Origin of the sequence: Streptomyces sp. NPDC001339 (assembly GCF_042895955.1) — a bacterium.
Taxonomy (GTDB): Bacteria; Actinomycetota; Actinomycetes; order Streptomycetales; family Streptomycetaceae; genus Streptomyces.
The window spans coordinates 115,344-173,014 of sequence record NZ_JBIAWT010000002.1; the positions used below are offsets into that span (position 1 = coordinate 115,344).

Annotated in this window: 48 protein-coding genes and 1 tRNA gene (2 of these 49 cut by a window edge); 29 read left to right on the forward strand and 20 right to left on the reverse strand. The window is 70.6% G+C overall.

Features of this window, described 5'->3' with window-relative positions:
• On the forward strand, positions 1 to 265 hold the final stretch of the coding sequence (locus ACFY12_RS05715; protein WP_390714476.1) for an FAD-binding dehydrogenase. It extends 1,385 nt beyond the left edge of the window; 265 of the gene's 1,650 nt are visible here — the last part of the coding sequence; the start codon falls outside the window, past its left edge; it ends in the stop codon at positions 263 to 265.
• A gap of 430 nt (positions 266 to 695) precedes the next feature.
• Here ACFY12_RS05715 and ACFY12_RS05720 read toward each other — a convergent pair whose 3' ends face one another.
• The 3 genes from ACFY12_RS05720 to ACFY12_RS05730 form a co-directional block, all read right to left on the reverse strand.
• On the reverse strand, positions 696 to 1,823 hold the full coding sequence (locus ACFY12_RS05720; protein WP_390714477.1) for a sensor histidine kinase: 1,128 nt from the start codon (positions 1,821 to 1,823) through the stop codon (positions 696 to 698).
• Complete coding sequence (locus ACFY12_RS05725) at positions 1,820 to 2,611, reverse strand: response regulator transcription factor (protein WP_390714478.1); 792 nt, start codon at positions 2,609 to 2,611, stop codon at positions 1,820 to 1,822. Before ACFY12_RS05725 ends, ACFY12_RS05720 begins: the two co-directional genes overlap by 4 nt.
• A 261-nt stretch (positions 2,612 to 2,872) precedes the next feature.
• A complete protein-coding gene (locus ACFY12_RS05730) occupies positions 2,873 to 3,277 on the reverse strand; it encodes a (2Fe-2S) ferredoxin domain-containing protein (RefSeq protein WP_390714479.1) in 405 nt (134 codons plus the stop codon).
• Positions 3,278 to 3,512: 235 nt separating this feature from the next.
• On the opposite strand from ACFY12_RS05730, the gene ACFY12_RS05735 reads away from it, so the two are divergent.
• Together ACFY12_RS05735 and ACFY12_RS05740 are read left to right on the forward strand one after the other, a co-directional pair.
• On the forward strand, positions 3,513 to 4,940 hold the full coding sequence (locus ACFY12_RS05735; protein WP_390714480.1) for a cytochrome P450: 1,428 nt from the start codon (positions 3,513 to 3,515) through the stop codon (positions 4,938 to 4,940).
• A 340-nt stretch (positions 4,941 to 5,280) separates the two neighbouring features.
• Entirely contained in the window at positions 5,281 to 6,930 is a 1,650-nt protein-coding gene (locus ACFY12_RS05740) for an ABC-F family ATP-binding cassette domain-containing protein (RefSeq protein WP_390714481.1), read from the forward strand.
• 141 nt (positions 6,931 to 7,071) lie between these two features.
• Here ACFY12_RS05740 and ACFY12_RS05745 read toward each other — a convergent pair whose 3' ends face one another.
• From ACFY12_RS05745 to ACFY12_RS05760, 4 genes are all read right to left on the reverse strand, one after another.
• A complete protein-coding gene (locus tag ACFY12_RS05745) occupies positions 7,072 to 7,482 on the reverse strand; it encodes an NUDIX hydrolase (protein WP_390714482.1) in 411 nt (136 codons plus the stop codon).
• 200 nt (positions 7,483 to 7,682) lie between these two features.
• Positions 7,683 to 8,357 (reverse strand): HAD family hydrolase, encoded by a 675-nt coding sequence (locus ACFY12_RS05750; RefSeq protein WP_390714483.1) that lies wholly within the window; start codon positions 8,355 to 8,357, stop codon positions 7,683 to 7,685.
• Positions 8,358 to 8,446: 89 nt separating this feature from the next.
• Positions 8,447 to 9,409 carry a pseudouridine synthase gene (locus ACFY12_RS05755; RefSeq protein WP_390714484.1) on the reverse strand — a complete coding sequence of 321 codons (963 nt, stop codon included), beginning with the start codon at positions 9,407 to 9,409 and terminating at the stop codon, positions 8,447 to 8,449.
• A 148-nt stretch (positions 9,410 to 9,557) separates the two neighbouring features.
• Positions 9,558 to 9,642: transfer RNA gene (locus tag ACFY12_RS05760), tRNA-Leu, on the reverse strand.
• 408 nt (positions 9,643 to 10,050) lie between these two features.
• On the opposite strand from ACFY12_RS05760, the gene ACFY12_RS05765 reads away from it, so the two are divergent.
• The 3 genes from ACFY12_RS05765 to ACFY12_RS05775 all read left to right on the forward strand — a co-directional run bounded on the left by ACFY12_RS05765 (position 10,051) and on the right by ACFY12_RS05775 (position 12,967).
• Complete coding sequence (locus ACFY12_RS05765) at positions 10,051 to 11,376, forward strand: M20/M25/M40 family metallo-hydrolase (protein ID WP_390714485.1); 1,326 nt, start codon at positions 10,051 to 10,053, stop codon at positions 11,374 to 11,376.
• A gap of 245 nt (positions 11,377 to 11,621) precedes the next feature.
• Entirely contained in the window at positions 11,622 to 11,855 is a 234-nt protein-coding gene (locus ACFY12_RS05770; protein WP_390714486.1) for a chaplin, read from the forward strand.
• Between the two features lie 233 nt (positions 11,856 to 12,088).
• A complete protein-coding gene (locus tag ACFY12_RS05775; RefSeq protein ID WP_390714487.1) occupies positions 12,089 to 12,967 on the forward strand; it encodes a chaplin family protein in 879 nt (292 codons plus the stop codon).
• A 373-nt stretch (positions 12,968 to 13,340) separates the two neighbouring features.
• Here the strand turns inward: ACFY12_RS05775 and ACFY12_RS05780 are convergent, their stop codons facing one another.
• Entirely contained in the window at positions 13,341 to 13,529 is a 189-nt protein-coding gene (locus tag ACFY12_RS05780) for a DUF5703 family protein (RefSeq protein ID WP_390714488.1), read from the reverse strand.
• A 47-nt stretch (positions 13,530 to 13,576) separates the two neighbouring features.
• Between ACFY12_RS05780 and ACFY12_RS05785 the strand changes: the two genes are divergently transcribed.
• Positions 13,577 to 14,296 (forward strand): hypothetical protein, encoded by a 720-nt coding sequence (locus tag ACFY12_RS05785; protein ID WP_390714489.1) that lies wholly within the window; start codon positions 13,577 to 13,579, stop codon positions 14,294 to 14,296.
• A gap of 435 nt (positions 14,297 to 14,731) precedes the next feature.
• Here the strand turns inward: ACFY12_RS05785 and ACFY12_RS05790 are convergent, their stop codons facing one another.
• Positions 14,732 to 17,302 carry a helix-hairpin-helix domain-containing protein gene (locus ACFY12_RS05790; protein WP_390714490.1) on the reverse strand — a complete coding sequence of 857 codons (2,571 nt, stop codon included), beginning with the start codon at positions 17,300 to 17,302 and terminating at the stop codon, positions 14,732 to 14,734.
• Positions 17,299 to 18,282 (reverse strand): aldo/keto reductase, encoded by a 984-nt coding sequence (locus ACFY12_RS05795; protein WP_390714491.1) that lies wholly within the window; start codon positions 18,280 to 18,282, stop codon positions 17,299 to 17,301. The genes ACFY12_RS05790 and ACFY12_RS05795 overlap by 4 nt, the downstream gene beginning before the upstream one ends.
• 260 nt (positions 18,283 to 18,542) lie before the next feature.
• On the opposite strand from ACFY12_RS05795, the gene ACFY12_RS05800 reads away from it, so the two are divergent.
• Both ACFY12_RS05800 and ACFY12_RS05805 read left to right on the forward strand, forming a co-directional pair.
• Positions 18,543 to 19,607 (forward strand): LLM class F420-dependent oxidoreductase, encoded by a 1,065-nt coding sequence (locus ACFY12_RS05800; protein ID WP_390714492.1) that lies wholly within the window; start codon positions 18,543 to 18,545, stop codon positions 19,605 to 19,607.
• Between the two features lie 408 nt (positions 19,608 to 20,015).
• Positions 20,016 to 20,804 carry a ferritin-like domain-containing protein gene (locus ACFY12_RS05805; RefSeq protein WP_390714493.1) on the forward strand — a complete coding sequence of 263 codons (789 nt, stop codon included), beginning with the start codon at positions 20,016 to 20,018 and terminating at the stop codon, positions 20,802 to 20,804.
• 43 nt (positions 20,805 to 20,847) lie between these two features.
• Here ACFY12_RS05805 and corA read toward each other — a convergent pair whose 3' ends face one another.
• Positions 20,848 to 21,843: a magnesium/cobalt transporter CorA gene (corA, locus tag ACFY12_RS05810; protein WP_390714494.1), complete on the reverse strand. Its 996-nt coding sequence runs from the start codon at positions 21,841 to 21,843 to the stop codon at positions 20,848 to 20,850.
• Positions 21,844 to 22,003: 160 nt separating this feature from the next.
• Between corA and ACFY12_RS05815 the strand changes: the two genes are divergently transcribed.
• From ACFY12_RS05815 to mshC, 4 genes are all read left to right on the forward strand, one after another.
• Positions 22,004 to 22,702, forward strand: coding sequence for a histidine phosphatase family protein (locus tag ACFY12_RS05815; RefSeq protein ID WP_390714495.1), 699 nt, complete (start codon positions 22,004 to 22,006; stop codon positions 22,700 to 22,702).
• A gap of 108 nt (positions 22,703 to 22,810) precedes the next feature.
• Positions 22,811 to 23,401 (forward strand): DUF3090 domain-containing protein, encoded by a 591-nt coding sequence (locus tag ACFY12_RS05820; protein ID WP_390714496.1) that lies wholly within the window; start codon positions 22,811 to 22,813, stop codon positions 23,399 to 23,401.
• The gene (locus ACFY12_RS05825; protein ID WP_390714497.1) at positions 23,365 to 24,300 is read left to right on the forward strand and encodes an SCO1664 family protein; all 936 of its coding nucleotides are present in this window, start codon (positions 23,365 to 23,367) and stop codon (positions 24,298 to 24,300) included. The genes ACFY12_RS05820 and ACFY12_RS05825 overlap by 37 nt, the downstream gene beginning before the upstream one ends.
• 124 nt (positions 24,301 to 24,424) lie before the next feature.
• Entirely contained in the window at positions 24,425 to 25,654 is a 1,230-nt protein-coding gene (gene mshC, locus ACFY12_RS05830) for a cysteine--1-D-myo-inosityl 2-amino-2-deoxy-alpha-D-glucopyranoside ligase (RefSeq protein ID WP_390714498.1), read from the forward strand.
• 260 nt (positions 25,655 to 25,914) lie between these two features.
• On the opposite strand, the gene ACFY12_RS05835 is transcribed toward mshC, so the two are convergent.
• The 5 genes from ACFY12_RS05835 to ACFY12_RS05855 all read right to left on the reverse strand — a co-directional run bounded on the left by ACFY12_RS05835 (position 25,915) and on the right by ACFY12_RS05855 (position 32,313).
• Positions 25,915 to 26,922 carry a PAC2 family protein gene (locus ACFY12_RS05835; RefSeq protein WP_390714499.1) on the reverse strand — a complete coding sequence of 336 codons (1,008 nt, stop codon included), beginning with the start codon at positions 26,920 to 26,922 and terminating at the stop codon, positions 25,915 to 25,917.
• A gap of 373 nt (positions 26,923 to 27,295) precedes the next feature.
• Positions 27,296 to 28,900 carry an FAD-dependent oxidoreductase gene (locus tag ACFY12_RS05840; RefSeq protein ID WP_390714500.1) on the reverse strand — a complete coding sequence of 535 codons (1,605 nt, stop codon included), beginning with the start codon at positions 28,898 to 28,900 and terminating at the stop codon, positions 27,296 to 27,298.
• Positions 28,901 to 28,913: 13 nt separating this feature from the next.
• Entirely contained in the window at positions 28,914 to 30,476 is a 1,563-nt protein-coding gene (glpK, locus tag ACFY12_RS05845) for a glycerol kinase GlpK (RefSeq protein ID WP_390714501.1), read from the reverse strand.
• Positions 30,477 to 30,531: 55 nt separating this feature from the next.
• Complete coding sequence (locus ACFY12_RS05850; protein ID WP_390714502.1) at positions 30,532 to 31,320, reverse strand: MIP/aquaporin family protein; 789 nt, start codon at positions 31,318 to 31,320, stop codon at positions 30,532 to 30,534.
• 228 nt (positions 31,321 to 31,548) lie between these two features.
• Complete coding sequence (locus ACFY12_RS05855; RefSeq protein WP_390714503.1) at positions 31,549 to 32,313, reverse strand: IclR family transcriptional regulator; 765 nt, start codon at positions 32,311 to 32,313, stop codon at positions 31,549 to 31,551.
• Between the two features lie 284 nt (positions 32,314 to 32,597).
• On the opposite strand from ACFY12_RS05855, the gene metH reads away from it, so the two are divergent.
• From metH to ACFY12_RS05875, 4 genes are all read left to right on the forward strand, one after another.
• Positions 32,598 to 36,107 carry a methionine synthase gene (gene metH / locus ACFY12_RS05860; protein ID WP_390714504.1) on the forward strand — a complete coding sequence of 1,170 codons (3,510 nt, stop codon included), beginning with the start codon at positions 32,598 to 32,600 and terminating at the stop codon, positions 36,105 to 36,107.
• 252 nt (positions 36,108 to 36,359) lie between these two features.
• Complete coding sequence (locus ACFY12_RS05865) at positions 36,360 to 37,103, forward strand: HAD family hydrolase (RefSeq protein WP_390714505.1); 744 nt, start codon at positions 36,360 to 36,362, stop codon at positions 37,101 to 37,103.
• Between the two features lie 332 nt (positions 37,104 to 37,435).
• A complete protein-coding gene (locus ACFY12_RS05870) occupies positions 37,436 to 39,043 on the forward strand; it encodes an ABC transporter substrate-binding protein (protein ID WP_390714506.1) in 1,608 nt (535 codons plus the stop codon).
• Positions 39,044 to 39,133: 90 nt separating this feature from the next.
• Entirely contained in the window at positions 39,134 to 40,732 is a 1,599-nt protein-coding gene (locus ACFY12_RS05875) for an ABC transporter substrate-binding protein (protein WP_390714507.1), read from the forward strand.
• A 132-nt stretch (positions 40,733 to 40,864) separates the two neighbouring features.
• Here the strand turns inward: ACFY12_RS05875 and ACFY12_RS05880 are convergent, their stop codons facing one another.
• Entirely contained in the window at positions 40,865 to 41,536 is a 672-nt protein-coding gene (locus ACFY12_RS05880) for a response regulator transcription factor (RefSeq protein ID WP_018087782.1), read from the reverse strand.
• A gap of 41 nt (positions 41,537 to 41,577) precedes the next feature.
• Positions 41,578 to 42,585, reverse strand: a complete 1,008-nt coding sequence (locus ACFY12_RS05885) for a RecB family exonuclease (protein WP_390714508.1) — start codon at positions 42,583 to 42,585, stop codon at positions 41,578 to 41,580.
• 249 nt (positions 42,586 to 42,834) lie between these two features.
• Here ACFY12_RS05885 and ACFY12_RS05890 point away from each other — a divergent pair, with 249 nt between their 5' ends.
• The 3 genes from ACFY12_RS05890 (at position 42,835) to ACFY12_RS05900 (ending at position 46,198) form a co-directional block, all read left to right on the forward strand.
• On the forward strand, positions 42,835 to 44,103 hold the full coding sequence (locus ACFY12_RS05890; RefSeq protein ID WP_390714509.1) for a site-2 protease family protein: 1,269 nt from the start codon (positions 42,835 to 42,837) through the stop codon (positions 44,101 to 44,103).
• A 66-nt stretch (positions 44,104 to 44,169) separates the two neighbouring features.
• A complete protein-coding gene (locus ACFY12_RS05895) occupies positions 44,170 to 45,096 on the forward strand; it encodes a tRNA (adenine-N1)-methyltransferase (protein WP_390714510.1) in 927 nt (308 codons plus the stop codon).
• Between the two features lie 505 nt (positions 45,097 to 45,601).
• Positions 45,602 to 46,198 carry a hypothetical protein gene (locus ACFY12_RS05900; protein ID WP_390714511.1) on the forward strand — a complete coding sequence of 199 codons (597 nt, stop codon included), beginning with the start codon at positions 45,602 to 45,604 and terminating at the stop codon, positions 46,196 to 46,198.
• A gap of 102 nt (positions 46,199 to 46,300) precedes the next feature.
• Here the strand turns inward: ACFY12_RS05900 and ACFY12_RS05905 are convergent, their stop codons facing one another.
• On the reverse strand, positions 46,301 to 46,594 hold the full coding sequence (locus tag ACFY12_RS05905) for a ferredoxin (RefSeq protein WP_390714512.1): 294 nt from the start codon (positions 46,592 to 46,594) through the stop codon (positions 46,301 to 46,303).
• A gap of 249 nt (positions 46,595 to 46,843) precedes the next feature.
• Here ACFY12_RS05905 and arc point away from each other — a divergent pair, with 249 nt between their 5' ends.
• The 6 genes from arc to prcA all read left to right on the forward strand — a co-directional run bounded on the left by arc (position 46,844) and on the right by prcA (position 53,264).
• A complete protein-coding gene (gene arc / locus ACFY12_RS05910) occupies positions 46,844 to 48,610 on the forward strand; it encodes a proteasome ATPase (RefSeq protein ID WP_390714513.1) in 1,767 nt (588 codons plus the stop codon).
• 277 nt (positions 48,611 to 48,887) lie between these two features.
• Positions 48,888 to 50,399: a depupylase/deamidase Dop gene (gene dop / locus ACFY12_RS05915; protein ID WP_390714514.1), complete on the forward strand. Its 1,512-nt coding sequence runs from the start codon at positions 48,888 to 48,890 to the stop codon at positions 50,397 to 50,399.
• A gap of 223 nt (positions 50,400 to 50,622) precedes the next feature.
• Positions 50,623 to 50,841, forward strand: coding sequence for a ubiquitin-like protein Pup (locus ACFY12_RS05920; protein ID WP_066928203.1), 219 nt, complete (start codon positions 50,623 to 50,625; stop codon positions 50,839 to 50,841).
• A 318-nt stretch (positions 50,842 to 51,159) separates the two neighbouring features.
• Positions 51,160 to 51,453, forward strand: a complete 294-nt coding sequence (locus ACFY12_RS05925; RefSeq protein ID WP_390714515.1) for an endonuclease VII domain-containing protein — start codon at positions 51,160 to 51,162, stop codon at positions 51,451 to 51,453.
• Positions 51,405 to 52,250 (forward strand): proteasome subunit beta, encoded by an 846-nt coding sequence (prcB, locus tag ACFY12_RS05930; protein ID WP_390714516.1) that lies wholly within the window; start codon positions 51,405 to 51,407, stop codon positions 52,248 to 52,250. Before ACFY12_RS05925 ends, prcB begins: the two co-directional genes overlap by 49 nt.
• Positions 52,251 to 52,328: 78 nt before the next feature.
• Positions 52,329 to 53,264: a proteasome subunit alpha gene (gene prcA, locus ACFY12_RS05935; protein WP_390714517.1), complete on the forward strand. Its 936-nt coding sequence runs from the start codon at positions 52,329 to 52,331 to the stop codon at positions 53,262 to 53,264.
• A 142-nt stretch (positions 53,265 to 53,406) separates the two neighbouring features.
• Here the strand turns inward: prcA and ACFY12_RS05940 are convergent, their stop codons facing one another.
• The gene (locus ACFY12_RS05940; protein WP_390714518.1) at positions 53,407 to 54,492 is read right to left on the reverse strand and encodes a LacI family DNA-binding transcriptional regulator; all 1,086 of its coding nucleotides are present in this window, start codon (positions 54,490 to 54,492) and stop codon (positions 53,407 to 53,409) included.
• A gap of 121 nt (positions 54,493 to 54,613) precedes the next feature.
• Between ACFY12_RS05940 and ACFY12_RS05945 the strand changes: the two genes are divergently transcribed.
• The 3 genes from ACFY12_RS05945 to ACFY12_RS05955 form a co-directional block, all read left to right on the forward strand.
• Positions 54,614 to 55,873, forward strand: a complete 1,260-nt coding sequence (locus ACFY12_RS05945) for an MFS transporter (RefSeq protein ID WP_390714519.1) — start codon at positions 54,614 to 54,616, stop codon at positions 55,871 to 55,873.
• A 9-nt stretch (positions 55,874 to 55,882) separates the two neighbouring features.
• Positions 55,883 to 57,244, forward strand: coding sequence for a Pup--protein ligase (pafA, locus tag ACFY12_RS05950; RefSeq protein ID WP_390714520.1), 1,362 nt, complete (start codon positions 55,883 to 55,885; stop codon positions 57,242 to 57,244).
• Positions 57,245 to 57,379: 135 nt separating this feature from the next.
• Positions 57,380 to 57,671: the 5' end (the start) of an FKBP-type peptidyl-prolyl cis-trans isomerase gene (locus ACFY12_RS05955; protein ID WP_390714521.1), read on the forward strand. Its footprint extends 716 nt past the window's final position; the window shows 292 of its 1,008 coding nt (coding positions 1–292); its start codon is at positions 57,380 to 57,382; the stop codon falls past the right edge of the window.

The following is a 57,671-nucleotide window of genomic DNA, read 5'->3' on the forward strand; positions in this document are numbered from 1 at the left end:
CCGCCTGCTCGACCCCGGGGCCGGCCCGCTGATCGCCGTACGGCTGAGCATCCTCACCCGCAAGACGCTCGGCGGCCTGGAGACCGACCTCTCCTCCCGGGTACTCACCGAGGACGGCGAGCCCCTGCCCGGTGTCTACGCGGCGGGGGAGGCCGCCGGGTTCGGCGGCGGCGGGGTACACGGCTACCGGTCGCTGGAGGGCACGTTCCTCGGCGGGTGCCTGTTCTCGGGGCGGACGGCGGGGCGTTCCGCTGCGCTTGGCTGACTTCCCACGTTGTCGTCTGCGGCGCCGTACCTTCCGTTTCGCCGTTGCGCCTGCGGCGGGCGTGGGTTGGTCGGGTGCGGGTCCGCTCCTCCGGACTGGCGTCCTGCGGAGCGGCCCCTCCCGGGAGTGGGAGGAAAAACGGTGAGTGGGGCTGTACGCAAGTGGTCCGCTTCCTGCGGATGATCGCTTACGTACACCCCCACCGGTCTCTTTCCACCCACCCACGGGAGGGGGCGCACCGCAGAACGAAGTTCGGAGGGGCACACCCGTGACGTACAGCCCCGCGCAGCGGCAACGGCCCGCCGCCAGGCGCCACGGCGGGAAAGCCGACAACGTGGGAGGGAAGCCAAGCGCAGCGGACGGGCGCAACGGCGAAACGGAAGGTACGGCGCCGCAGCCAAAAACGTGGGAAGCAAGCCAAGCGCAGCGATTAGCCAAGCGCAGCGATTCGCAGCGAAACGGAGAAGCGGCAACCAGCCGCCACGTTCCGCACCGTCGCCCGCCCCTCGTGCGCCTCCACGATGCCCCGTACGATCGCCAGGCCCAGCCCCGCCCCGCCCTGGCCGTCCGCGCGCGGAGTGCGTGCGCTGCTGCCACGCCAGCCGGTGTCGAAGACCCGTGGCAGGTCCTCCGCCGGGATGCCGCCGCAGCCGTCCTCCACCGCGACCACCACCCGGTCCTCCTCGCGCCGCGCGCTGACCGCGACGGTGCCATCGGCCGGTGTCGCACGGATCGCGTTGACCAGCAGATTGCCCAGGACGCGGGTGATCTGCTGGGCGTCCACCCGTACCGGAAGCGGCGCCACTCCGCCGTCCACCAGCCGTACCCCGCTCGCCGCCGCCAGCGGCCCGGCGGCCGCCAGTGCCTCGTCCACCAGGTCGTACACCGACACGCGCGAGAAGGTCAGCGTCAGCGCCCCGGCCTGGATACGCGACAGCTCGAACAGGTCGTCGACCATCGCGGCCAGCCGGTCCACCTCGGTCCGCATACGGGAGTGGTAGCGCGCGGGGTCCTCGGCGACGCCGTCCTCCAGGGCCTCGGCCATCGCCCGGAGTCCCGCGAGCGGCGTCCGCAGATCGTGGGAGATCCCCGCGATCAGCTCCCGCCGGGAGGCGTCCAGCGCCCGCTCCCGCTCCCGCGCCTCGGCGAGCCGGGCGCTGGTCTCCTCCAACGCCCGGGACAGCGCGGCCAGTTCGGCCGTCGGCGGCTCGTCGGGTGCCACGAACCCGCCGGCGCTCCCGACCGTACGGGCTGCCCGCGCCAGCTCCCGGCTGCCCGCCGCGATCCGCCGTCCGAAGAGCAGCGCGGCCACCAGCGACACCACACCGGACACCGCGACCACGGCCATCACCACGCCCAGGTCGTGCCCGGACAGGAACATCGCCTGGGCCACCGCCACCGTGCCCGCCGCCATCGCGGCCACCGCCAGCGCCGCCACCGCGAACAGCGACAGCGCCACCGAACCCCGCCGGAGCACCCGCACCGCGGGCGCGGCCAGCAGCCCCGCCACCGCCGCGCCGAGCGCCGCCAGCGCCACGATCACCAGGAAGTCCGTCATGTCCGGCGCCTTCCTTCCGGGGGCGTCTCGTCGTCCGTGGGTGCCGTGCCGTCCAGGGGTGCCTCTTGGTCCGTGGGCACCGTGCCGGTGTCCGCGTCCGTCTCGCCTCCCGCCGGGTCGAAGCGGTAGCCCGCGCCCCAGACCGTCGTCACCAGCCGTGGCGCGGCCGGATCCGCCTCGATCTTCTCCCGCAGCCGCCGCACATGCACCGTCACCGTCGACAGATCACCGAACTCCCACCCCCACACCCGCTGCAACAGCTCTTCACGGGAGAACACCCGCCCCGGGTTGCGCATCAGGAAGACCAGAAGGTCGAACTCGCGGGTGGTCAGGGAGAGTTCCCGTCCGCCACGGTCGGCCCGCCGGCCGCCCGGGTCGGCGGTGAGGTCACCGGCCCGCAGGACGGGGGAGGACACCGCGGTCGGCGGCGCGGACTCCGCGCGGCGCAGCACCGAACCGATCCGCAGGACCAGCTCCCGCGGACTGAACGGCTTGGTCACGTAGTCGTCGGCGCCCAGCTCCAGGCCGAGGATGCGGTCCGCCTCCTCGCCGCGCGCCGTCAGCATCACCACCGGGACGGCCGGGCCGTCGTCCGTGCCCCGCAGCCGCCGGCACACTTCCAGGCCGTCGATGCCGGGCAGCATCAGATCGAGGACGACCAGATGCGGACGGAAGGACGCGGCCCGGTCGAGGGCGGCGAAGCCGTCGGCGGCGTGCTCGGTGGTGTAGCCGGCGCGGGAGAGGTAGCCGGTGACGACCTCGGCGACGGTGGGATCGTCCTCGACCACTAGGACACGCCGCGGCGGGCCCGGCACGGGGGAGGGCGGGGGAGCGGAGGGTGGTACGGCGCGGTGCACGGGAGTCAGCGAGCCCTTCCCGGGAGGTACGTCATGCCTCCAGCCAACACCAGACGGCGCTGAGATGCGCGCCCGGGCCCGTTCCGTAAGAAACCGGTAACCGCCGGATCCGGAGTCGGAAGCGCCGGACACGGAGGTACCGGGCAACCGGAAGCGCCGGGCAGCCGACTCCCTCCCTCGGCCTTTCCGCCCTCAGCTGTTCAGCCCCTCCTGCACCCGCCGCGACACCTTGATCGCATACAGGTCGAGCACCCCCGGCGGCTCCGCGAGGCCCGGCCCGCCGGAGCGGATCCACGCCACGATGTCCGCCAGCGCCGCATCGTCGTTGACGAGGCCCAGCCAGACCGGCCGCCCGCCCGCGGCCCGGCCCGCCGCCGACGGCTGGACCACCACCACATTCGCCTGGTCGCAGACGTCCAGACACTCCGAGGCCCGCACCGGCGCCGCCCCGTCCAGCGCCGCCCGCAGCCGGGGTATCTGCCCGCTGTGGTCGACACCGGGAATCTTGGCCGGATCACCGCAGCAGCAGCCACGGCACACGGTGACCCGGCAGGGAGCCGCGGAGGTTGCTGCCCGATCGGCACGCTCGTTGATCATCCGGCTCATGCTACGCGGGGCATCGCACGGCGCATACGCGTCCCCGCCGCCGCATAGGAACCCACCTCAGCGGGATAGACATCCGGGCATGCCCACAACCGAGCCCCCATCACAGTCGCACCCCCAACTCCAGCCCCAACACCGGTCCCGACGCCCATTCCACCCCCCATCCCGGCCCGGGGCCATACCGGAGACGGACATCCCCGGTCCGGCCGGCTTCCCTCTGCTCGGCTCGATGCTCGACCTGCGGCGCGACCCCCTCGGCACCTTCCGCAACGCCCAGCGGACACACGGCGATGTGGTCCGCCTGAAGGCCGGCCCGCCCGGCTTGCGCAGCGTGTTCCACGCCGTCTTCGCACCCGAGGACGTCCAGCAGATCCTCGCCTCCCAGGCCGCCAACTTCCGCAAGGACCACCCGTTCTACGAGGAGGTCCGGCAGTCCTTCGGCAACGGCCTGCTCACCAGCCAGGACACCGACTACCTCCGCCAGCGCCGGCTCGTGCAGCCCCTGTTCACCAAGCGCAGGGTGGACGGCTACGCCGCCGCGGTGGCCACCGAGGCCGGCGCCCTCGCCGACCGCTGGCGCACTGCCCGGAACGACACCGTCGACCTGGTCCCCGAGATGAACCGGCTCGCGCTGCGCACCGTCGTCCGGATCCTCTTCGGCCTGGACGCCGAGGAGGCCGTGGCGGCCATTCACCGGTGCGCCCCGGTCATCAACGCCTATGTCGTACAGCGTGCCTATCTCCCCGTGAAACCGCCGCGCCGCTGGCCCACCCCCGGCAACCTGCGGGCACGGGCCGCCACGGACGAGCTGAACGCCCTGTGCGACCGGATCGTCGCCGACCGCCGAGCCGCGCCCCGTACGTCCCACGACCCTCACGGCCCCAGTACCCCCCATGTCCCCAGTGCCCCCCAAGTCCCCAGTGCCCCCGGCAGTCCCCACGGCCGGACGGCCGACACCCCGGGCGACGGGCACGGCGACGACGACCTGCTCTCCCTCCTCTGCGCCGCCGGCAACGCCGAGGACGGCTCCCTCGACCCGACCGAGATCCGCGAACAGGTCCTGATCTTCCTGCTCGCCGGCCACGAGACCACCGCGACCTCACTCGCCTTCACCCTCCACCTCCTCGCCCGGCACCCCCACGAACAGGCCACCGTCCACGCGGAGATCGCCCGTGTCCTCGGCGACCGCACCCCCACCGCCGCCGACCTCGACCGGCTGCCGTATCTGACGCAGACGCTCAAGGAGGCCATGCGGCTCTACCCGGCGGCGCCGATCGTCAGCCGACGGGCCGTGGACGCGACCGAAATCGGCGGATTCCGCATCCCGGCCGGCGCCGATGTGGTCGTCGCACCCTGGGTCACCCACCGCAACCCGGCGCTCTGGGAGGACCCCGAACGCTTCGACCCGCGGCGCTTCGCACCCGAGCGGGAGGCCGAACGGCACCGTTACGCCTGGTTCCCGTTCGGCGGTGGCCCACGCGCCTGCATCGGCCAGCACTTCTCGATGCTGGAATCGGTGCTGGCGCTGGCCACCCTGCTCCGCTCGTACGAACTGGAGGCCGTGGACCAGGAGGTGCCGGTGGCCGCCGGCATCACCCTCCAGGCGACCGGCCCGGCCCGCGTACGGCTGCGCCCGCGCGACGGGGCGGGGGAGTAGGACCGCGGAGGCGGCAGGCGGCAGGCGGCGGGGAACGCCGCCGGCAACCGCGACGAAAAAATCGTTCGCGTCTCAGCGGCGCTTCCCCTACCGTCATCACCGGTCCTGTTGCCGCCGATTGGAGAAGGCCGTTGCTCGTCTGAGGTCCTGAGACACCGCGCCCGCGTATGAGGGGAGCGCCTCCCGTGCCCATGGAGGGCCATGGAGGCAGCCTCACGCGGTCCTGTCCACGACCTCGGAGCGTCCGCACGGCCGCCGGCCCGGCAGCCACCTCGACGTCCCCCTCCCGCGGTGTCTCTCTGCGCAGCCCCACCCCTTCCCACGCGCTCAGGAGACCCGTATGTCACACCCCGCCGCCACCATCCCCTCCGCGGCCCACCGCGCCATCGTCTGCACCGGCCTCGGCTACACCTGGCCCGACGGCACCCCCGTCCTCGACGACCTCCAGCTCACCATCGGCGCCGGCCGCACCGGCCTCATCGGCCTCAACGGATCAGGAAAGTCCACCCTGTTGAAGCTGATGGCCGGTGAACTGGCCCCCACCGCCGGCAGCATCAAGGTCACCGGCGAGGTCGGCTACCTCCCCCAGCACACCCCGCTCGACACCCACCTCCGCGTCGACGAGGCCCTCGGCATCGCCGCGGCCCGCACCGCACTCCACGCCATCGAGAACGGCGACCCCGCCGAGGAGCACTTCACCGCCATCGGCGACGACTGGGACATCGAAGAACGCGCCCGCGCCACCCTCGACCAGGTCGGACTGCACGGCATCGACCTCGACCGCACCATCGGCGAGATCTCCGGCGGCGAATCCGTACTGCTCCGCCTGGCCGCCCTCCTCCTGCGCCGCCCGGACGTCCTCCTCCTCGACGAACCCACCAACAACCTCGACCGACCCGCCCGGCAACGGCTCCACACGGCGGTCAGCGGCTGGTCCGGCGTACTCGTCATCGTCAGCCACGACCGCGAACTCCTCCAGCTCGTCGACCGGATCGCCGACCTCCGCGACGGTACCGTCCACTGCTACGGCGGCAACTACGACGCCTACGCACACGCCCTCGCCGTCGAACAGGAAGCGGCCGCGCGCACACTCCGCTCCGCCGAGGCCGACGTGCAGCGCCAGAAACGCGAACTCGCCGACGCCCAGGTCAAGCTGGCCCGCCGCGTCCGCTACGGCAACAAGATGACCGCCAACAAACGCGAGCCGAAGATCGTCATGAACGGCCGCAAAGCGGAGGCCCAGGTATCCGCCGGCAAACACCGCGCCCTGCACACCGAGCGCCTCAAAGAAGCCAGAGAACGCCTCGACGAGGCCGTCCAAGCGGTCCGTGACGACGACGAGGTCCGCATCGACCTCCCGCACACCGCCGTCCCGCCAGGCCGCACCGTCCTCACCCTGCAGGCCCTGCGGGCCCGCCACGGCACCCGCGCCGACCTGGAGGTACGCGGCCCCGAACGGATCGCGCTCACCGGACGCAACGGCTCCGGCAAGACCACCCTTCTCCGCACCCTCGCCGGCGAAATCCCCCCACAGGCCGGAACGGCACAGATCCACGTCCCCCACCGCTTCCTCCCCCAGCGCCTGGACGTCCTCGACGACACCCTCACCGTCGTCGAGAACGTCGCCCGCTTCGCCCCCGACGCCACCAACAACCGCATCCGCGCCCGGCTCGCCCGCTTCCTGTTCACCGGAGCCCGCGCCGACCAGCGCGCCGGAACCCTGTCCGGCGGCGAACGCTTCCGCGCCTCACTCGCCGCCCTGATGCTCGCCGAACCGGCCCCCCAGCTCCTGATGCTCGACGAGCCGACCAACAACCTCGACATGGCCTCGGTCCGCCGGCTCGTCACCGCCCTCGACTCCTACCAGGGCACCCTCCTCGTCGTCAGCCACGACCTGCCGTTCCTCCACGAACTCGGCATCACCCGCTGGCTCACCCTGGAGGACGGCGAACTGACCGACACCGAACCGGAACCCCTCTCACCGGCGTAACCGGCGAAGACCCTGCCAACCGGCAACGACCCTGCCAACCGGCGAGGACCGCCGCAGACGAGCCAGGCGGTGCCAGGACGCCCCGGCACCGCCGCCTCCCCTACCCACTACCCATACGACCACCTACAGGCACCTACAGGGCTATTCACACGACGCGAACAGCGCCAGGCTCTCCCCGCACTGCGAATGCAGCGGCTCCGGCAGCGCATCCGGCGCACACCACGCGAGCGCGTCGAACTTGTGCGGCTCACCGATCCGTACCCTGCCCGGCTCCACCCGTACGGCGAAGACCACCGCGACCCAGTGCGAATCGACCGGGTCCCCGCGCAGCACATTGCGCACCCCGATCGGCTCGATACGGAGCGGCCGCACGCCGTACTCCTCCTCCACCTCCCGCGCCACGGCCGCCTCGAAGGTCTCACCGAACTCCAGCGCCCCGGCGCCGCAGTCCCATGTCCCCGGCTCGTCCCGGGCCCCTGCACCCCGCCGCGCCAGCAACACCCGCCCCGCACCGTCATGACACACGAACACGCACGACACCGTCGGCCGCACCTCAGCCCCTCCCGTAACAGTCGGAAACTCAGTGTCAGAAACACACCGTCAGAAACACTTCAGAGAAACTCCTCAGAAAAACTCGGCAACCCCCGGACGCCCCAGCTACCCCGGCCGTCCCCGGATATCCCGGCCTGACGCCCCGAACATCCCCCGGCCTCCGACACAGGACGGGACGTCAGGTCACAGCGGGCGGAGCGTCAGAAGTACCGCACCAACTCCCCGAACGCGGACAGCCGCAACACCTTCCCGTCGTCCGGGTCGATCTCGGCATGCTCCAGCACCCACGTCCGGTCATGCGGAATGAACACCGCCTGGAGACCCGCCGCACGCGCCGGCAAAATATCCGACCTGGGGGAGTTCCCGATCATCCATGCGGCCGACGGCACCAGGTCGTAGGCGCGCACCAGCTCCTCATACGTGGCCACGTCCTTCTCCGCCACGATGTGCACCCCACGGAAGTGCCGGGACAACCCCGACACCGCCACCTTCCGCTCCTGCTCCTCCGCATCCCCCTTGGTCAACAGCAGCAACTCATGCCGCCGCGCCAGCTCGGCCAGCGTCTCGGCCACTCCGGGAATCAACTCCACCCGGCCCCCGTCGAAAGCCGGCGCCCACCCGGCGATCCGCTCCGCCTCCCCGGCCGTGACGGCACGCCCCCGCAACCGCTCCACACACTCCCGCAGGCTCCGCAGAAACACCTTGCTGCCGTACCCGAGCCGCACCGCGTTCGCCGCCTCGATCCCGTCGAGGACCTCCCGTACCCCCGCCCGGTCGAGCCCGGGGCCCGCCATCCACTCCAGGAACTCGTCGATGACCCGCTCGAAGATCACGTTGTTCTCCCACAACGTGTCATCCGCATCGAAGATCAGCATCCGCCCGCCACCCCTCCCGTGCTCCACCGACCCGCGCACCCTAGGCGCCCGAGCCCCCCACCCGCACCGGGATTTCCCACCCTCATCCCTCAGGACGCTGCCCCGCTCTCCCACACCGCCAGCCGCCGCGCACTCTCGAACCGCCGTACCCGCCCGTCCACAGGATCGGTGAACTCCAGCACCTTCGCCAGCAGTTGAAGCGGCGCCCGGAAATCCTCATCCCGCGGCGCCGAGCACAGCGGATCCGAGTGCAACGGTTCCGAGTACAGCGGATCATTGGCAATCGGCAGCCCCAGCCCACTCATATGCACCCGCAGCTGATGCGTACGCCCCGTCACCGGCAGCAGCCGGTACCGCCCCAGTCCGCCCCGCCGCTCCACCAGCTCGATCCGGCTCTCCGCGTTGACCTCACCGGCCACCTCCCGGGCAGTCGGCACCCCCCGCTCCTTCACGATCCGGCTGCGCACCGTCACCGGCAGCGCCACCTCCCCGTCGTACGCCGCCACCGCCTCGTACTCCTTACGCACCCGCCGCCCGCTGAACAGCCCCTGGTAGGCACCCCGGTCCTCGGGCCGTACCACGAACAGCACCAGCCCCGCCGTCAACCGGTCCAGCCGATGCGCCGGCTGCAGCGCGGGCAGGCCCAGCTCGCGCCGCAGCCGGGCCAGTGCCGTCTCCCTGACGTGCTGCCCCCGCGGAGTCGTGGCCAGAAAGTGCGGCTTGTCGGCGATCACGATCCGCTCGTCCCGATGGATCACACCCACCTCGAACGGCACCGCGACCTCCGGCGCGAAGTCCCGGTGGAACCACACATAGCGCCCCGCCACATACGGCTCACCCCCGCTCAGCACCCCGTCCACCCCGACGAACCGCCCCGCCCCGAGCATCTCCTCCACCCGCCCGGCCCCGATCGCCCCCTGGAACCGGTCGACCAGATGATCCCGCACCGTCCCCCACACCCCGTCCGGATCCGCGGGCAACCGCACCCGCACCGGATCGATCCCCTCACGCTGAGGAAGCGGGGCAGGCGGAACAGTCGATCGGCGTCTCATCGCGACAGGCACACCTCGGCTCGGCAAACGGCCACTCGGACCGTGCTCTCCACGGAACAAACCGGACCGTGCTCTCCATGGAACAAACCGGCACACAAACCACCAGCGCCCGCCTGACCGAAGCCAGAGCGGGCGCTGATGATCAAAGTGTCCGAGGGGGGACTTGAACCCCCACGCCCGATAAAGGGCACTAGCACCTCAAGCTAGCGCGTCTGCCATTCCGCCACCCGGACAAGGTGTCTGCCGTTCCGGCCTGGGCCATTCCGACGTGGAAAACAATAGCAAACCTTCGCGGGTGGTCGATCACCCCCGTATCGGGGCGGAGGTCCGGTCGCGATCAAGGTTGTGACCAGGGCATGTCGGCAACATTGCGGCCTTGGGTACAGCGCACGGCGGGTGGAGGATGGCCATGGACCCCTGCCGCGGACCGCGCCCCTGGGCGTACGCCTGGGGCGCGTGAGCGGCCGTGAACCAAGAGGAGGCACAGTGAGCGAGCTCCGCGAGCGAACCATGGAGAGGTGCGGGCCCTGCACATGCAGGGCCGAGCGGAAGCGAGGTTCCGGCATGAGCGAGCTCCGCGAGCGAGCCGTGGAAGGGCACGAGCCCTGCTCGTGCACGGCCCGGGGAAGCGAGGTTCTGGCATGAGCGAGTCGCAGCCGGCCCGTACGGTCACGGGCGAGGACGAGGTCGTCGGCCTGTGCCGGGACCTCATCAGGATCGACACCAGCAACTACGGCGACCACTCGGGCCCGGGCGAGCGGGCCGCCGCCGAGTACGTCGCGGAGAAGCTCGCCGAGGTCGGCCTGGAGCCGAAGATCTACGAGTCGCACAAGGGCCGCGCCTCGACCGTCGCCCGGATCGAGGGCGAGGACCCCTCACGGCCCGCGCTCCTCATCCACGGACACACCGACGTCGTACCGGCCAACGCCGACGACTGGACCCACGACCCCTTCTCCGGAGAGATCGCCGACGGATGCCTCTGGGGCCGCGGCGCGGTCGACATGAAGGACATGGACGCCATGACCCTCGCGGTCGTCCGTGACCGGCTGCGCACCGGACGCAAGCCGCCCCGCGACATCGTGCTGGCGTTCCTCGCGGACGAGGAGGCCGGCGGCACGTACGGCGCGCGCTACCTCGTCGACATCCACCCGGAGCTCTTCGAGGGCGTGACGGAGGCGATCAGCGAGGTCGGCGGCTTCTCGTTCACCGTCAACGAACAACTGCGGCTGTATCTGATCGAGACGGCCCAGAAGGGCATGCACTGGATGAAGCTGACCGTGGACGGGTCCGCCGGCCACGGTTCGATGATCCACAAGGACAACGCGATCACGGAACTGTCCGAGGCCGTCGGACGGTTGGGCCGGCACGAGTTCCCGGTACGGGTGACCAAGACGCTGCGGGTGTTCCTGGACGAACTCGGGGATGCGCTGGGCACCGAACTCGACCCGGAGAACATGGACGACACGCTGGCCAAGCTCGGCGGTATCGCCAAGCTGATCGGCGCCTCGCTGCGGAATACCGCCAACCCCACGCAGCTCGGCGCCGGCTACAAGGTCAATGTGATCCCCGGCCAGGCCACGGCGCATGTCGACGGACGGTTCCTGCCCGGTTACGAGGAAGAGTTCCTGGCCGACCTGGACCGCATCCTGGGCCCCCGGGTCCGGCGCGAGGACGTCCACGCGGACAGGGCGCTGGAGACGACGTTCGACGGACCGCTGGTGGCGGCGATGCAGTCCGCACTCCAGGCCGAGGACCCGATCGCGCGCGCCGTCCCGTACATGCTCTCGGCCGGTACGGACGCCAAGTCCTTCGACGACCTCGGGATCCGCGGGTTCGGCTTCGCGCCGCTGAAGCTGCCGCCGGAGCTGGACTTCGCGGGAATGTTCCACGGGGTGGACGAGCGGGTGCCGGTGGACGGGCTGAAGTTCGGGGTGCGCGTACTCGACCGCTTCATCGACCAGAGCTGACGCCCGAAGGGGACGCCGGGCTTCTGTCGGCGGTTGACGTCGCGGTCCGTCCTGGTCCATTCCCGTTCATTCCCAGTCCATCCCCAGGGCTGAGCTGAGCCGAATCCGGCGCGAATCTCCTGCCGTTCGCGCCGGATTCGCTGAAATGGGTGAACCGTCCGATGTGTTCGTAGCTTCAAAGTCTTTTCCTCGTTGCAGTGGGTGCGGTCCGCGGCTGGGATCGCATTTGCGTACAAGGAGGAAGAATGATCAAGAAGATCGTCGCTGCGGCGGCGGCTGCCGGCGGCCTCGCGCTCGCCGGTGCCGGCCTGGCCGTTGCCGACACGGGGGCCCAGGGTGCTGCCGTGAAATCCCCGGGCGTCGTCTCCGGCAACAACGTCCAGGTGCCGGTCCACGTGCCGGTGAACGCCTGCGGCAACACGATCTCCGTGGTCGGTCTGCTGAGTCCCACCTTCGGCAACTACTGCGTCAACAAGTGACTTTCCGACGTCGATCGACGTCGCACCTGAACCCGTAACGGCCCGATCCGGCGAGGGTCTGGAACCCGTAAGGGTCTGAACCGGCTCGGCTCCGGATTGCATGCCGTTTGATGCCATGTATCCCGGAGCCGCTGGGTATTTCGGTGAGCGGGTGGAGTGGAGCTCCGTGGACTTCTCCGCGGGTATCGCCATCCGCGCGCATTCCTGTAAGGCACGAGGCAGGGGAACATTCTATGAGGCAGGTCGCACGCAAGGGCCTGATCACCATGGCGGCAGCGGGCGGGGTACTCGCCGCGGCCGCAGGCTACGCACACGCGGACACCGGAGCCACTGGAGGCGCGGTCAACTCGCCCGGTGTGGCATCCGGCAACAACATCCAAGTACCGGTCGATGCACAGGTGAACGCCTGCGGCAACACCATCAATGTCGTCGGGCTGCTCAATCCGGCCTTCGGCAACGGCTGCGGCAACGGCACCGGCACCGGCGGCAGTCACCACAGCGGTACGCACCAAGCGGGCCGGCACCAGGACGGTCAGCACGGTCAGGGCCAGCACCAGGATCAGGGCAGGCACCACGATCAAGGTCGGCACCATGACCAGGGTCGGCAACACAGCGGCTCCGGGGCCGAAGGCGGAACCGCCAACTCGCCGGGTATCGCCTCCGGCAACAACGTCCAGGCACCGGTCCACATCCCCGTGAACGCCTGCGGCAACACCGTCGACGTCATCGGGCTGCTCAATCCGGCCTTCGGTGGCGACTGCGACAACGGCACATCGGCGACCCCGAGCCGCCCGGACCAACCGGGAAACCCGGATCACCCCGGGAACCCGGACCACCCTGGAAACCCGGGTCACCCGGACAAGCCGCAGCACCCGGGCACGCCTGGCAACCCCGGGACGTCGCCCGCCACGGGGACGGCACACCACCCGGGCGTCCCTGGCGCCCCGGGCGCACGGCCGCAGACCGCGTCGCAAGCCAAGGTCGTGACACCCCACGCCGAGCAGCTCGCGCACACCGGAGCCGGGGCGATCGGCTACGCGGTCCCGGCCAGCGCCGGGCTGCTGCTCGGCGGCGCGGTGCTCTACCGGAAGGCGCGTACCGCCCGCCGATGATCAGCCGCGCCTAGCGCCCTGATCAGCCACACCCCGCGCACCCGCGCACCACGGAGCGGGCCCCACCACCCCGGGGCCCGCTCTCCCGCACGCACACGCCTGCACACACCCCCTCACCCCCGTCCGCATCCCGTATCGATCACGCCGCCTCCCACCCGATCACAGACCAAGACGCCCCCCAGCGGCCTCCCCCCAACGGGGGCATGGCGCCCCTCCAGTAGACGCTGGCATAACGCCCCCGAACTGCGGACGCGAACTGCGGACGCCCCTCGCATCCGCATCCCCTGGCGCATGCCCGCATGCCCCGTCGGTTGCCCCCGATCGGTGCCGCACGCCCCACCCTCCCCCCCCACCCCCTACCCGCCCGCGCCGCTCACCACGTGGCGCGGAACTGGCGGATGATCCGGCGACGCAATCGCACCTTGCGGCTACCGTCCGGGTTCAGGCGCAGTCGGTCCAACTCCCAGTGTCCGTACTCGGCATGGTCGGTCAGCAAGCGTGTGGCGGCCTTCCGGGAGATCCCCCGAGGCACGTACACATCGCAGAATTCGTATTCCGGCATCGCATCTATTGTGCGGGACCGGCCCCGGTACGGATAGCGTCTGCACTATGTCTGATGCTGCGCAGCCCTCCGCTGCCGAGGTACGTGCCGCCGCCGAGGCGGTCAAAGCCGCGCTGGACCGTCACCTCGACGCGGTCGAACGCCGCTCGGGACCGGACGACCCGGCTGTCTACGCCGCGTTCGACGAGCTCGCCGCGGCCGCCGAGCTCTACGACGAGCTGCTCTACGACACCTATGACGAGGTCACCCCCTTCGAGATCCCCGGGAACGACACCCTGCCCGCCTACGCGGGCCCCGAGGAGCCAAGCGCGCTGACGGTGCTGATTCGGCGCGACTACACCGTCGCCGAACCGCAGCGTCTGCTGCATCAGGCACAGCGCATCGCCGACCTCGACCCGGACGCTGCCGATGGCGCGATCGGTATGGCCGGCACGGCAGGCGACGGCGCGGATGCGGACGCTGCTGCGGTGGTCGGCAGCAGCGTGCATGCGGCGCTCGGTGTCCTGTTCGGAGAATTCGAACCTGACGAGATCGCCTCCCGGCACCAGGAGTTCGGCTTGGAAGAGGGCGACTCCACCCTGTGGGTGGCGGCCGCCGACGACCCGGCCGAGCCCGGGGAGTGGCTCTCTGCCCCGTTCGACCAGGCGGATCCCCAACGGGTGGTATGTCGCTTCGACGTCAGCGCGGTCTTCGATGAGGAACTCGACGACGGCGACGATGACGGCGACGGGGACGAGGCGCTGGAGACGCTCGACCACGACGGCTGATCCTTGGGGTTACCTCCGGCCTCCTCGGGGTACCGCCCGCCCTCGCCCCCTCGTGCCCTCCCGGGCGCGCCCCGTCGCCCGTTCCTGGTTGTGTCGCGTTGGCGTTGTTGTCGCGCTGCGGCCGGGGGTGGTTGACGGGGCGGGGCCGGGGCGTTGCGGGGGCTGGGCGGCGTCGGGAATTGGGGTGCTGGGGTTGGGGCGGGGCGGGCTCGGGGTCGTCGGGGTCGGGAAGGGTGTGGGGGCTTCCGGGGGTGTGGGCTTGGCGTGGGGGTTTTGTTGGGTTGGGTTGGGTGGCGCGTGGTGGCCTTGCTGGGGCCGCCTCTTCCTTGTTACGGCAACGATTACGGAGAGTTATTTGTTCCTGGCTGTGTGTGGCTTTCTGTGATAGTCGAGCGGGGGGATGGGTTGGTTTGGGGGAGTGCCAGGGGCTGGTGCTCAGGGGGTTGGTTCGGGGTGGGAGGTTTGGTGGAGGAGGGTGCGGAGGCGGGTGGTGCGTTCCTTGGCCGGGAGGCTGGTGACGGCGTGGGGGAGCGCCTGGTCGGCGCCTTGGACGACGGAGAGATGGCGTTCGCCGCGGCTGAAGGCGGTGTAGACCCAGGCCCGGGTCAGGCCGCCGGTCGCGTCGCCGGGGAGGACGACCACGGCCGCCGGCCAGCGTGATCCGGCTGCCTGGTGGGCGGTGAGTGCCCAGCCGTGGCGTACTGCTCCGGCTTCCACCTGCTCGCGTGGTACGACGACGGCGGAGCCCGCGCAGTCCAGATTCAGGCCGGTGGCATCCGCGCCGGTGACGGTGCCGGACACCGTACGGCCGGGGGCCGGGGTATAGGCGATGCGGTCGCCGGGGTCGAAGCCGCCGAAGCGGCCGGGGCCGGGGTTGAGGCGTTCCTTGAGGGCGGTGTTGAGCGCGCGGGTGCCGGCCGCGCCGCCATGGCCGACCGTGATGACCTGGGTCTGGTCGGCGGGGAGGCCGAGGGCTCGGGGTACGGAGTCGGCGACCAGCTGGACGGTGCGGTGCACCGCTTCGCCGGCGTCGCGCACCGGGACGATCACCACCTCCTTGCCGGGTGCTTCGACCTCGTTCAGTTCGCCGATTCCGATGCCCGAGACCAGTTCGCCGATCGGGCCGAAGTCAGGGGTGCGGGAGGCGACTTGGGGGCAGAAGCGGGCCGCGAGGAGATCGGCGAAGAGCCGGCCGGGGCCGGTGGACCACAGGACGCCGGGGTCGCCGCTGAGCACCAGGCGGGTGCCGTCGGTCAGGGATTCGACGAGCAGCGCGGCGGTTTCCAGGTCGAGTTGGGGAGCGTCCAGCACGACAAGGAGATCGAGGGCAAGGGTGCCGTCCTCGTCCCGGCCGGGGCCCTGCCGGCCGGAGAGCAGCCCCGATACGGTCACGGCCGCCGTGGTGGGGTTCGCCGTGGTGGATTCCTGGGCGGGTTCGCCCGGCGCCAGTTGGGCGAGGTGTGCGGCCAGGCGTCGGCGGCCGTTCTCGGTGTGGGTGGCGCCGAAGGCTCGTAGGCCCAGCGAGCGGGCCGCGGTGATCAGCGCGGCGGGCTCGGCGCGGGCCGCCTCGGCGCCCGTGTGGGTCACCAGGCCGCTGAGCGCGGTGGCGCGGATCAGTTCCGCGGCCGACGGTGAGGGGGCGGCAACGGCTGCGGCCTCCCAGTCGGCGGGGGAGGGGGAGGCGGCGAGGGGGGCGGTGCCGCTTCTCTCGGCCGGGGGGCCGTCGCCCGGGGCGTCGGTTTCGCGGGGCTCTTCGAGGGGCTTCTCGTGGGGTTCCTCGTGGGGCTCGGCTTCGCCCGGGGGCTGGGTCTTGTCGGTGTTCTCGGCGCCCTCGTGGGTGTTCGTGGTGCCGGTGCCGCCGTTCTCGGTGTCTGCGATGTCTTCGGCGTCGTCTTCGGCGTCTGAGGGTGGCTCGAAGGTGTTCAGCAGGCGCCCCAGGCCGTCGGCGACGCTCTCCTCGGCCATGGCGTAGCGGTCCAGGGCGAGGAGGAGCCGGACCGGCGGTTCCTCTTCCTCGTCATCGGCTGTCGCGGGGTGCGCCCGGCCCGGTTCATCGATCGCGTCCTGGAAGACCAGTACCGACCCGTCCGCGATGGCGGTCTGCAGTGCGTCATCGGGGTCGGGCACCGCGCGCTGGGCGAGGGCCGCACGGAGCGCGGCGGCTTCCAGCGCGGAGTGGCCTGCGAGGGCGGCTTGCTCCAGCAGCCAGCCGATCAGTGCCTGTGCGCGCCGTTCGTCGTCCGGTCCGGCGGCGGGGCCGAGCAACGCCCGTGCGAACCCGTCGGCCTGTTCGGGGCGGACTCCGGGCACGGCGAGCAGCTGCCACGGGTCCTCGCCGAGTGCCTCGGCGGCCCGTTCGCCGAGCACCTCGGCGGTCCGCTCGGCCAGCGCCTCGGGGGCGCCGCCCGCGGCGAGGACCTGCCGTACGCCGTCGAGGCCGGGGGCGGCGGCCACGGCGGGACGGGGCGGGGCGGAGGTGGCCGGAACGGTGGCCGGTGTGGTGGTGTCGGCGGGCGGGGGAGCGGCGTGGCCCGAGAGGGGCGTCTCGGGCGGTACGGCTCCCGTCCCCACGGGCGGCGTGGCGGTGATGGCTGTCGCGTCGGTCGGCACGGGGGGACGGGCCGGGCCTTCGGTGTGGTGGGAGGGGTGCTGCCGGGCCGCCTCCGGGGCGGCACCGGACGGTACGGCCGGGCCGGCCTGTGGCCCGGGACCGCCGGGGGCCGGGGCGCCCTCGGCGGGGCCGCGGGCAGCCGGGGGTGCCCCGTTACCGGGGGGTGCGGCTGGTCCGGCGGGGCGGGGGGCCTCGGCGAAGAAGGAGGCTGCGGAGCGCTCGCCGCGCTCCACGGCCCGTACGGCAGCCGCCAGCGCCGCCGCGGTCGCCTTGGCCGGCGCGGCAGCCGCCGGGGGCTTGTGCCCCGTAGCGGTGTCCGTCCCGGGGGCGTCCGCGGTCCCGGCCGCGCCCTCCTGCTCGGGCGGGGTCTCGGCGGCGCGGCGGTCGGTACTCACAGGGTGCTCCAGTCGTGGTCGGGGTAGCGGTGCACCGGAGCCGACACATCGTCCAGCGCCCGGCAGATTTCGTCAGGAAGACTAAGGCTCTCCACTGACAATGCCGCTCTGAGCTGCTGCGCTGTGCGCGCACCGAGGATCGGGGCGGTCACTCCGGGCCGGTCGCGGACCCAGGAGAGCGCGACCTGGAGCGGGGTGACGGCCAGTCCGTCGGCGGCGGTCGCCACCGCCTCGACGACCCGGCTCGCGGGCTCGTCGAGGTAGGGCGCCACGAACGCCGCCAGGTGATCCGAGGCGCCGCGCGAGTCGGCCGGGGTCGCGTGGCGGTACTTGCCGGTCAGTACCCCCCTGCCGAGGGGTGACGACGGGAGTACGCCGATGCCGAGGTCGAGGGCGGCGGGCAGCACCTCGCGCTCGATGCCGCGCTGCAGGAGGGAGTACTCCATCTGTGCGCCGGCCAGCCGGTTGCGTATACCGGGCGCCGCGAGCTGCCAGGTCGCGGCTCTGGCGAGCTGCCAGCCCGAGAAGTTCGACACCCCGACGTAGCGGGCCCGGCCGCTGGTGACGGCGAGGTCGAGGGCCTGGAGCGTCTCGTCCAGGGGGGTCCGCGGATCGAACGCGTGCAGCTGCCACAGGTCGACGTAGTCGGTGCCGAGCCGCCCCAGGGAGGCGTCCAGCGCGGCGAGGAGGTGGCGCCGGGAGCCGTCGACGCGGCGGTCCGCCTCCAGGACGCTGCCGGCCTTGGTGGCGATCACCAGGTCGTCGCGCGGGACGAGGCTCTCCGCCAGCCGGCCCAGGAGGTATTCGGCGCCGCCGTCGGCGTAGATGTCGGCGGTGTCCACGAGGGTGCCGCCGGCCTCCCAGAACGCTTTGAGCTGGTCGGCGGCTTCCTGCTCGTCCGTGCCGCGGGCCCAGTTGAGGGTGCCGAGCCCGAGCCGGGACACGCGAAGGCCCGTTCGGCCGAGGTGCCTTTGCTCCATGACGCCTGACATTACGCGCCACGGTCGCGGAACAGGGGACCTGTGGATAACCCGCCGGTGACGCCTTGTGGCGGTGCGCGCTACAGTCCCCCGCGACAGCGACGTTACTGGTTGGTACGCCGGCGTGTGCGCACCGGTGACGGCACATCGGAGCCGGTACATGCCGGTATCGGTACGTGCCGGTGCCGGTGCCGGCACGTCGCTGCTTCGGAATCGGTAGATCTGCAGGTCGGTAATCGGTAATCGGTAAGGGGAGCGGTATGCGGCTTGGCATCAACCTCGGCTACTGGGGCGCCGGGATGGACTCCGACAATCTCGCGGTGGCGCAGGAGGCCGACCGCCTCGGCTACTCCGTCTGCTGGGCGGCCGAGGCTTATGGCTCCGACGCCGCCACCGTGCTCTCCTGGGTCGCCGCCCGGACCGAGCGGATCGACGTCGGCTCGGGGATCTTCCAGATCCCGGCACGTACGCCCGCGATGACCGCGATGACCGCCGCCACCCTGGACTCGCTCTCCGGGGGCCGTTTCCGGCTCGGCCTCGGCGTCTCGGGACCGCAGGTCTCCGAGGGCTGGTACGGCGCCAAGTTCGACAAACCGCTGGCGCGCACCCGCGAGTACGTGGACATCGTCCGTAAGGCGCTGAGCCGCGAGCGGCTGTCCTACGAGGGCGAGCACTGGACGCTGCCGCTGCCCGGTGGTCCCGGCAAACCGCTGAAGCTCACCGTGCACCCGCAGCGTGCGCACATCCCGCTGTACATCGCCGCGATCGGCCCCAAGAACCTCGAGCAGACCGGTGAGATCGCCGACGGTGCGCTGCTGATCTTCCCGTCCGCCGACCACCTGGAGGAGACCGCGGTCGCGCACCTGCGGGCGGGCCGTGCGAAGGCGGGCCGGACGCTGGACGGCTTCGACGTCTGCCCGATGGTGCCGCTGGCCGTAGGACCCGCCGGCGGGGACAAGGACATCAGCGCGCTGGCCGACATGTTCCGCCCGTACACCGCGCTGTACGTCGGCGGGATGGGCAGCCGCCGGCAGAACTTCTACAATCGGCTCGCGCAGCGCATGGGTTACGAGAGCGAGGCCGCCGAGGTCCAGGACAAGTACCTGTCCGGTGACAAGGACGGTGCCGCCGCGGCGATCCCGGAGCGGCTGATCGACCAGACCACGCTGCTCGGCTCCGTCGAGCGGATCGCCGACCGGATGCAGGCGTACGCCGCGGCCGGTGTGACCACCCTGACGCTGGCGCCGGCCGGTTTCACCCTGGAGGAGCGGCTGGCCTCGCTGCGGGCCGGCGTGGAGGCCCTGGAGCGCGCCGGGCTGGCATAGGGCTTCGGGGACCCTTAGGGGGTGTTCGAACGGATCCCCTAAGGGGCGCGAGCACCCCCTGCGGGGCCACAACAAGGCGGGGGCGGGCGGAATTCCCGGGGTTTTGCCACCCGGCGCTCCGGGGCGCCGGGTCCGGGAGCCCGTGGCCGTGGTGGGGGCTCGGGGGGCCTTCCCCGCCACGGCCGTCGTGCTGCACAACGCCGCCGTCGGCGCGCGGTTACGTGCCGCCACCGGGTGCGTATCCCCCCAACGGGGGAACGAGCGGCCCCTTGGGTTGCCGCGTACGGCACACGTCACTTGACTGGTTCTTTACGAGTGTCTGGATTCTTTGCGGGTGTCTGGATTCTTTACGGGTGTGTGGTTCCTTCACGGGTGTGTGGCGGGTGTGTGCATGCGGAGGTGGCTCAGATGATCTCGGCCCGGAGCCTGTTCCAGGAGATCGTCGACAACGACAACTCCTACCGTCTGTTCTGCTCCATCGCGGCCAGCGGCGAGGCCCAGGGCGGCTGGGAGAACGGCCGGATCGCCGCGCTGCTGCCCGCCTCCCTGCGTGACCTGGCGCCCAAGGTCACCCGGCACGGTGCCGACGAGGACAAACACGGCCGGATCTTCCAGGCCCTGATGCGACGGCGCGGACTGACCCCCGCCGACGTCCCCGGAGAGACCGACTACACCATGCTGCTGGAGCGCCGCGGCATCGGGCTCGCGCATGACAAGCTGCGTCGCGACGAGCCGCTCACCGAGCTCGACGTCATCACGTACCTCGCGCACAGCCGGGTGACCGAGCAGCGCGCGGCCGAGCAGATGGCGATGCTCAAGAAGCACTTCGGCGACCACCCCGAGGTGGGCAAGGCGGTCCGGATGATCGCCAACGACGAGGACAACCACCTCGCCTACTGCCACGAGGAGCTGCTGGGGCTGGCCCGCGCCGGGCACGGCCGTACCATCCAGCGGATCCTGCGCGAGTGTGCCCACGCCGAGATCGCCGTCTACCGGGACGTCAGTCTGGCCGTGATGGACCACATGGGGCGCATCCTGCGCTGGCCGAAGGCGAAGTCCGCGGTGCTCGCCGCCGGGATCCGGGCGATGTACGGCTATGAGCGGCTGATCGGCTGGCGGCGGATGGTCACCCTCCGGATGCCCGAGCGGCGGAACGCGCTGGGCGGCCCGGCCACCTCGGCACCGGAGTTCGTCTGAGCCACAGCCGACGAGCCACAGCCGGCAAGTCACAGCAGGCGAGTCACAGCCAGCCGCGGTGTTTGAACAGCCGGTAGAGGCCCACCTCCAGGAGGGCCATCAGCACCAGGACCGCCGGGTAGCCCAGATGCCACCGGAGTTCCGGCATGAAGGCGAAGTTCATCCCGTAGACCCCGGCGATCATCGTGGGGACGGCCGCCAGCGCCGCCCAGGCCGAGATCTTGCGCATGTCGTCGTTCTGCCGCACGCCCATCTGCGCCAGATGGGCGGCGAGAATGTCCGACAGCAGCCGGTCGAGGCCCTCCACGGACTCGTTGGCCCGGATGAGGTGGTCGCCGACGTCGCGGAAGAACGGCCGGGCGTGGTCGTGGATGAACGGCACCCCCGGGTTCTGCAGCCGGGCCATCGGCTCCGCCAACGGGCCGGTCGCCCGCCGGAATTCCAGTACCTCGCGTTTGAAGGAGTAGATCTCGGCGGCGGTGTTGCGCACGTCCCGGCCGCGCATCGGGGCGAACACCTCCGCCTCCAACTCCTCCAGGTCCGCCTGGAGTTCCGCGGCCACCTCGATGTAGTGGTCGACCACGGCGTCGCTCACCGCGTACAGCACCGCGCCCGGGCCGTGCCGCAGGATCTCCGGGTGCTCCTCCAGCCGGTGCCGCACCACCCCCAGCGGGCTGGCCTCCCCGTGCCGTACGGTCACCACGAACGCGTCGCCCACGAACACCATCACCTCCGACGAGGTCACGGTGTCCGCCTCGATGTCGTAGGTCACCGGCTTCAGCACCATGAACAGCGAGTCGTCGTAGACCTCCAGCTTGGGCCGCTGATGCGCCTTGAGAGCGTCCTCGACCGCCAGCGGGTGCAACGCGAACTCGCTGCTGGCCAGCGTGAACTCGTCCGCCGTCGGCTCGTACAGGCCCAGCCACAGGAAGGAGTGGCCCTCGGCCCGCGCCGCCTGGAGAGCCTGGGAGAAGTCCGCCGCGCAGTCCGTGCGGCGGCCCTCCCGGTAGACGGCGCAGTCCACGATCACATCTCGCATTCTCGCGCGGACCCCCGCCCTCCGCCAGGAAGCGCCCGCCATCCGCCGGAAGCCCCTCCCCGGCCCCCTCCCGGCCCCCGCCCTCCGCCGAGAAGCCCGGACACCATCCGGGAAGCCGGACACCTGCCGGGAACGCGCCCCCGAACGTAGGCTGGCGGCCATGCCCACGCTGATCCTGGTGCGGCACGGCCGCTCCACCGCCAACACCGCCGGGGTGCTCGCCGGACGCGCCCCCGGAGTCGCCCTCGACGAGCAGGGTGCCGCCCAGTCCGCCGCCCTGCCCGCGCGGCTGGCGCAGGTGCCGCTGGCCACCGTCGTCTCCAGCCCGCTGCAGCGCTGCCGGGAGACCGTCCAGCCGCTCCTGGAGGCCCGCCCCCGGCTGGCGCTGCACATCGAGGACCGGATCACCGAATGCGACTACGGCGACTGGTCGGGCCGCAAACTCGCCGAGCTCCACGACGAGCCGCTGATGGAGGTCGTCCAGCGGCACGCCTCCACGGCCGCCTTCCCCGGCGGCGAGACGCTGCGGGCCATGCAGGCCCGCGCGGTGGACGCGGTGCACGACTGGAACGCCCGCATCGCGGAGGCCCACGGCCCCGAGGCGGCCTACGCCATGTGCTCCCACGGCGACATCATCAAAGCGCTGGTCGCCGACGCACTGGGCCTGCACCTCGACCACTTCCAGCGGATCTCCGTCGAGCCCTGCTCGGTCACCGTGATCCGCTACACCCGGCTGCGCCCCTACCTCGTCCGCCTCGGCGACACCGGCGACTTCGGCTCGCTGGCGCCCCGGGACGACGGCGCCGTCGCCGCGGACGGCAGGGACGCGGCCGTCGGGGGCGGTACGGGCGCGGCGTGATCAGCCGGAGCAGTAGGGTGGTGCGACGGCGCTGCCCGCCACGCCCCCGCGATCCGCGGGACGTGCAGCGACCGCAGTGACCCGCAGTCGAGCAATCGGAGCAGGACCTTGTCCCGTCAGGTGTTCTTCTACGACGCGCCGGACCGCTTCGTGGCCGGTACGGTCGGGTTGCCTGGCCGCCGCACCTTCTACCTCCAGGCCACCGCGGCCGGCCGCACCACCAGCGTCGCCCTGGAGAAGACCCAGGTCGCGGCGCTCGCCGAACGGATCGACGAACTCCTCGACGAGGTCGTACGGCGCAGCGGCGGCAACGCCCCGGTGCCCGCCGTCTCCCCGGCCGAGCTCACCGACACCGCCCCGCTGCAGACCCCCGTCGACGAGGAGTTCCGGGTCGGCACGATGGCGCTGGCCTGGGACGGCGAGGACGAGCGGATGATCGTCGAGGCGCAGGCCCTGGTCGAGCTCGCCGCCGACAGCGAGGAGGACCTCGCCGACGCCGAGGAGCGGCTCCTCCAGGACGACGAGAACGGCCCGCCGATGCTGCGGGTGCGCCTCACCGGGGCGATGGCCAGGGCGTTCGCCAAGCGGGCGCTGGACGTGGTCAACGCCGGCCGCCCGCCGTGCCCGCTGTGCAGCCTGCCGCTCGACCCGGAGGGACACGTATGCCCGCGCCAGAACGGATACCGGCGGAACGCCTGAGCGCCCCGGAAGCGGCCGTGGAACCGTCCGGGCAGCTGCCCCGCCCGCCCCGTCCCGTCGGCCCCCAGGACGCGCCGACGGCCCCGCCGCGGCCCGCGCCCGGCCTGCCGGACGCCTTCCTCGCCGACGGTGAGCTGACCGTGCGCGGCCGTATCCAGGAGGCGTCCAACACCGTGCTGTACTGCACGGTCGCGTACGACGGCCGCACCGCCGCCTGCGTCTACAAGCCGGTGGCCGGCGAACGGCCGCTGTGGGACTTCCCCGACGGCACCCTCGCCCAGCGCGAGGTCGCCGCCTACGAGGTCTCCCGCGCCTGCGGCTGGGACCTGATCCCGCCGACCGTGCTGCGCGACGGCCCGTACGGCACCGGCATGGTCCAGGAGTGGATCGAACCGCCGGAGAGCAGCGGTGAGGTACCCGGACTGCTCGCCCTGGTGGAGGGCGACGAGCCGGACCCCGGCTGGAAGGCGGTCGGCTACGCGCAGGTCGTCGCCGGCCGCACCGCGCTGCTGGTGCACGCCGACCACCCCCGGCTGCGGCGGCTGGCGGTGCTCGACGCGGTGATCAACAACGGTGACCGCAAGGGCGGCCATCTGCTGCCCGGCACCGACGGACGGTTCTTCGCCATCGACCACGGCGTCACCTTCCACACCGAGGACAGGCTGCGCACGCTCCTGTGGGGCTGGGCGGGGGAGCCGCTGACCGAGGAGGCGCTGGAGGTCCTGCGCGGCCTGCGGACCGCACTGGCGGACTCCGGCCCGCTCGCCGCGCGCCTGGCCGGCCTCCTCACGGACGCCGAGACCGAGGCGCTGCGGGCCCGGGTGGACGGGCTGCTGAGCGGCGGCCGGCACCCCGAGCCGAGCGGCGCATGGCCCGCCATCCCCTGGCCGCCCGTCTGACCGTCGTCGCGGCACACCCTCCACACACCCCTGCACACCGGCCTGTCAAGCGCAAGACCGCCTTTCCGGCCAAGCCCTGTGGCCCGGTTCGTATACGGAACATGCGTCCGGTTACGCTCAAGGCATGCATGCATGGCCCGCTTCCGAGGTCCCCGCCCTGCCCGGTCAGGGCCGCGACCTGAGGATCCACGACACCGCGACCGGCGGACGGGTGACCCTCGATCCCGGTCCCGTCGCCCGCCTCTACGTCTGCGGCATCACGCCCTACGACGCCACCCACATGGGACACGCGGCGACCTACAACGCGTTCGACCTGGTGCAGCGCGTGTGGCTCGACACGAAGCGCCAAGTGCACTACGTGCAGAACGTCACCGACGTGGACGACCCGCTGCTGGAGCGGGCCCTGGCGACCGGCGAGGACTGGACCGCGCTCGCCGAACGCGAGACCGCCCTGTTCCGCGAGGACATGACGGCCCTGCGGATGCTGCCGCCCCGCCACTACATCGGCGCGGTCGAGGCGATACCCGGCATCGTCCCGCTGGTGGAACGGCTCCGGGATGCCGGCGCCGCCTACGAACTCGACGGCGACATCTACTTCTCCGTCGCCTCCGACCCGCACTTCGGCGAGGTCTCCGGCCTGGACGCGGAGGCGATGCGGCTGCTGTCCGCCGAACGCGGCGGCGACCCGGAGCGCGAGGGCAAGAAGAACCCCCTCGACCCGATGCTGTGGCAGGCCGCCCGCGACGGCGAACCGAGCTGGGACGGCGCCTCGTTGGGCCGCGGACGGCCCGGCTGGCACATCGAGTGCGTCGCCATCGCCCTCGAACACCTCGGCATGGGCTTCGACGTCCAGGGCGGCGGCTCCGACCTGGTCTTCCCGCACCACGAGATGGGCGCCTCGCACGCCCAGGCCCTCACCGGCACGCACCCGTTCGCCAAGGCGTATGTGCACGCCGGGATGGTGGCGCTGAACGGCGAGAAGATGTCCAAGTCGAAGGGCAACCTCGTCTTCGTCTCCGCGGTCCGGCGGGCCGGCACCGACCCGGCCGCGATCCGGCTGGCGCTGCTCTCGCACCACTACCGCGCCGACTGGGAGTGGACCGACGCGGTGCTGGAGGAGGCCGAACAGCGGCTCGCGCGCTGGCGTGCCGCGGTCTCCCGCCCCGACGGCCCGTCAGCCGACGTGCTCCTGGAGCGGATCCGCGAGGCCCTCGCGGACGACCTGGACTCCCCGGCGGCGCTGGCGGCGGTGGACGCCTGGGCCGCCGTCCAGGAGAACGGCGGAGGAACGGACGAGGGCGCACCCGGCCTTGTCTCGCGGGCTGTTGACGCATTGTTGGGCGTAGCCCTTTAGGGAGTCCTCCAGTTCCTCCAGGTCCTCCAGGGAGTGAAGACCCTGGGTGGGGGTGTACATGAGCGGTCTACTGCCAGCAGACGATCGCTTACGTACACCCCACCGGTCTTCTTCCACCCACCCACGGGAGGGGGCGCACCGCAGAACGAAGTTCGGAGGGGCGCACCCGTGACGTACAGCCCCGCGCAGCGGCGAACAGCCCGCCGCCAGGCGCCACGGCGGGAAAGCCAACAACGTGGGAATCAAGCCAAGCGCAGCGATTATTCGTCGCCCTCCGGCGACTCCTCGTGCGGAGGGTCCTGCGGAGCCGGCCGCGGCGGCCGGGTGCGTCCGCTGGACGTGTCGCGGAGGAACGAACCGTCCCGCCCCTCGGTGGTCCTGCCGCCTTCCGCGGTATGCGGGTCGCGGCGGCGCAGATAGCGCTCGAACTCGCGGGCGATGGCCTCACCGGAGGCCTCCGGCAGGTCCGCGGTGTCCCGCGCCTCCTCCAGCGACTGGACGTACTCGGCGACCTCGCTGTCCTCGGCCGCCAGCTGGTCCACTCCCAGCTGCCAGGCCCGCGCGTCCTCGCTCAGCTCGCCCAGCGGGATGCTGATGTCGAGCAGGTCCTCCAGGCGGTTCAGCAGTGCGAGGCTGGCCTTCGGGTTGGGCGGCTGGGACACGTAGTGCGGCACCGCGGCCCACAGGCTCACCGCGGGCAGGCCCGCGTGGGTGCACGCCTCCTGGAGGACGCCGACGATGCCCGTCGGGCCCTCGTAGCGGGACTCCTCCAGGTCCAGCCGGCGGGCCAGGTCCGCGTCGGAGGTGATCCCGCTGACCGGGACCGGGCGGGTGTGCGGGGTGTCGCCCAGCAGCGAGCCCAGCACCACCAGCATCTCCACGCCCAACTCATGGGCGTAGCCGAGGATTTCGTTGCAGTACGAGCGCCAGCGCATGCTGGGCTCGATCCCGCGGACCAGGACGAGATCGCGGGTGCGCCCCTTGCCGTCCCCGTCCCCGCCCCGGTCTCCGCCGCCGACGCGGACGACGGAGAGGCGGGTCGTCGGCCAGGTGATCTTCCGCACGCCGCCGTCCAGGGAGACGGTGGGACGGTTCACCTGGAAGTCGTAGTAGTCCTCGGCGTCCAGTGAGGCGAAGACCTCGCCCTTCCATTCCCGGTCCAGGTGTGCGACCGCGGCGGAGGCGGCGTCGCCGGCGTCGTTCCAGCCTTCGAACGCGGCCACCATGACCGGGTCGATCAGCTCGGGTACCCCCTCGAGCTCGATCACCCAGCGCCTCCTTCCGACCGGTTCGGCCGCCTGGGGCGGCCGCCGGCAGCAGTTCCGTTGCGTGCGCCACCCAGCCTACGGCGTGTGTGGTGGCGGTCCGCAGCCCCTGTGCACGAACGAGTACCGATACATCCGCCCCGTTCCCGTGCTGTTCGTCCGATGTGTCCTGGGGATGTTCGACCACATCGCGGCTCCGACGCACGACGGGCGGTCCCTTCCGACGCACGACGGGCGGTCCCTTCCGACGCACGACGGGCGGTCCCTTCCGACGCACGATGGGCGGTCCCTTCCGACGCACGATGGGCGGCCCCTTCCGACGCACGACGGGGCGGCCCCTTCCGGGACCACCCCTTCGTTCGCCGGGCCTCCGGTGTCAGTCCGTCAGCAGGTCCTTGACCTTGGTGCGGACGTCTTCCGTGTCGAGGCCGCGGATCGTGAGGGTGGTGCGGCGGCGGAGGACGTCGTCGACCGTCTCGGCCCACTCGTTGTCACGGGCGTAGACGACCTGGGCCCAGATCTCGGGGGCGTCCGGGTGGATGCGCTCGGCCAGGGCCGGGTCCTCGTTGGCCAGACGGGCGATGTCGAAGGACAGCGAGCCGTAGTGGGTGGCGAGGTGGCGGGCGGTGTCCGGGGCCATCCGCGGGCCGGGGGTGCCGCCGTCGACCAGCAGCCGGTGTGCGACCGCGTTCGGGTTGGCGATGCCGGGCAGCGGCAGCTTCTTCGGCAGGTGGGCGATCGGCTCCATGTCGTCGGCCAGCGGGCCGCCCGGCAGCGCGGCGAGCTTGTTCATGATCGTACGGCCGATGTGGCGGAAGGTCGTCCACTTGCCGCCGGCCACCGACAGCATGCCGCCGGAGCCCTCGGTGACGACGGTCTCGCGCTTGGCCTTGGAGGTGTCGCCGGGGCCGCCGGGCAGCACCCGCAGACCCGCGAAGGAGTACGTGATCAGGTCGCGGCTCAGCTGCTGGTCGCGGATGGAGAAGGCGGCCTCGTCCAGGATCTGGGCGGTGTCCTTCTCGTTGACCGCGACATCCGCCGGGTCGCCCTCGTACTCCTCGTCGGTGGTGCCGAGGAGCAGCATGTCCTCCCAGGGGAGGGCGAAGGTGATGCGGTACTTGTCGATGGGGGTCGCCAGCGCGGCCTTCCACGGGGAGGTGCGCTTGAGGACCAGGTGCGCACCCTTCGACAGCCGGATCGACGGGGCCGCGTTCGCGTCCTCCATCTTGCGGAGGTGGTCGACCCAGGGGCCGGTGGCGTTCAGCACCAGGCGGGCGTTGACGCCGTACTCGGTGCCGTCCAGGCGGTCCTTGAGCTCGGCGCCGGTGACCCGGCCCTGGGTGAAGCGCAGGCCGGTGACCTCGGAGTGGTTGAGGACGGTGGCGCCGGCGTCGACCGCCGCGCGGACCGTCATCAGGGCCATCCGGGAGTCGTTCATCTGGTCGTCGCCGTAGACGGCCACGGCCTTGAGGTTCTCCGTACGCAGCTCGGGGACGTCGCGCTGCGCCTTGGCCGCGGATATGACGTGGCCGACGCCGTCGCCGAACGCGGAGAGCGCGGAGTAGGCGAAGACACCTGCGCCGAGCTTGGCCGCGCCGTGCGGGCCGCCCTTGTAGACCGGCAGGTAGAAGGTGAGGGGGTTGGAGAGGTGCGGGGCGACCTCGCGGGAGACCGCGCGCCGCTCGAAGTGGTTCTCCGCCACCAGCTTGACCGCGCCGGTCTGCAGGTAGCGCAGACCGCCGTGCAGCAGCTTGGAGGAGGCGGAGGAGGTGGCGCCGGCGAAGTCACCGGCGTCCACCAGGGCCACCCGCAGCCCGGCCTGCGCGGCGTGCCAGGCAGTGGAGATGCCCAGGATGCCGCCACCGATCACCAGGAGGTCGTATGTCGCCTTGGAAAGCTGCTCCCGAGTCTCGGCGCGGCTCGCGGGGGAACCGTTGGCCGGGTGCGTCCCGAGTGCCGGGACGCTCTGCAGGGTGCTCATGATGTGCTCCTCGTCAGCTCTCGTCGTCGTCGATCCAGCCCATGGTCCGCTCGACGGCCTTGAGCCAGTTCTTGTATTCGCGGTCACGGGTGGCCGCGTCCATGCGGGGGGTCCATTCGGCGGCCCGGCGCCAGTTGGCGCGCAGCTCGTCGGTGCTGGACCAGAAGCCGACGGCCAGTCCGGCCGCATAGGCAGCGCCGAGGCAGGTGGTCTCGGCGACCATGGGGCGCACCACGGGGGCGTCCAGGAAGTCCGAGATGGTCTGCATCAGCAGGTTGTTGGAGGTCATACCGCCGTCGACCTTGAGCGCGGTCAGGTCGACGCCGGAGTCCTTGGTCATGGCGTCGGTGATCTCGCGGGTCTGCCAGGCGGTGGCCTCGAGGACGGCGCGCGCGATGTGCGCCTTGGTGACGTAGCGGGTCAGGCCCGCGATGACGCCGCGGGCGTCCGAACGCCAGTAGGGGGCGAACAGGCCGGAGAAGGCCGGTACGAAGTAGGCGCCGCCGTTGTCCTCGACGGTGCTGGCCAGGGTCTCGATCTCGGCGGCGCTGTTGATGAGGCCCATCTGGTCGCGCATCCACTGGACGAGCGAGCCGGTGACGGCGATGGAGCCTTCCAGCGCGTAGACCGGCCGCTGGTCGCCGATGCGGTAACCGACGGTGGTCAGCAGTCCGTTGTACGAGTTGACCGGCTCGTGGCCGGTGTTCATCAGCATGAAGGTGCCGGTGCCGTACGTGGACTTGGCCTCGCCCTGCTCGAAGCAGGTCTGGCCGAACAGGGCGGCCTGCTGGTCGCCGAGCGCGGAGGCGACGGGGACGCCGGCGAGGGCGCCGCCGGCGGAGTTGCCGTAGACCTCGGCGGAGGACCTGATCTCCGGCAGGACTGCCGCCGGGATCGCCATCGAGTCCAGGATCCGCTCGTCCCACTGCAGGCTGTGCAGGTTCATCAGCATGGTGCGGGAGGCGTTGGTGACGTCGGTGACGTGGTGGCCGCCGTTGACACCGCCGGTGAGGTTCCAGATGACCCAGGAGTCCATGGTGCCGAAGAGGATGTCGCCGCGTTCGGCGCGCTCGCGCAGGCCCTCGACGTTGTCGAGCAGCCAGCGGATCTTCGGCCCGGCGAAGTACGACGCGAGGGGCAGGCCGGTCTCGCGGCGGAAGCGGTCCTGGCCGACGTTGCGGCCGAGTTCCTTGCAGAGCGCGTCGGTGCGGGTGTCCTGCCAGACGATGGCGTTGTGGACGGGTTCGCCGGTGTGCCGGTCCCACAGGACGGTGGTCTCGCGCTGGTTGGTGATGCCGATGGCGGCGACGTCGGAGGCGGTGACGCCGGCCTTGCGTACGGCGCCCTCGACGACCTGCTGGACGTTGGCCCAGATCTCGGCGGCGTTGTGCTCGACCCAGCCGGGCCTGGGGAAGATCTGCTCGTGTTCCTTCTGGTCGACCGCGACGATCCGGCCGTCCTTGTCGAAGATGATGCAGCGGCTGGAGGTCGTCCCCTGGTCGATGGCCGCAATGAACGGGCCGTGCCCGTGGGAAGGTGTGCCGGGCCCGTGGGAGGGGGTGTGGGTGTCGCTCATGATGTCTGTGTGCTCCAAGAAGTCTGTGCGGGCGGCTGCGGGGCGGTCGGGCGGCTCAGGCGAACGCCACCAGGTGAAGGCCTCCGGCCAGGGCGCCGCCGATCAGCGGGCCGACGACCGGGATCCAGGCGTAGCCCCAGTCCGAACCGCCCTTGTTCGGCAGCGGCAGCAGCGCGTGCACGATACGCGGACCGAGGTCGCGGACCGGGTTGATGGCGTAGCCGGTCGGGCCGCCCAGCGACAGGCCGATGCCGACGACCACCAGTGCGACGAGCAGGGTGCCGCCCCAGCTGACGCCCTTTCCGTTGTCGGTCAGCCCCAGGTTGAGGATCGCGAGCACGAGCACGGCGGTGGCGATGATCTCGGTGGCCAGGTTCTGCACCGTGTGCCGGATCTCCGGCCCGGTGGAGAAGATACCGAGCACCGGGCCGGCCTTGGGAGCGGCCTTCGGGTCGACCAGACCCTCTTCGGAGGTGTGGTTCGCCAGCACCTCGGGATCGGTCAGGTGGGCCCGGAACTGCCCGTAATAGGCGATCCACACGAGAACGGCGCCGATCATGGCGCCGAGCAGCTCACCGGCGAGGTAGACCGGTACCTGGCTCCATGCGGTGCCGCCCTTGATGGCCAGGCCGAGGGTGACCGCGGGGTTGAGGTGTGCGCCGGACTTCGCGGCGATGTAGGCACCGGTGAGGACGGCGAAGCCCCACCCGAAGGCGATGGCGAGCCATCCGGCGTTGAACGCCTTGGAGCGCTTGAACGTGACGGCGGCGCAGACGCCGCCGCCCATCAGAAGCAGAACAGCGGTACCGACGGTCTCGCTGATGAAGATTTCGGAGCTGGACACCCGTGACTCCTTTGTCCTTCGTCCAGGGGAAGGCGAACCCCGGGTCCCTCCGGTGGTCCGCGCCCTCCGAGAGGGCGGTGGTCGGCCCCGCGGCAGTGCTCACCATAGCGAATATTGTCGTTAGGTGTTCGGCAATGCCGACCGACGAACGGCAGTTTTGTTCACCATGTGAACCTCGTCAAGGCTTCATTGGCGAAAAACTTAGGCCAACTTAAGGGGCAAAACCGGTCAAAACCGCCCCGCGCCGAGGTCGCGGGAGACCGCACGTGCGCAATCCCTCACAGCGGCGACGATTTCCGGCCGCAGCTCGCCCTCCTTGCAGACCCGCTCGACCGCCCCTGTGACGCCCACCGCACCCACCGGCATCCGCCGCCGGTCATGGATCGGCGCGGCCACCGACGCCACGCCCTCCCAGGTCTCCTCCACGTCCGCGGCCCAGCCGCGCGCCCGGGCCAGGTCCAGCAGCCCCTCGAAGTCCTCCGGACCGGTCACCGTGCGCGGGGTGAACGCCGTCCGCTCCGTCTCGGCCGCCTCGCTGTGCGCCACCGGGTCGTACGCGCAGAGCACCTTGCCCAGCGCCGTGCTGTGCAGCGGCTGCATGGCGCCCACCTCCAGCACCTGCCGGCTGTCGTCCGGCCGGAAGACGTGGTGCACGACCAGCACGCCCCGCTGGTGCAGTACGCCCAGGTAGGCCGCCTCGCCGCTGGCCCGGGCCAGATCGTCGGTCCAGACCAGGGCGCGGGCCCGCAGATCGTTCACGTCCAGGTAGCTGTTGCCCAGCCGCAGCAGCTCCGCGCCCAGCTGGTAGCGGCCGGAGAGGTCGTCCTGCTCGACGAACCCCTCCTGCTGCAAGGTGCGCAGGATCCCGTGCGCGGTGCCCTTGGCCAGTCCCAGGGCGGAGGAGATGTCGGACAGCCCCAGCTGCCGCTCCCCGCCCGCGAGCAGCCGCAGCATCGCGGCGGCGCGCTCGAGCGACTGGATGGTCCGTGCCATCGGGCAACCTCCGAAGTATGCGGTTCGACAATGCCAAACGATATCGGCCCATGCCGACTCCCGTCATCGATCCGGACGTTCCCGACAGCCGCACCGCGATCTGCCGACGATCACGGATCGTGCAGCACAAGGGCAGGACAGGGGGCCGGACAAGGGAGTGGTGCTGTGCTGTCCACGGCGTGAAACGGGGAACACCTGTACCGGGTCCGGCCGCTACGCTGGCCGGGTACGCCCTCTCCCGGAGGACGTAAAGCCGACAGCCGTCGCAACCAGGGAGCACCTCCATGGCCTCGAACACGCCATCATCCACCAGCACATCCCGCGTCGAAACCTTCCGCGAGGCGCTCGCCTCCCGGGTGGTGGTCGCCGACGGTGCGATGGGCACCATGCTGCAGGCCCAGGACCCCACCATGGAGGACTTCCAGCAGCTGGAGGGCTGCAACGAGATCCTCAACGTCACCCGGCCCGACATCGTCCGCTCGGTGCACGAGGCGTACTTCGCGGTCGGCGTCGACTGCGTGGAGACCAACACCTTCGGCGCGAACTTCGCCGCCCTGGCCGAGTACGACATCCCCGGCCGGGTCCATGAGCTGTCCGAGGCCGGCGCCAGGATCGCCCGCGAGGCCGCCGACGACTTCACCCGGCGGACCGGACAGCAGCGCTACGTCCTGGGCTCCATGGGCCCCGGCACCAAGCTGCCCACCCTCGGCCACGTCCCCTACGTCACCCTGCGCGACGCCTACCAGCAGAACGCCGAGGGCATGATCGCCGGCGGCGCCGACGCGCTGCTGGTGGAGACCACCCAGGACCTGCTGCAGACCAAGGCCGCCATCCTGGGCGCCCGCCGCGCCCTGAAGGCCACCGGCGCCGATCTCCCGGTGATCTGCTCGGTCACCGTCGAGACGACCGGCACCATGCTGCTCGGCTCCGAGATCGGCGCGGCGCTGACCGCCCTGGAGCCGCTGGGCATCGACATGATCGGCCTGAACTGCGCCACCGGCCCGGCCGAGATGAGCGAGCACCTGCGCTACCTCTCCCGGCACTCCCGTATCCCGCTCGCCTGTATGCCCAACGCGGGCCTGCCGGTGCTGGGCAAGGACGGCGCGCACTACCCCCTGACGCCCGCCGAGCTGGCCGATGCCCAGGAGACCTTCGTCGGCGAGTACGGCCTCTCCCTGGTCGGCGGCTGCTGCGGTACGACGCCCGAGCACCTGCGGCAGGTCGTCGAGCGGGTCCGCGGCACCACCCCGCCGGAGCGCCGGGCCCGCCCCGAGCCGGGCGCGTCCTCCCTCTACCAGACGGTGCCGTTCCGCCAGGACACCTCCTACCTGGCCATCGGCGAGCGGACCAACGCCAACGGGTCGAAGAAGTTCCGCGAGGCGATGCTGGACGGCCGCTGGGACGACTGTGTGGAGATGGCCCGCGACCAGATCCGCGAGGGCGCTCACATGCTCGACCTGTGCGTCGACTACGTCGGCCGGGACGGCGTCGCCGACATGCGGGAGCTGGCCGGCCGCTTCGCCACCGCCTCCACCCTGCCGATCGTGCTGGACTCCACCGAACTGAACGTCCTCCAGGCGGGCCTGGAGCAGCTCGGCGGCCGGGCCGTCCTGAACTCCGTCAACTACGAGGACGGCGACGGCCCCGAGTCGCGGTTCGCGAAGGTCACCGCGCTGGCCGCGGAGCACGGCGCGGCGCTGATCGCGCTGACCATCGACGAGGAGGGCCAGGCCCGCACCGTCGAGCACAAGGTGGCCGTGGCCGAACGACTGATCGCCGACCTGACCGGCAACTGGGGCATCCACGAGTCCGACATCCTCGTCGACTGCCTGACGTTCACCATCTGCACCGGCCAGGAGGAGTCCCGCAAGGACGGCATCCACACCATCGAGGCCATCCGGGAGCTGAAGAAGCGTCACCCGGACGTCCAGACCACCCTGGGCCTGTCGAACATCTCCTTCGGCCTCAACCCGGCCGCCCGGATCGTGCTGAACTCCGTCTTCCTCGACGAGTGCGTCAAGGCCGGACTGGACTCGGCGATCGTGCACGCCTCCAAGATCCTGCCGATCGCCCGCCTGGAGGAGGAGCAGGTCACCGCCGCCCTCGACCTGATCTACGACCGGCGCCGCGAGGGCTACGACCCGCTGCAGAAGCTGATGGAGCTCTTCGAGGGCGCCACCGCCAAGTCCCTCAAGGCCGGCAAGGCCGAGGAGCTGCTCGCCCTCCCCCTGGACGAGCGCCTCCAGCGGCGCATCATCGACGGCGAGAAGAACGGCCTGGAGACCGACCTCGACGAGGCCCTGACCGAGCGCCCCGCCCTCGAGATCGTCAACGACACCCTCCTGGCGGGCATGAAGGTGGTCGGTGAGCTGTTCGGCTCCGGCCAGATGCAGCTGCCGTTCGTGCTCCAGTCCGCCGAGGTGATGAAGTCCGCGGTGGCCTACCTGGAGCCGCACATGGAGAAGTCCGGCGACGAGGGCAAGGGCACCATCGTGCTGGCCACCGTCCGCGGCGACGTCCACGACATCGGCAAGAACCTCGTCGACATCATTCTGTCCAACAACGGCTACAACGTCGTCAACCTCGGCATCAAGCAGCCGGTCTCGGCGATCCTGGAAGCCGCCGAGGAACACCGCGCCGACGTCATCGGCATGTCCGGGCTCCTGGTCAAGTCCACCGTGATCATGAAGGAGAACCTGGAGGAGCTCAACCAGCGCAAGATGGCCGCCGACTTCCCCGTCATCCTCGGCGGCGCCGCCCTCACCCGCGCCTACGTCGAACAGGACCTGCACGAGATCTACGAGGGCGAAGTCCGCTACGCCCGCGACGCGTTCGAGGGCCTGCGCCTGATGGACGCCCTGATCGCGGTCAAGCGCGGCGTACCCGGCGCGACCCTGCCCGAACTCAAACAGCGCCGGGTACCGAAGCGGGACACCGCCGTACTGGAGGTGACCGAGCCCGAGGGCGCGGTGCGCTCCGACGTGGCCACCGACAACCCGGTCCCCGCCCCGCCGTTCTGGGGCACCCGGGTCGTCAAGGGCATCCAGCTCGCCGACTACGCCTCCTGGCTGGACGAGGGCGCGCTGTTCAAGGGCCAGTGGGGCCTGAAGGAGACACGCAGCGGCGACGGCCCGACGTACCGGGAACTGGTGGAGACCGAGGGCCGCCCCCGCCTGCGCGGCTGGCTGGACAAGCTCCAGACCGAGAACCTGCTGGAAGCCGCCGTCGTGCACGGCTACTTCCCGTGCGTGTCCAAGGGCGAGGACCTGATCCTGCTGCACGAGGACGGCACCGAGCGCACCCGCTTCACCTTCCCGCGCCAGCGCCGCGGCCGGCGGCTGTGCCTGGCGGACTTCTTCCGCCCGGAGGAGTCCGGCGAGACCGACGTCGTCGGGCTCCAGGTCGTCACCGTCGGCTCGAAGATCGGCGCCGCCACCGCCGAGCTGTTCGCGGCCAACTCCTACCGCGACTACCTCGAACTGCACGGCCTGTCCGTCCAGTTGGCAGAGGCGCTGGCCGAGTACTGGCACGCCCGGGTCCGCGCCGAGCTGGGCTTCGGCGGTGAGGACCCGGACGAGGTCGAGGACATGTTCGCGCTCAAGTACCGCGGCGCGCGGTTCTCGCTGGGCTACGGTGCCTGCCCCGACCTGGAGGACCGCGCCAAGATCGCCGACCTGCTGCGGCCGGAGCGGATCGGCGTCGAGCTCTCCGAGGAGTTCCAGCTCCACCCCGAGCAGTCCACCGACGCCATCGTCATCCACCACCCCGAGGCCAAGTACTTCAACGCGCGGTAGCGCGTGACAGCGACTCCCGGGGGCAACCCCCGGACCCCCGGCCGGTGGTCGCGTGATCGGGCTACGGAGGGTAAGTGCACGTCGGGCCTGCCCGGGCACCCGCCCGGCCGGTTCCGGCCCGTGTCACCACGCGTTCCGGCGCGCACCGTCGTACACTTGTCGGTCCGGTAGCGGCCGGTCGTCTTCCTCCCGCTGGGGATGACGGCCGGCCCTTTCGTCCCTCCGGGGACGGCTCACGACGGAGGTGGACGGATGACCAGCAGCATCCCCGTGGTCGGCACCGGGCCGGCCGGCGCCGGAACCCTCCAGGCCGTGTTCCTCGACCTCGACGGCACACTCGTCGACACCGAGGGGTTCTGGTGGGAGGCGGAGGCGGAGGTGTTCGCCGGGCTCGGCCACATCCTGGACGACACCCACCGCGAGGTGGTGGTCGGCGGCCCGATGACCCGCAGCGCCGGCTATCTGATTCAGGCCACCGGCGTCGACATCACCCTGACCGAGCTCAGTGTGCTGCTCAACGCCGCTTTCCTGGCGCGGATCGCGCGCGGCGTCCCGCTGATGCCGGGCGCCGGCCGGCTGCTGGCCGAACTGGCCGCCCACGACGTGCCGACCGCGCTGGTCTCCGCCTCCCACCGGGCCGTCGTCGACCAGATGCTGCACTCCCTCGGCCCGGAGCACTTCGCGCTGACCCTGGCGGGCGACGACCTGCCGCGTACCAAGCCGCACCCCGACCCGTATCTGACGGCCGCCGAGCGGCTGGGGGCGGCTCCGGAGTGGTGCGCGGTCATCGAGGACACCGTCACCGGTGTGACGGCGGGGGAGGCGGCGGGCTGCCGGGTCGTCGCGGTGCCGTCGGTGACCCGGATTCCGCCGGGACCGGGCCGAACGGTCGTGACGTCGCTGGAAGAAGTCGACCTGCCATTTCTCCGGACACTCATCACGGAAAGCCGCGGCGGTGTGCACCGAGCGTGTTCCGCGGAAAGCGCCGAGAACTGAGGGCAGCGGTACGCTCATTTTCCGTGACGAATGCACTGACTGAATTTCTGCATCGGCATGGATTCCTGAATACGTGACGTTTCTCACGCTCCAGGCTGTCGACAGCGGGCCTCGCAGGTGATCCAAGTCCCCTGTTCAGGGGCTTCTACGGGGGTAAGTGTCCGGGTTGGTGGGGCAACGCGCGAATCGTTCCGCCGTCCGGATATCGGTCATCCCACCATTGATATCCAGGACCCATATCGATTCAACTCCGGTGTGCCCCAGTCCGGCTGACCGTTCCTACTAATCTCGTCGCGAGCAACATCGCTCCGCTGATAAGGAACCTGTCCACGATGAATCGCAAGACCCTGGTGCTGCCGGCGCTGGCCGGTCTGCTCGCCCCCGTACTCGCTGCCTGCGGCGGCGGGGACGGCGCGGGCGAAGGCGGCGATCCCATCGTCGTGGGGGTGGCCACCCATATCGAGGCGACCAAGGAGGCGCCCGCCCCGCTCGACCCGGCGCAGGCCTATGACGTCGACGCCTGGAACGTGCTGCGGCCCTCACTGCAGACGCTGATGCGGCTGCCCCGGAGCGGCACCGCGCCGGAGCCCGACGCGGCCGAATCCTGCGGATTCCGCGACAACCGCCACGAGCAGTTCCGCTGCACCCTCCGCAGCGGCCTGAAGTTTTCGAACGGCCATGCCCTGACGGCGGAGGACGTCAAGTTCTCCATCGAGCGCATCCAGGCCATCCACCACGCCAACGGCCCGGTGGCGCTGCTCGACGGCATCGACAAGGTCGAAACGCCGGACGACGAGACCGTGGTCTTCCACCTCAAGACGCCCGACGCCACCTTCCCGCAGAAGCTCACCACCCCCGCCACGGCCATCGTGGATGCCGAGGTGTACCCGAAGAGCCGCCTCCACAACGGCTTCGACGTGACCGGCTCCGGCCCGTACACCGTCCGCGCCGAGCACAGCGGCAACCGCGTCACCAAGGCCGTCTTCACCAAGAACCCCGAGTACCAGGGCGGACTCACGGCACGGCACGACAAGATCGAGATGCGCTTCTTCGACGACTCCGCCACGGCGGAACGCGAGCTGCGCAAGGGCGGTATCGACCTGCTCAGCCGCGGTCTGTCGCCCAGCCAGGCCAAGAGCCTGCAGAACGCCGGGGACAGCCACCTCACGGTCCACGCGATGCCGGGCCAGGAGATCCGCTACCTCGCCTTCAACACCAAGGCCCCGGCCGTCGCCGACAAGGCCGTACGGCAGGCGATCGCGCAGATCGTCAACCGCTCCGCGCTCGTACGGGACGTCTACGCCTACACCGGCGACCCGCTCTTCTCGCTGGTCCCCACCGGCCTCACCGGCCACGTCAACGCGTTCTTCAACAAGTACGGCAACCCCAGCGCCGAAGCCGCCCGCAAGATGCTGCAGCAGGCGAACATCACCACCCCGGTGAAGTTCACCCTCACCTACACCACGCGTCACTACGGTTCCAGCACCGCCCAGGAGATCCGCGCACTGCAGCGCCAGCTCAACAGCACCGGACTCTTCGCTGTCGACATCAAGGGCGTCGACAGCTGGCAGCAGTTCCGCACCGAGGGCCAGGAAGGCAAGTACACCGCCTACAGCATGGGCTGGTTCGCCGATATCCCGGACGCCGACAACTACATCGCACCGTTCATCGGCAAAGAGAACTTCCTCGGCTCCCCCTACCGCAACAGCACCATCGAGTCGCAGCTCATCCCGGCCAGCCGCCAGGAGAGCGACCGCAACTCCGCCGCGGCCGCTTTCAAGCGGGCGCAGGACATCATCGCCGAGGACGTACCGCTGCTCCCCCTGTGGCAGGGCAAGCAGTACGTCGCCGCCCGCGACGACATCACCGGCACCCAGTGGGCCCTCAACACCTCCTCGGGCCTGCAGATCTGGGAGCTCGGCCGCGGCGTCGCCGACTGAGCCCGCACCACCACCGACCACCCGCACAACCCCCCGCCGTGGCTCGACCACCGCGGCCCGACAGGCACCACCCAGAGATTGAGGACCGTAGTGAGGAAGCGTGACCAGAGGCTGGCCGCCCCGATCGGAGCGGGGCTGACAACAGCCCTGCTCGCGCTCACCGGGTGCGGCACGAACGACGCCGGAGCGGCCGGCAACGGCGAACCCGTTGTCATGGGAATGACCGACAAGGTCAAGGCCGTCGACCCCGCATCCGGCTACGAACCCGGATCCTGGCTGTTGTTCAACAACGTCTTCCAGTCCCTGCTGAGCTTCCCCAAGGGCGGCACCACCCCCGAGCCGGAGGCGGCCAAGAGCTGCACCTTCACCGGCAGCGACAGCAAGGTCTTCCGCTGCACCCTCAAAGACGGCCTGACCTTCAGCAACGGTGACCCGCTGACCTCGAAGGACGTCAAGTACTCCTTCGACCGCACGCTGCGCATCAAGGACCGCGACGGCCCCGCCGTCATGCTCTCCGCCCTCGACAAGGTCGAGACGCCGGACGACAAGACCGTCGTCTTCCACCTCAAGACGCCCGACGCGACCTTCCCCATGAAGATCGCCTCCGGCGCCGGCTCCATCGTCAACCACACCGAGTACCCCGCCGACCGGCTGCGCACCGACGGCAAGGCCGTCGGCTCCGGCGTCTACACGCTCAAGGAGTACGGCCCCGACAAGGCCGTCTTCGGGGTCAACGCCTCCTACAAGGGCCCCGCTCAGGTCCGGAACTCCGGCATGACCGTGAAGTTCTTCAAGAGCCGCGACAAGCTCAAGAAGGCCGTCGAGAGCGGCGATGTCGACCTCGCCTACCGTGGTCTGGAAGCCAAGGACATCGCCGGCCTCAACAAGGCCTCCCTCAAGCAGGAGCACGGCCCCAAGGTCGTCGACGGCAGCAGCGCGGAGGCCATGTACCTGGTCTTCAACCTCAAGGACCCGTCGGTCAAGCAGGCCGGCGTGCGCAAGGCGATCGCCTACCTCCTGGACCGCTCCACCCTCGTCCGGGACGTCTACCAGCGCACCGCCGAACCGCTGTACTCGGTGGTCCCGGCCGGCATCACCGGCCACAACACCGCCTTCTTCGACACCTACGGCGACCGCCCCCAGCCCGCCAAGGCCAAGGCCGCACTGCACGCCGAGGGCCTCAACGGCAAGGTGCCGCTCACCCTGTGGGCCACTCCGGACCGCTTCGGCCCCGGCACCGTCGCCGCCGTCGAGGAGATCGCCCAACAGCTCAACGCCAGCGGCCTGTTCGATGCCAAGGTGCGCTCGGTGCCTACCGAGGAGTTCGGCAAGGGCGTGACGGAAGGGCGGTTCGGCGCCTACATCAGGGGCTGGATCCCCGACTACCCGGACCCCGACAACTTCACCCAGCCGTTCTTCGGCAAGGACAGCGTGCTGGTCAACAACTACGACTCGCCCACCATCAGCGGGCAGCTGCTGCCCAAGACGGCCGACGAACCCAACCGCGGGGCCACCAAGCCCGCCTTCCGCGAGCTGCAGAACATCGTCGCCCAGGACGTGCCGGTCATACCCATCTGGCAGGGCAAGCAGTACGCGGTGGCCCGCGACGGCATCTCCGGCCTGGAGTGGACCCTGGACTCCTCGACCGTCTTCCGCTTCTGGGAGATCCGGAAGGCGTCCGAGGCCTGATCGGGGCCACGGCCACGGCACAGCGGCAGCACGGCATCGCGGCGCCACAGGACAGCACACAGCGCGGCGGGGCCGGCCCGGAGGTTTCCCCGGGCCGGCCCCGCCGCGCCGTGCTGTGCTGTGCGCCCGGCCCTACTGGGCGCCCGGCCGGACCAGCCCGCTCTCGTACGCGTACACCGCCGCCTGCACGCGGTCGCGCAGCCCCAGCTTCGTCAGCACATGGCCCACATGCGTCTTGACCGTCGTCTCGCTGACGAACAGATCCGCGGCGATCTCCGCGTTCGACAACCCGCGCGCCACCAGCTTCAGCACCTCCACCTCACGCTCGGTGAGGGTGTGCAGCGTGTCCGGCACCGGCTCCTCGCCCGACGGCAGATGACCGGCGTACTTGTCCAGCAGCCGGCGCGTGATACTCGGCGCGAGCATCGCCTCACCCGCCGCCACCACCCGGATCGCCTGCACCAGCTCGTTCGCCGGCGCGTCCTTCAGCAGAAAACCGCTGGCCCCGGCCCGCAGCGCCTCCACGACGTACTCGTCCAGGTCGAACGTCGTCAGCACCAGCACCTTCGCCGGACCGTCCTTCGCCGGACCGGTGATCTGCCGGGTCGCCTCCACCCCGTCCATCCGGGGCATCCGGATGTCCATCAGCACCACATCGGGCTGCAGCGCCCGCACCTGCTCCAGCGCCTGCAGACCGTCACCGGCCTCCCCGACGACCGCCAGGTCCTGCTCCGCCTCCAGAATCATCCGGAATCCCGTACGCAGCAGGGGCTGGTCGTCGACCAGCAGGACGCGGATGGCCACGAGCTCTCCTTCGTTACGCCCGTTCGAAACGCCCGGACAGGCTAGATCACACCCATTCTGCCCTGCGGAGTCTCCTCGCCGCCCTGCGGACCCCCGGCCGCAACACCTCCCGAGGCCCGCACCTCCAGCGGCTGTGTTTCCCCGGGGGCAACCCCCGGACCCCCGGCCCCAACACCCTCCGCGGCCCCTACCGGCAGCGGATACACCGGGGGAGTGCCGCCGAATTCCGGGCAGTGCGCCTGGTGGTCGCACCAGCCGCACAGCTTTGTCCGCCGCGGCCGCCAGTCACCGGTCCGCGTGGCCAGCCGGATCGCGTCCCACAGCGCCAGCAACTTCCGCTCCACGGCCCGCAGATCGGCCTCGCCCGGGTCGTACGTCAGCACATCGCCGCTGCCCAGGTACACCAGCTGCAGCCGCCGCGGCACCACGCCCCGCAACCGCCACATCACCAGCGCGTAGAACTTCATCTGGAACAGCGCACCCTCGGCATACTCCGGCCGGGGCGCCTTGCCCGTCTTGTAGTCGACGATGCGCACCTCGCCGGTCGGGGCCACATCCACCCGGTCGATGAATCCCCGCAGCCGCAGCCCCGAATCCAGCTCCGTCTCCACATACAGCTCACGGTCGGCCGGCTCCAGGCGTGTCGGGTCCTCCAGCGAGAACCACCGCTCCACCAGCGCCTCGGCCTCCGCCAGCCACCGCCCCAGCCGCTCACCCTCCGCGTCCTCCGCGAACAGCTCCGCCAGCTCCGGCCGCCGCTCCAGCAGCCGCTCCCACTCGCCCGGCACCATGGCGCGCGCCCCCGCCGCCGTACGCTCCGCCGCCGGAGCGTCGAAGAGCCGCTCCAGCACCGCATGCACCACCGTCCCCCGCGTCGCCGCCGGGCTCGGCTTCTCCGGCAGCCGGTCGATCACCCGGAAGCGGTACAGCAGCGGGCACTGGAGGAAATCGCTCGCCCGCGACGGCGACAATGCCACCGGCGGCCGCGCCGGCTCCCCGCCCCGCTCACCCTGCGTGCCCGTCCCGTCCTGCTCCGCGCTCCATCCCATGCCGCAAACCCTACGGCCCGCCACTGACAACCCCGGACGAGCCGCGGACGCACCGTGGAGGACAGGAGAGGGCGGCGGAGGACAGCGGAAGGCAGTGAGGGGCGAAGTGCAGGTGCGCCGCACGCGCCCCACAGCGAAACCGTCCCCCACGCTCCGCATACCATCGACGCCGGACCCCTTCGCCCTGCATGATCGAGATATCAGGCCGAGCAGGGGCGTATGCCGTATTCGACGAGGGGACGCCACACCGTGGACGACAGCGGGAAGCCGCACGACCCCCAGGAGCCCGCACCGCACCGGCCACCCGAGCCGCCCGAGCCGGCCAAGGACACCAAGGGGCCCAAGGCGCCCCCACCGGGCCAGAAGGCCGGCGGAGGCATCCTCATGGGCCGCCCCTTCGGCGTGCCCGTCTACGTGGCACCCAGCTGGTTCCTCGTCGCGGCCCTGATCACCTGGGTCTTCGGCGGCCAGCTGGAGCGCGTACTGCCCGAGCTCGGCACTGCCCGCTACCTCGTCTCGCTCTTCTTCGCCGTCGCCTTCTACGCCTCGGTGCTCGTCCACGAACTCGCCCACACCGTCGCCGCCCTCCGCTTCAAGCTGCCCGTACGCCGCATCCAGCTGCAGTTCTTCGGCGGCGTCTCGGAGATCGAGAAGGAGAGCGAGAGCCCCGGCCGCGAATTCATCCTCGCCTTCGTCGGCCCGCTGCTCTCCCTCGTCCTCGCCGGCGTCTTCTACGCCGGCATGCACCTCGTCGAGCCCGGCACGGTCCCCGGCGTCCTGGTCGCCGGCCTGATGATCTCCAACCTCATCGTCGCCGTCTTCAACCTGCTGCCGGGCCTCCCGCTGGACGGCGGCCGGATGCTGCGCGCCATCGTGTGGAAGATCACCGGCAAACCCATGAGCGGCACCATCGCCGCCGCCTGGATCGGCCGCGCCCTCGCCGTCACCGTCCTCATCGGCCTGCCGCTGCTCACCCACACCGGCGCGCTCGGCAACGACCGCCCGGACATCGGCAGCAGCGACTCGCTCACCGATGCCCTGCTCGCCGCGATCCTCGCCGCCATCATCTGGACCGGAGCCGGGAACAGCCTGCGCATGGCACGGCTGCGCGAACGCCTCCCCGACCTCACCGCCCGCACCCTGACCCGGCGCGCCGTCCCCGTCGAGACCGCCACCCCGCTCTCCGAAGCACTGCGCCGCGCCAACGACGCCGGCGCCCGCGCCCTGGTCGTCGTCGACCCCCAGGGCAGCCCCACCGCCCTCGTCCGCGAGACCGCCATCGTCGGCGTCCCCGACCACCGCCGCCCCTGGGTCGCCGTCGGCACCCTCGCCCAGGACCTCAGGGACGGCATGCGGGTCTCCGCCGAACTCGCCGGCGAGGACCTCCTGGAGTACCTGCGCGCCACCCCCGCCACCGAATACCTCGTCGTCGAGGAAACCGGCGAGATCTACGGTGTCCTGTCCACCGCCGACGTCGAGCGCGCCTTCGTCTCCGCCATGGCCCGCAAGGCCGCCTGACGGGCCCGGACGCCTCCGCGCCGCCCACTGGTCCGCGCCGCCCCGACGGGCCGGTAGGCTGGTCACATGTCCGAACCGACCGGTGCCGCCCGCCGTCGCGGGCCCTTCAAGGTCGGGGACCAGGTCCAGCTCACCGACCCCAAGGGACGCCACTACACCTTCACGCTCGAAGAGGGCAAGAGCTTCCACACCCACAAGGGAGCCTTCCCCCACGACGAGCTGATCGGTGCTCCCGAGGGCAGCGTTGTCCGTACCACCGGGAACGTCGCCTACCTCGCGCTGCGCCCGCTGCTCCCCGACTACGTCCTGTCCATGCCCCGCGGCGCCGCCGTGGTCTACCCCAAGGACGCGGGGCAGATCCTGGCGATGGCCGACATCTTCCCCGGCGCCCGCGTCGTCGAGGCCGGGGTGGGCTCCGGCTCGCTCAGCAGCTTCCTGCTGCGCGCCATCGGCGACGACGGCATGCTGCACTCCTACGAGCGCCGCGCCGACTTCGCCGAGATCGCCACGCAGAACGTCGAGCGCTACTTCGGCGGCCCGCACCCGGCGTGGACGCTCACCGTCGGTGACCTCCAGGACAACCTCTCCGACACCGACGTCGACCGCGTCATCCTCGACATGCTCGCCCCCTGGGAGTGCCTGGACGCCGTCTCCAAGGCCCTGGTGCCCGGCGGCATCCTCTGCGCCTACGTGGCCACGACCACGCAGCTGGCCCGCACCGTCGAGGCGATCCGCGAGCACGGCACCTTCAACGAGCCGTCGGCCTGGGAAACCATGGTCCGCACCTGGCACGTCGAGGGCCTCGCCGTCCGCCCCGACCACCGCATGATCGGCCACACCGGCTTCCTGCTCACCGCCCGCCGCCTCGCCGACGGTGTGGAGCCCCCGCTCCGCCGCCGCCGCCCGGCCAAGGGCGCCTACGGCGAGGACTACACCGGACCGGGCGGACGGGAAACCGCCGCGTCCGGCGGACGGGAAACCACGGCCGAGTAAGGAGCGGGCGGTCGCCAACGGGCGCGGCCGCCCCCCCCCCGCCGGGCGCAATACCCGTCCGGATCCGGCCACCCTGCTCAGTCGGCCACCGCACCGCATCCCACCGGCGACGCGATGCCGCCGGCCCATGCATCCCGCGGGCCGTGGAATGCGGCCGGCCGCCGAACCCCACGCACGGCTACGGAACCCCGTCGGCCCCCGTATCCCGCGGACCGCGGAACACGGGCCGGCCACCGGCCACCGAACCCCGTCGCCCGCGGAATGTCCCCGCCACGAACCCACAGGCGCCGCCGACGAGTTCCCCCTCCGGGAACCGCCGGCGGCGCCCCGTCGTTCACCGGCCAGGGGCGCACGCGACCCTTAAGGGATCCCCTACGGGAAACCCCGTACGGCATCACCCGAGGAAAACCCGGAAAACCCGGCCCAGCTGGTTCCTTGCCACCCCCACCTGTGGAACGATGCTGGACACTCCCACCGGCACAGCACTTCACAGGAGTTACCCCGCGTGCAGCCCTTGGCAGGCCAGGACCTCTTGCACACCCAGCCGCGCCTCATGCACTGGCTCACCACCGCCACCGCCGTCTCGGCGGTCGTGGCGGCCGCCTCCTTCATCCAGCCGCCCGACGCCACGGCCACGACCTCCCGGGACACCCGGGCCGGGCACCGCTCCGTGACCGCCGTCGGCACCGCCCCCGATCCGGCCAAGGTGGCCTTCCCCGTCGACTGCGGCCCGCACCGCCTCGACATCGCACGGCAGGTCTCCGGAGACCTCGACGGCGACGGGACGACCGAGACCGTCGCGGAGGTGCGCTGCCACAGCGAGACCGGCACCCCGCCCAGCGCCGTCTACGTCCTCGCCCAGTCCGCCGGCTCCCGGGCCGTCCCGCGGATCGTGGCGACACTCCTCGCACCCGGCCAGCAGCTCAGCGTCCGCACGCTCGCCCTCAGGGACCGGGCGGTCGTCGCGGACGTCGAGGGCTACTCCAGCCTCGACGTGCCGCGCTGCTGCCCGGACGTGCGCAAGAGCGTCAAGTGGCAATGGCGGGGCGGGAAGTTCGTCCAGAGCGAACTCCCCGCCAGTGTGGTCACCCAGAGCGCCTGAGCCGTCGCGTGCTGTATCCCCGGGGACGCTCCGTATCCCGTTCCGTGACCTGTGGGCTACTCGGCGTCGAACTACTCGGGAGCCGAACTGTTCAGCGGCGGACTACTCTGCGTCCGGGCCGTAGACCTCTACGCCGTCGCCGGCCCGGCGCACGTGGATACAGTCCCCCGGGCAGTCCTTCGCGGAGTCGCGCACGTCGTTGAGCAGCTTCAGCGGGACGGGGGTTGTCGCCCCCTTCTCCTGGAGCAGCTCGTCATCGGCGCTCTTCACATACGCCAGACCATCGATGTCCAGCTCGAAGACCTCCGGCGCATACTGCGCACAGATGCCGTCCCCGGTGCACAGGTCCTGGTCGATCCAGACTTCCAGCTCTGGGGCTTCGTCCTGCGCGGTCATCTCGCCTGCCGTTCCTGCGTACGTGAACCGTTTTTGTCTAAGTGGCGCCAGCACTGACGGGTGTTGACCGACTCGACGATACAACCGGTCGCTTTCCGATGTTGATGGGTGGGTATCCCCTTGGCGTGAGGACGTGCGCAAGGGTGAAGATCGGACACACCCCGACAGTCTTTTCGATCTAGGGGTTTCAACCTGCACCGGCCCAGGTAGGGTCAGGAAGCGTCCAGCTCCTTGGAGGAGGTGAGGACCGTGGCAGCCCACGACGACGACATCAACCGCGGCATCCGGCCGGGGCGGGGGTCTGAAGATCCCGCCGGTCAGGTTGCCTATCTCGAGCAGGAGATCGCCGTCCTGCGACGCAAGCTCGCCGACTCTCCGCGGCACACGAGGATTCTCGAAGAGCGGATCGTCGAGCTGCAGACCAACCTGGCCGGCGTCTCGGCGCAGAACGAGCGTCTCGCCAACACTCTCCGCGAGGCGCGCGACCAGATCGTCGCCCTCAAGGAAGAGGTCGACCGGCTCGCACAGCCGCCGGCCGGCTTCGGCGTCTTCCTGCACGCGAACGAGGACGGCACGGTCGACATTTTCACCGGCGGCCGGAAGCTCCGGGTCAATGTCAGCCCGAGCGTGGAGGCCGAGGACCTCAGGCGTGGCCAGGAGGTCATGCTCAACGAAGCGCTCAACGTCGTCGAGGCCATGGAGTTCGAGCGGGCCGGCGACATCGTCACCCTCAAGGAGATCCTCGAGGACGGCGAGCGGGCCCTGGTGATAGGGCACACCGACGAGGAGCGGGTGGTGAGGCTCGCCGAGCCGCTGCTGGACACCACCATCCGCCCCGGCGACGCCCTGCTGCTCGAATCCCGCTCCGGCTACGTCTACGAAGTCATCCCGAAGAGCGAGGTCGAGGAACTCGTCCTCGAAGAAGTACCGGACATCGACTACACCAAGATCGGCGGTCTGGGCACCCAGATCGAACAGATCCGGGACGCCGTCGAGCTCCCGTACCTCTACCCCGACCTCTTCAAGGAGCACGAACTCCGCCCGCCCAAGGGCGTCTTGCTCTACGGCCCACCCGGCTGCGGCAAGACACTCATCGCCAAGGCGGTCGCCAACTCCCTTGCCAAAAAGGTTGCCGAGGTGACCGGCCAGCCCGCGGGGAAGAGCTTCTTCCTCAACATCAAGGGCCCGGAGCTGCTCAACAAGTACGTCGGCGAAACGGAACGGCACATCCGGCTGATCTTCCAGCGCGCCAGGGAGAAGGCCGGTGAGGGCACCCCCGTCATCGTCTTCTTCGACGAGATGGACTCCCTCTTCCGCACCCGTGGATCCGGCGTCAGCTCGGACGTGGAGAACACCATCGTCCCCCAGCTGCTCTCCGAGATCGACGGTGTCGAAGGCCTCGAGAACGTGATCGTGATCGGCGCCTCCAACCGCGAGGACATGATCGATCCGGCCATTCTGCGCCCCGGCCGCCTCGATGTGAAAATCAAGATCGAGCGCCCGGACGCGGAGGCCGCCAAGGACATCTTCTCGAAGTACCTCACGGAAAATCTCCCGCTGCACGCCGACGACCTCGCCGAACACGACGGCTCGCGCAGGTCCGCAGTCAGCGGAATGATTCAGTCCGTCGTCGAGCAGATGTATGCGGAATCCGAGGAGAATCGCTTCCTGGAGGTCACCTACGCCAACGGTGACAAGGAAGTCCTCTACTTCAAGGACTTCAACTCCGGTGCGATGATCGAAAACATCGTAGGACGCGCAAAGAAGATGGCCATCAAGGCCTTCCTCGAGCACAACCAGAAAGGCCTCAGGGTCTCCCACCTCCTCCAGGCCTGCGTGGACGAGTTCAAGGAGAACGAGGACCTGCCCAACACCACCAACCCGGACGACTGGGCCCGGATCTCCGGAAAGAAGGGCGAGCGGATCGTCTACATCCGCACCCTCGTCACCGGAAAACAGGGCGCGGACACCGGCCGCTCCATCGACACCGTGGCGAATACCGGCCAATACCTGTAACACCGCTCTCCGGCTGCGGATGTCCTGCACGGGGCGTCCGCAGCCGGACGCATTTCCGGAAGCACCGAAAATGCTCCCATCATGGGCGATGAACCAGGGAAAACCGGACTGGAGCAATGACTGTAATGATCTCCCCAGAGCCGCAATGGCGTTCTAGGCTCATCGGTACCGCTGCGTCACGCAGTGCGGGCGTGGGGCACGCACCCGGGACGCAGGCACAGCAGCGGTACGTGAGCGCCGCCCCCATCCGGGGACGCCGCCGGGCAAGGAGGGCCGCATGACCGTACGGCGCGTAATGGGCATCGAGACCGAGTACGGGATCTCCGTCCCCGGGCACCCGAACGCCAATGCCATGCTCACCTCATCCCAGGTCGTCAACGCCTACGCGGCCGCGATGCACCGGGCACGCCGTGCCCGCTGGGACTTCGAGGAGGAGAACCCGCTGCGGGACGCCCGCGGCTTCGACCTCGCACGCGAGAACGCGGACGCCAGCCAGCTCACCGACGAGGACATCGGCCTCGCCAACGTGATCCTCACCAACGGCGCCAGGCTCTACGTCGACCACGCACACCCCGAATACAGCGCCCCCGAGGTCACCAACCCCCGCGACGCCGTCCTCTGGGACAAGGCCGGCGAACGGATCATGGCCGAAGCCGCCGAAAAGGCCGCCCAGGTCCCCGGCGCCCAGCCCATCCACCTCTACAAGAACAACACCGACAACAAGGGCGCCTCCTACGGCACGCACGAGAACTACCTGATGAAGCGGGAGACCCCCTTCTCGGACATCGTGCGGCACCTGACCCCGTTCTTCGTCTCCCGGCTGGTCTACGCCGGCGCCGGCCGGGTCGGCATCGGCCAGGACGGCCACGAGCACGGCTTCCAGATCAGCCAGCGCGCCGACTACTTCGAGGTGGAGGTCGGCCTGGAGACGACCCTCAAGCGGCCCATCATCAACACCCGCGACGAACCCCACGCGGACGCGGAGAAGTACCGCCGCCTCCACGTGATCATCGGTGACGCCAACCTCTCCGAGATCTCCACCTACCTCAAGCTCGGCACCACCTCCCTCGTCCTCTCCATGATCGAAGACGGCTTCATCGCCGTCGACCTCGCCGTCGACCAGCCCGTCCGCACCCTCCACCAGGTGTCGCACGACCCCACCCTGCAACGCCTGATCACGCTCCGCAGCGGCCGCACGCTCACCGCCGTACAGCTCCAGATGGAGTACTACGAGCTCGCCCGCAAGTACACCGAGGACCGCTACGGAGCGGACGCGGACGACCAGACCAAGGACATCCTCACCAGGTGGGAGGACGTGCTCACCCGGCTGGAGAACGACCCGATGAGCCTCGCCGGCGAGCTGGACTGGGTCGCCAAACGCGAACTCATGGAGGGCTACCGCCGCCGCGACGGCCTCGACTGGGACGCCGCTCGGCTCCACCTCATCGACCTCCAGTACGCCGACGTACGCCCCGAGAAGGGCCTGTACAACCGTCTGGCGGCCCGCGGCAAGATGAAGCGCCTCCTGGACGAGCCCGACGTCCAGCGGGCCCGGCAGCGGCCCCCTGAGGACACCAGGGCGTACTTCCGCGGCCGCTGCCTGGAGCAGTACGCGGACGATGTCGCGGCCGCCTCGTGGGATTCGGTCATCTTCGACCTGCCCGGCCGGGACTCGCTGCAGCGGGTGCCGACGCTGGAGCCGCTGCGCGGGACCCGTAAGCACGTCAAGGAGCTGCTGGACCGCTGCCGGACCGCCGAAGAGCTGGTGAGGACGCTGTCCGGCCGCTGAACCACGGGCCGGACCAGGGCCGGGTCGCGGGTTGAATCGCGACAGGTGCACGACAGGATTCGCGGCGATCGGCCGTCGAGCGACGGCTGAAATCTCCGCGGTACGGGAATCATCGAGATGACTCCCGGGCGTTGCAGCAACTGCAGGGCCGATGTCGGACCCTGCTTGTAGGGTCGGATCTTGAAGGTCACATCGAGCGGGCGAACCGAGCGGGGTGAGGGATATGGCGACCAAGGACAGCGGCGGCGGACAGGCGAAGGCCACGCGTTCCACCGAGGAGGTCGAGGAGCAGGCCCAGGACGCGCAGGTCTCCGAGGAGCTCAAGGAGCGGCAGGAGAAGCTGAGCGACGACGTGGACTCTGTGCTGGATGAAATCGATGATGTGCTCGAAGAGAACGCCGAGGATTTCGTTCGGTCATTCGTTCAGAAAGGCGGCGAGTAGCCTTCGAATCGAAGGTGGCGGGGGGTGCTTGGGTTGTCAACTGAAGAAATTGTGAAGCGCTGCGTGCGGTGCGGTGAGTGCAAGCCGCGCGCAGCCTTCGCCCGCAAGCGGTCAAACCTTGATGGCTTGCAGCGGCATTGCCGGGATTGCGCGACCCGCTATCACTGCCGCGCACTAGAGCCTCAAGTGCTCGGCCCTGTGGACAATGTGCCGGAGGGGCACAAACGTTGCCGGGGGTGCGGCGAAGTGAAGCCGCACAGCGAATGGCATCGGAAGCGCGATGGGTGGGCCAGCCGCTGCAAGGCCTGTAGAGCGGCAGTGGCACCTGCACAGCACCTGTGGCGCAAGTACGGCCTGACCGAGGCCGAGCGAGACGAGCGGATCGCCTCCCAGGGCGGGGTCTGCTGTATATGCCTAGCCGCTCCTGCAACGCATGTGGATCACTGCCACAGGACGGGTAAGGTCCGTGGCGTACTGTGCTTCAACTGCAATTCCGGCCTCGGCGTGTTGAGGGACGCCCCCGCAGCTGCGCTCCGAGCAGCCGACTACTTGGAAGGAAACGCGTGGAAGCCAACACTCGCAGCACCGGGCGTCTACCGGCTGCCTTCCTGACGCCCGGGTCCTCGTCGTTCATGGATTTTCTCAGTGACCACTCGCCGGGGCTGCTGCCCGGCAACCGTCCGCTGCCGCCCGTCCAGGGTGCCGTCGAGGCGCCGCACGGTACGACGATCGTGGCCCTGACGTTCCCCGGCGGCGTGGTGCTCGCCGGTGACCGGCGGGCGACGATGGGCAATGTCATCGCGCAGCGCGATATCGAGAAGGTCTTCCCGGCCGATGAGTACAGCGCGGTCGGTATCGCCGGTACGGCCGGTCTCGCCACCGAGATGGTGAAGCTGTTCCAGCTGGAGCTGGAGCACTTCGAGAAGGTCGAGGGCGCCCAACTCTCCCTGGAGGGCAAGGCGAACCGGCTGTCGACGATGATTCGCGGCAATCTCGGGATGGCCATGCAGGGCCTGGCCGTGGTGCCGTTGTTCGCGGGCTATGACCTCGACCGGGAGAAGGGCCGGATCTTCTCGTACGACGTGACGGGCGGGCGCTCGGAGGAGCACGGTTTCGCGGCGACGGGTTCCGGTTCGGTGTTCGCGCGGAGCGCGCTGAAGAAGCTCTTCCAGGAGGACTTCACGGAGCATCAGGCCGCGACGGCCGTGGTGCAGGCGCTGTACGACGCGGCTGACGACGATTCGGCGACCGGCGGTCCGGACCTGGCGCGACGGATCTATCCGATCATGACGGTGATCACCGACGAGGGCTTCCGGAGGCTGCCTGAGGACGAGGTCGCGGAGATTGCCCGTGCCGTGCATGAGCGGCGCCTGGACCAGCCGGACGGCCCGCGGGCCGCGCTGCTCTGACCGTACCGATGTTCCGCAATGCCGCCAGTGAGAACGCCGCCAGTGAGAATGATTTTGACAGGAAGGGATGGATAGCCGGTGTCGACGCCGTTCTATGTCTCACCCCAGCAGGCCATGGCCGACCGTGCCGAATACGCCCGCAAAGGCATCGCGCGTGGCCGCAGCGTCGTGGTGCTGCAGTACACCGACGGCGTGGTGTTCGTCGCCGAGAATCCTTCCCGCGCCCTGCACAAGGTCAGTGAGATCTACGACCGGATCGCGTTCGCGGCGGTCGGTAAGTACAACGAGTTCGAGAATCTGCGGATCGGTGGTGTGCGCTATGCGGATCTGCGGGGTTACACCTATGACCGTGAGGATGTGACGGCGCGCGGGCTGGCGAATGTGTACGCCCAGACGCTGGGCACGATCTTCTCCAGTGCCGCCGAGAAGCCGTATGAGGTGGAGCTGATCGTCGCCGAGGTCGGCAGTGCTCCGGAGGAGGATCAGATCTACCGGCTGCCGCATGACGGTTCGATCGTCGATGAGCACGGTTCGGTGGCGGTGGGCGGTAACGCGGACCAGATCAGCAGCTATCTGGATCAGCGGCATCGGGACGGTATGACGCTGGCGGAGGCGTTGAAGCTGGCGGTGGAGTCGCTGTCACGGGATTCCAACGGTGGCGAGCGGCGGCTGACGGCGGAGCAGTTGGAGGTCGCGACGCTGGACCGTACGCGGCCGCAGAAGCGCAAGTTCAAGCGGATCCTCGGCCGGCAGCTGACCCGTCTGCTGGAGGAGGGTGACGGCGCGGGCGCGGACGAGGGCACCGGTGATGAGGCCGCGGGTGCTGCCGCCGAGGAGGCCGGCGGCAAGGGCACCAAGAGCGCGAAGGGCACCAGGAGCGCCAAGGAGGGCAAGGGCGCGAAGGGCTCGCCGGAGTCCGGTGGTGCGGGTGCGAAGGGCTCGGGTGCCGAAGGGGCCGAGGGCGGCGAGGGGGCTGCCGGGGAGGGTGGTTCCGAGGGGGAGCCGCTGCTCTGACGGTCGGTTTCGCCGATGGTCCGTTCGCGCTGATGAACGGTTGCCGGGCCGCTGGCCCGGTTCGCGCGCCCCGGTGGGTCACTGCCCGCCGGGGCGCATGGCGTTGGCAGGGGCAGGGGCAGGGGCAGGGGCGGGGTCAGGGTCAGGGGCTGGGCGGCGGTGGGGCGGTGGAGCCGCGGGTGATCAGTTCGACGGGGAGGGGGCCGGGGGGCTGGGCTGGGCGGCCGTCGAGTGCGGTCATCAGGGCGCGCATACCGGCTTCGCCGAACTCCTCGGCGGGCAGCCGTACGGTCGTCAGCTCGGGGTCGACGGCGCGGGCGAGGGCGAGGTCGTCGAAGCCGGTGACGGAGACGTCGTCGGGGACGCGCAGGCCGAGGCGGCGGACGGCTTTGCAGGCACCGGCGGCGATGATGTCGTCGTCGCAGAGGAGGGCGGTGGGGCGGGGGCCGGGGCCGGTGAGGGCGGCGTGGGCGGCGCGGAGGCCGGCGTCGATGCCCAGGGCGGATGGCAGACGGCGCAGGTGTGTGCCGGGGACGGCGGCCAGCGCCTGGGTGACGGCGTGGCGGCGGAGGGCGAAGGTCCAGGAGTCCACATCGGCCGCGAGGTGGGTGATGCGGCGGTGGCCGAGCGCGGTCAGGTGGGCGGCCAACTGCCGTGCGCCGTCGGCGATATCGAGGTTGACGGTGGCGGTGGCGCGGTCGTCGTCGGGGTCGCTGTCGAGCATGACCAGGGGCAGGCCGGCGGCGCGGAGCGCGGTGAGGGCCTCGGCGGCCATGGAGGAGGCGATCACGCCGTCCAGGGTGGCAGCGGCCGAGTCGAAGGGGTCGCGCGCATGAGCGATGCCGTCGGGGGAGGGGTACAGGACGACGCCGAAGTCGTGGTCGGCGGCGATGCGGGCCGCTCCGGTGTAGACGCGGGCGAAGAACTCGGTGGTGAGGACGGGGACGACGAGGAGGGCCGTGCGGGTGCGGCCGGTGCGCAGGCTGCGGGCGGCGAGGTTGGGGCGGTAGCCGAGCTCGCGGGCGGCGGCTCGTACAGCCTGGGCCTTGGTCTCCGAGACCCGGCCGCGCCATTTGTCGCCGAGGACGAGGGAGACGGCGGCCTGGGAGACTCCGGCGGCCCGTGCGACGTCCCGGCTGGTGATGCGGGGTGCGGCGGCCGGGCCCGGGGCATCCCCGGTCGGCGGTGGCTGGGGGAGGGCAGGCGGTGTGGCCTTGTGGCTGGTCACCGGGTGTGTCACTCCTCGTGTGCGGTCGTTGCGGGGTGGACCGCAGGTTGCCGCCATGGTACGTATGACGCCGGAAGTTATACGTAACACGTCCGGTCGGTCCGGACGGAAGGGGGCGGGGATGGCCACGGGATACGCGGAGCTTCTCAGGACCCGGCATGCGGCGCGGCTGCTGGGGGGAACGCTGGTCGGCAGGCTGCCGAACGCCACCGCGGCGCTGGCCGTCGTCCTGTTCGCACGGGACGCGGGCGCCGGCTATCCGCTCGCCGGTTCGCTCTCCGCGGTCTACGGCGTCTGCACGGCGATCGGCCAGCCGCTGCTCGGCCGGGCCGTCGACCACTACGGTCAGCCGCGGGTGATGCTGCCCGCCTCGGTGGTCTCCGCCCTCGGGATGACACTCTTCGCCTTCGTCGGCCTCGATCCCCTGTGGCTCGCGTATGCGGCCCTGGCGGTCGCCGGTTTCTTCACCCCGCCGCTGGAGGGCGGCCTCCGGGCGCTGTGGCCGGGGGTGCTCCGGCGCCCGGACCGGGTGCATGCCGCGTATGCGCTGGATGCGGTGGCGCAGGAAGTCATGTTCGCGGCGGGGCCGTCGCTGGTGACGCTGTTCGGGGCGTTCTGGTCGCCGGGGGGAGCGCTGCTGGTCATCAATGCGGTCGGGGTGCTCGGTGCGCTCTCCGTCGTCGTGTCGCCGCCGTCCCGGCGGTGGCGCAGTGAGCCGCGGGACGCGCACTGGCTGGGTGCGCTGCGCTCGGCCGGGATGCTGGTGGTGCTCGGTACGTTCTTCTTCGTCGGGCTGGCGCTCGGCGGGATGGAGGTCTCGGCGGTGGCCTACGCGGAGGAGCGCGGCGGGGGGATGATCTCCAGTCTTCTGCTGTCCGCGCTCGGTGCCGGGGCGCTGGTGGGCGGCCTGGTCTACGGTGCCCGGGAGTGGCCGGGGCGGCCGGAGAGCCGGCTGCGGCTGCTGATCGGGCTGCTGGCGCTGGGGTATCTGCCGCTGGCGCTGACTCCCGGGGTCGCCGGCATGGCGGCGCTGACGGGGTGTGCGGGGGTGTTCCTGGCGCCTTCGCTGGCGTGTGCGTTCGTGGTGGTGGACCGGCATGCGCCCAAGGGCACGGTGACGGAGGCGTTTTCGTGGATCGTGACGACGTTCCTGGTCGGTGCGGCGGTGGGCTCCTCGGTGGTGGGACCGGCAGTGCAGGGCGGTGGTCCGGCGGCGGGATTCGCGGTGTCGGGCGCCGGAGGGGTCACGGCGCTGCTCGTCCTTTTGTCGACGAAGCGATTTCTCGGGGATCCGGTGAAGGGTGGGGCGGGTGCGCTCCCGGCGGAAAATGATCGGAACGGGGCTGTCGAACCCGGTTTCAGAGCAGGCCGTCAGGCGTAATGTTCAGTCATGGACCGCCGCATTTTCGGGCTGGAGAACGAGTACGGCGTCACGTGCACGTTCAGGGGACAGCGCCGACTGTCGCCTGACGAAGTGGCGCGGTACCTCTTCCGCCGTGTCGTGTCATGGGGCCGCAGCAGCAATGTCTTCCTGCGGAACGGCGCCCGCCTGTACTTGGACGTGGGTTCGCACCCGGAATATGCAACTCCCGAGTGCGACAACGTGACCGAGCTGGTCACGCACGACAAGGCGGGTGAGCGCATTCTCGAGGGTCTGCTCGTCGATGCCGAGCGTCGCCTGCACGAGGAGGGAATCGCGGGCGACGTCTATCTGTTCAAGAACAACACCGATTCGGCGGGAAACTCGTACGGCTGCCACGAGAATTATCTCGTCGCCCGGCACGGTGAGTTCTCGCGGCTCGCGGACATCCTGATTCCGTTCCTGGTCACCCGCCAGTTGCTGTGCGGTGCGGGCAAGGTGCTGCAGACTCCGCGGGGTGCGGTGTACTGCGTCAGCCAGCGCGCGGAGCACATCTGGGAGGGGGTCTCGTCGGCGACGACCCGTTCGCGTCCGATCATCAATACCCGGGACGAGCCGCATGCGGACGCCGAGCGGTACCGCCGGCTGCATGTCATCGTCGGTGATTCGAACATGTCCGAGACGACGATGATGCTGAAGGTCGGCGCCACGGATCTGGTGCTGCGGATGATCGAGGCCGGTACGGTCATGCGCGATCTGACGCTGGAGAATCCGATCCGGGCTATCCGTGAGGTCAGCCATGACATCACGGGGCAGCGCAAGGTGCGGCTGGCCAGCGGGCGTGAGGCGTCCGCGCTCGAGGTCCAGCAGGAGTACTACGAAAAGGCGGTGGATTTCTGCGAGCGCCGCGGTATCCGTACGGGCTTCGTGGAGCGGGTGCTGGAGCTGTGGGGCCGTACGCTGGAGGCGGTCCGGAGCGAGGATCTGGACCGGGTCGCGACCGAGATCGACTGGGTGATGAAGTATCAGCTCATCGAGCGGTACCGGGCGAAGAACAACATCACCATGTCCCATCCGCGGGTGGCGCAGATAGACCTCGCCTATCACGACATTCACCGTCGCCGGGGCCTTTACTACCTTCTGGAGCGGAAGGGCCAAGCCGCGCGGATCTGCAATGACTTGAAGATCTTCGAGGGCAAGTCGGTGCCGCCGCAGACGACTCGGGCGCGGCTGCGCGGTGACTTCATTCGCCGGGCCCAGGAGCAGCGCCGTGATTTCACGGTCGACTGGGTGCACCTCAAGCTCAATGACCAGGCGCAGCGTACGGTCCTGTGCAAGGACCCGTTCCGTTCGGTGGACGACCGGGTGGAGAAGCTGATCGCCGGGATGTGAGGCCGTGCCGGGCGCCGCACGGCCGCGGCCGCTGGGGCACCGGTCGCCACACGGGGCGCCGTACGGATCTCGTGCGGTGCCCCGCGTGCGTCGTAGAGTGTGCCGACTTGTACTCGAAGGAACCCGAGGATCACTGTGCGACGCCGACTCGCTGCTCTGCTCATGGTGCCGGCTCTGGCGCTCACCGCTACGGCCTGTGGGGGTGACGACGACAAGAAGAGCGAAGCGGAGAAGACTGGTTCTTCTTCGTCCCCGAAGGCGCCCGAAGCTCCCAAGCCCGTTGACTCGGCGGCGCCGATGCCGAAGGTCGGCGGTGCCGAGGGCAAGAAGGCCACGATCGACGTGCCCAAGGGCGACCCGTCGGGCAAGTTCGTCGTGCACACGCTCACCAAGGGCGACGGCGCCGAGGTCAAGAAGGGCGATCTGG

What these genes read in the sequence shown, in the direction of transcription:
- ACFY12_RS05720 (WP_390714477.1), bottom strand. Translation starts at nt 1,823, where the DNA reads ATGACGGACTTCCTGGTGATCGTGGCGCTGGCGGCGCTCGGCGCGGCG.
- ACFY12_RS05730 (WP_390714479.1), bottom strand. Translation starts at nt 3,277, where the DNA reads ATGATCAACGAGCGTGCCGATCGGGCAGCAACCTCCGCGGCTCCCTGC.
- ACFY12_RS05735 (WP_390714480.1), top strand. Translation starts at nt 3,513, where the DNA reads ATGCTCGACCTGCGGCGCGACCCCCTCGGCACCTTCCGCAACGCCCAG.
- ACFY12_RS05740 (WP_390714481.1), top strand. Translation starts at nt 5,281, where the DNA reads ATGTCACACCCCGCCGCCACCATCCCCTCCGCGGCCCACCGCGCCATC.
- ACFY12_RS05750 (WP_390714483.1), bottom strand. Translation starts at nt 8,357, where the DNA reads ATGCTGATCTTCGATGCGGATGACACGTTGTGGGAGAACAACGTGATC.
- ACFY12_RS05755 (WP_390714484.1), bottom strand. Translation starts at nt 9,409, where the DNA reads ATGAGACGCCGATCGACTGTTCCGCCTGCCCCGCTTCCTCAGCGTGAG.
- ACFY12_RS05765 (WP_390714485.1), top strand. Translation starts at nt 10,051, where the DNA reads ATGAGCGAGTCGCAGCCGGCCCGTACGGTCACGGGCGAGGACGAGGTC.
- ACFY12_RS05770 (WP_390714486.1), top strand. Translation starts at nt 11,622, where the DNA reads ATGATCAAGAAGATCGTCGCTGCGGCGGCGGCTGCCGGCGGCCTCGCG.
- ACFY12_RS05775 (WP_390714487.1), top strand. Translation starts at nt 12,089, where the DNA reads ATGAGGCAGGTCGCACGCAAGGGCCTGATCACCATGGCGGCAGCGGGC.
- ACFY12_RS05780 (WP_390714488.1), bottom strand. Translation starts at nt 13,529, where the DNA reads ATGCCGGAATACGAATTCTGCGATGTGTACGTGCCTCGGGGGATCTCC.
- ACFY12_RS05785 (WP_390714489.1), top strand. Translation starts at nt 13,577, where the DNA reads ATGTCTGATGCTGCGCAGCCCTCCGCTGCCGAGGTACGTGCCGCCGCC.
- ACFY12_RS05795 (WP_390714491.1), bottom strand. Translation starts at nt 18,282, where the DNA reads ATGGAGCAAAGGCACCTCGGCCGAACGGGCCTTCGCGTGTCCCGGCTC.
- ACFY12_RS05800 (WP_390714492.1), top strand. Translation starts at nt 18,543, where the DNA reads ATGCGGCTTGGCATCAACCTCGGCTACTGGGGCGCCGGGATGGACTCC.
- ACFY12_RS05805 (WP_390714493.1), top strand. Translation starts at nt 20,016, where the DNA reads ATGATCTCGGCCCGGAGCCTGTTCCAGGAGATCGTCGACAACGACAAC.
- corA (WP_390714494.1), bottom strand. Translation starts at nt 21,843, where the DNA reads ATGCGAGATGTGATCGTGGACTGCGCCGTCTACCGGGAGGGCCGCCGC.
- ACFY12_RS05815 (WP_390714495.1), top strand. Translation starts at nt 22,004, where the DNA reads ATGCCCACGCTGATCCTGGTGCGGCACGGCCGCTCCACCGCCAACACC.
- ACFY12_RS05825 (WP_390714497.1), top strand. Translation starts at nt 23,365, where the DNA reads ATGCCCGCGCCAGAACGGATACCGGCGGAACGCCTGAGCGCCCCGGAA.
- mshC (WP_390714498.1), top strand. Translation starts at nt 24,425, where the DNA reads ATGCATGCATGGCCCGCTTCCGAGGTCCCCGCCCTGCCCGGTCAGGGC.
- ACFY12_RS05840 (WP_390714500.1), bottom strand. Translation starts at nt 28,900, where the DNA reads ATGAGCACCCTGCAGAGCGTCCCGGCACTCGGGACGCACCCGGCCAAC.
- glpK (WP_390714501.1), bottom strand. Translation starts at nt 30,476, where the DNA reads ATGAGCGACACCCACACCCCCTCCCACGGGCCCGGCACACCTTCCCAC.
- ACFY12_RS05855 (WP_390714503.1), bottom strand. Translation starts at nt 32,313, where the DNA reads ATGGCACGGACCATCCAGTCGCTCGAGCGCGCCGCCGCGATGCTGCGG.
- metH (WP_390714504.1), top strand. Translation starts at nt 32,598, where the DNA reads ATGGCCTCGAACACGCCATCATCCACCAGCACATCCCGCGTCGAAACC.
- ACFY12_RS05865 (WP_390714505.1), top strand. Translation starts at nt 36,360, where the DNA reads ATGACCAGCAGCATCCCCGTGGTCGGCACCGGGCCGGCCGGCGCCGGA.
- ACFY12_RS05870 (WP_390714506.1), top strand. Translation starts at nt 37,436, where the DNA reads ATGAATCGCAAGACCCTGGTGCTGCCGGCGCTGGCCGGTCTGCTCGCC.
- ACFY12_RS05885 (WP_390714508.1), bottom strand. Translation starts at nt 42,585, where the DNA reads ATGGGATGGAGCGCGGAGCAGGACGGGACGGGCACGCAGGGTGAGCGG.
- ACFY12_RS05895 (WP_390714510.1), top strand. Translation starts at nt 44,170, where the DNA reads ATGTCCGAACCGACCGGTGCCGCCCGCCGTCGCGGGCCCTTCAAGGTC.
- ACFY12_RS05905 (WP_390714512.1), bottom strand. Translation starts at nt 46,594, where the DNA reads ATGACCGCGCAGGACGAAGCCCCAGAGCTGGAAGTCTGGATCGACCAG.
- dop (WP_390714514.1), top strand. Translation starts at nt 48,888, where the DNA reads ATGACCGTACGGCGCGTAATGGGCATCGAGACCGAGTACGGGATCTCC.
- ACFY12_RS05920 (WP_066928203.1), top strand. Translation starts at nt 50,623, where the DNA reads ATGGCGACCAAGGACAGCGGCGGCGGACAGGCGAAGGCCACGCGTTCC.
- ACFY12_RS05945 (WP_390714519.1), top strand. Translation starts at nt 54,614, where the DNA reads ATGGCCACGGGATACGCGGAGCTTCTCAGGACCCGGCATGCGGCGCGG.
- pafA (WP_390714520.1), top strand. Translation starts at nt 55,883, where the DNA reads ATGGACCGCCGCATTTTCGGGCTGGAGAACGAGTACGGCGTCACGTGC.